Below are 47290 nucleotides of genomic sequence, written 5' to 3'. Positions count from 1 at the left end.
GAAAGTCGAAACTTTTTCCACGCTTTCAAGGGGACTGTCCCCAATACTAGCAATTTGCTAAAGGATGGCGGGAGATTGAACTTAACGGTTAGACAAGTAAACTGAGGTCTGTCTTTAGTTATTAACAAGTGTTTTGTATGTAATTATTAATAGTAAAATGCTTGACTTATAGCTTGATTTATTATATTATTAAGTCAAGCAAGTTTTAAAGTTTTAATAGCTCAATGGCAGCAATCTTTAGAACTACTAACGCAGGAAAGATACGACATCAAAAACTTGGCACTCTCTACACGCCGAACTAAACAAAAGGATTTTTATCATGTCTACACAAGAACTACTGACGTTTCTGTTTAACGCGATCGCATTAGGCTTCATAACCATCGCATCAATAGATTTCGGCACAAGATTAGTTATCGCCTACAAACAAGTTTCCATCGCTTTAGACTTCCCCTTAACTAACCCTCAAGAGCCAAGCGGTCAATTGCCTCTAGCGGTAAAACAACAAGAATTAGGTCAACTGCCCGACCCTTGGTTACTGCCAGTAGCGGAAAACCCTTTACAGTTGCGGTTTCCGTCCCCAGAGTTTTTCAAGAGGGAAGACAAAGCAGAAATAGTATCCAACATCTTGGTGGCTCAGAAAGAACCAAAGCATTTACGATTGCTACCTCCAGCTAAAACCATCGATGTTTCTAATCCTGAACTTGAGGATTTGTTGAGAGGGATTGACTTAAATGAGCTAAAGTTGCGACAGGCTAGAAAGATAGCGAAAGCACTGGGTATTGCCCAGAAAGTCAATGGGCGCGACCAGAAGCTTGCTTTCTTAGTTAGCCAAATAAAGGTTAAATTACAGCAAGCAAAAGCAGAGATTGTTGAAGCAGTAAGGCAAGAATTACTCGCTAGTTAAATATTTTTTAGTAGGGATGCTGCTAAAGTAACATCCCTCTTTTTCAAGTAACCTTTTTACCAAAACTATAAATTATGAATCTGCACCAAGCCTTCCAGATATTTCTGTCATACTTCGCGGTTGACTGGCAAGCAATGGACGTTCAAAAAATAGCAGAAATAGCCAAGTCTGAAAACTTAGATATATTTTTAGAAGCCCAAGAAGACTGCGAACCAGGTGAAGTATATTACTGCACGGTTCATGGTTTTCGGAGCATAGACGATACGCGCTGCGAACTAAACCAATTTGTCGTCACAAAACGCGGCTTGGGTTTTTCAAAAGGGCAAGATTTGCCATACATTTACCGTAGGGGTAGTACGTGGTTTCCGCCTCAACTAATTGTTAAAACTGCACGTGAGTCAGCAAGCAACTATGGTTATGCTGTTGCCATAAAGCTGCCGTATACTATTGCAGGGATTGGTCACGATTATCCTCAAGGAACGCTAGTGGTCTGCTTAACACTGGAAAATGAGGAACTAGCTGAAGGTTACGCTAATGCAATTAGGCTACCAGTTGACTACAGAAGGGTTTACGTTGAGGACTTGGAGATGATGCCAGACAACGATTTACTACCACTTGACAACGGTGATATTTATATTGAGCATATTGATATGCTTGATACTGAGTATGCGGCAATGCTAGTGGATTCCCCCAGGTTTTAGAATGCGAAAAATAGTTTTGTTTTTGCCTGCGGTGGTTATTCCCTTAACGTTTCAAATAATGTCTTCAGGGCAACCATTTTCTACCACAACGGTTGACACTCAGAAACCTCTGCCACCACTCAACCTACTGCCGCCGACTACTCCAGTCGCCCCTGCAACTAATGCTCCCCATCCGCCAACCTCAGCGAAAAAGCAGCCTCAAAAAGTAATCGTACAAAAGCATCCACCAAAAGCTAAAGTCCAAAGCTCGAACAAAAAAGCAAATTCACGCCACTACACTGCTCCAGCTATTGAGATTAGGGTTGCGATTGCCTACGGCAGTGCTGGAAGCAATCGCACAAAACGTTAGTAGTATTGCGATAGCGCAAGCGCGCACGCAGGGCTTCGCATCCTCAACAGAGGCAAACATTATCGACGGCAACAGGCAAAGTCTAGAGCCGCTTTCACCTGGTCAATCATTCCAAGTCAGCGCCAGTAATTCGACTATCCTTTTTCAGAATTGGCAGATACCTTCGCTTCTATGGATTGAGCCAACTGATGGTGGAGTGGTATTCGTCGGCAATAGCTGGTACAGAGGCAAGTTACTCCTGATAGCCCAGGGAAATAAGTTACTCGCGGTTAATTACGTGGATTTAAAGCAGTACCTCCTATCGGTTGTGGGTAGCGAAATGTCCGCCGCCGCACCGATGGAGGCACTGAAAGCCCAAGCTGTAGCAGCGCGTTCTTATGCTCTTGTACATACTTTTCGCCCAGCTAACGGGTGGTTTGACGTAACTTCCGGGGAAAGACACCAGGCATACAAAGGAATTGCCACTGAATACAATAAGCTAATAAGCATTTAAGCTGCAATATGATGATTATTCCCTTTATTCTTGATTTGGCGATGCCACTTAATCACTAACTCGCCTTGGTTTAGCAGCCTATCCAGTAGTAACTTCAATTCATCTACTGATTGAAATAGACGATGAGCAATGTATTCCTTACACGAATGCCAAACTAATTCAATAATGTTGTAGTCAGGGCTATAAGCTGGCAAAAAGTCTAAGCGAAAGTTAGTCAGTTGTTTGGATAATTGACTCAAAATATCTTGGCGTTTATGAAAACTAGCATTGTCTAGAATTAAAATAATCCTAGGTCCATGTGCCTGAAAATCCTCCGAGCGATTTCCTTTGTTTACCCACTCTTGTTTAATTAATTCATTAAATTGTTGCAGTTGCTCCAGAAAGATATCTGCATTACCTTTTTTAATAAAAAAACATACTCGCTTACGGTCTGATTCTCGAATTGCTCCCATTACATTTATTCGACCACGGCAGCGTTGCCCCGTAATACTTTTACGTTGTCCTTTCTTACCCCAATTTTTTCGACGAATCACACGTAAACTAAAGCCACTCTCATCCCAAAACCATACCTGCAATAGTTCTGGATAATCTCTTGCTATTACTAAGTAGTCACTAAGTCTTTGTCGAAACAAAGCTCTCTCTATTGGATCTTGTTTGGAGCTTAGGTCATATTTCGCCCAAGTATAACTATACTTTTTTCGCTTTAATATCCTCCTAACTTGAGAACTACTTAACTTAAGCCCAGTTGCCATAGTTAAGTATGTAGCTAATCTCTCTGCCGTCCATCGACCAAATTCATAACCTAAATCTGATGGTGATTGCTCGACAGTTTTTAATAGTAGTTCAATATACTCAGAAGTAGCTTTTCGGTAATGTTCATACTCTCGTTTGTTATGTAAGCTTTCCAAATTGTCTGGGTCTCCATGCATACACCAATAAGCCACTGTTCTAGGCGAACAACCCAAAAATCTAGAAATTTCTTTTTGTGTTCTGCCATCGTTTTGAAGTAAAATAATTAAAATTCTTTCTCTAACGTGCGCTAGTTCGCTCTCTTTAAGAGCTTTCTGTAACCCAATGACTTGCTCTGGTGTTAAAAAGTTTTTGGCTGGTAGTGGCATAATTACTTTTCAGTTATTTTACCTTTCTATTATGCAGCTTAAATGCCGATTAGCTTACTACTCATCAGGCGGTTAGCGAGACAGCCGGGGAAATCCTTAGTTCTCAGGGTGGGGTAGTTGAATCGCTTTATGCGGCAACGCAGGAAATTGTCGATAGGGCGCACAAAGGAGCGGGAATGAGCCAAACGGGAGCTTATGCTTATGCGAACCAGGGGTATGATTATCGCCAGATTTTAGGGGTGTACTATCCTGGGGTAGCGATCGCGAGGTTGGAGTCGAAGCGGTAATTTTTATTTCCAAGTAGCTGTTTTATTTAAAAACTATGATTAACAACAGTCATCTAGTCGTAAATTACATTCAAAGAAAGAAGACGTAATTCAAATATTACGAACTGGCTTAATCGCCAGTTTGATCGGGCTAGTGTTAGCTTTTTTAGCATCTGAAGTAACTGTTATTGCGGTGCTATCGAAAGTTCTAGCTTTTCCTCAAGGAGTTGCCGTCTATAGACCTGAAAATGTTATTCGTTCCCTAGACCTTTTTGTAGTTTTGGCAAACGTCAATCTAATTGGCGCTCACCTTGTAGGCAGCGCTACCTCACTTGGGCTGCTTAACTGATTAGATCAATAGCAAGTACAGAACAAGCACATCTAAACGTAGTATGCAAATAAGGTAGTATAGATGTTTGGCATTTTGTTTAAAGTAAGTTATAGCCATGGATAGATGAACAGATAAAGAAGCAAAAGTTTAAATTGTGCAAAATAACAAGGAAACTAAGCCTTGTAGGAATTAACTTGAGGAGGAAAGCAAATGAAAAATTGTCGTGTAATATTTTCAGGATTGGCTGCCACAGTTTTGACCCTTCCTATAATGACAGCGTGTCAACCAGCACTGACAGCAAGCGCAACAACGAATACATTGGGAGCCGTCCTAGTACAAAACACAACAAAAACCAACAACCCTTGTTCAGTGCATCTTTGGGATGGTAAAAACTTTACCGATAGCAATATTGTTATCAAAGGTGCGGGTCGGTATAGCAATTTACGCAATCTTCCTGGTGCAAATAATAAAGATTGGGGAGATGAAGCTGATAGCCTTAAGGTAGGCTCGGCGGCAACTGTTAAAGTTTATAAGGAAGAAAATTTTAAAGGCACTTTTGTAACCTATAATTCCAACACGCAGCAGCCCAAAATCAGCGAAGAACCGAGTTCATTAGAGATCGTCTGTAAGTAACTTTTGCTTATAGTTATTATCGCTTCTCCCCTTGTTGAATGAGTAAGTGTACTTTAACCACTAGCTGCTCAACTACAGTGTCATCGGTGCAATAGGTTCAATATCAGGATCTATTCCACCGACTTGATTAGTTCGCAATACCCATGCCGAGCCACCCTGCCTGATAAATGCTTCAATTACTTCATCGCTGGTGAGACGAGGTAGAATCGTGCGCCAAGTCAGTAAACTGCGAATTATGTTTTGCAGTGGATTGTCCTCCAAAGTGCTACCTAATACCTCAGAGCGATCTTTCCAATCTACTCGTGCCGTTCCCCAAGGTAATAGCAGACGTTTGAGATCGAGTCCTAGCCTTTCTAGCTGCTCCAATCTGTACAACTGTTCAGGATGTTGTTGTTTCCACTCCTCGACGTTTGGGTGAGAACGAATCGACCTAGCTATTTGCTTCAGTGCCGCATATAAAGCTTGATTGGCATCCTGGGTACAGTTGTTAGCTGGTCCTACAAAAGTACCGCCTGTACCATCACCAATGCGATAGCGAGCAGCCATAATTTCTAGTTGATGGATCAATTGGTCTAGAGGCAACCTAATCCCACCATCCTGGGTTTCGTAATCACCAGTAAATCCATCAAGATCGACTATGGTATCGGCAACTGGACGCAAGCCTAGCTACCCAAAAGAGCGGTCGCCCATATAACGCGACCAATGCAAGCTACCTGCAATTAATCCATCAGTATTATGAGTATAAATTTGGTGATAAACTATCTCAAACCGCAATTCATCGGTTAAAGGTTCCCTTACTACCTCGGCAATTCCGTAAGCAAAGTGACCGAAGTAGAGCGGACTTTTTGCCTTGGGTTCGGTTTTTTTACCACCAATTCCACCATATGCGAAGAAGTGTAGTTGCCTGATTCCTTAACTCCATAAGTATTTATACTTATTGCAAAACTGAGATGCTCCCAAGTCATCCTCCAGTACAGCACACAATTCTCCTCCTTTCGCTAAGATACAGCACTGTGTTGAACTATCATGCGCGATGTTTTTTTAGGAGCTATTGTTTGTATGGAGCAGCATTTATTGAAGTCTCAGCCAGTTTTAAACCAAACTGAATTTTAAGAGGACGGTCTGAACTTGCCCTGATAGAAATCAGGAGAGGTTTGGCTATAGCCAGTGCTTTGGATAGGTTCGTTCTTCCGCTAAGTTATTGAAGATTACAGCACAGAGTACCAAGATCATCGATCCCTCAAAAGCAGGTGTTAGCAGAAATTGCCAATCTGGTTTTGTCATCATCACGACTAAAGCGACGGCTCCTGAAGGCGGATGTAACGTTCTAGTAATTTGCATAATGGCGATTGCACTTGAAACAGCTACTCCCATTGCCCAAGGCGAAGAACCCAAAAGTTGTAAAATGATTAGACTGACCAGAGCCACTAAGCAATTGCCCCCAATCACGTTTCGAGGTTGAGCCAGAGGACTATCTGGCACGCCAAAAATCAAGACGCTTGTTGCACCAAAGGGAGCCATGAATAGAGGAGAATTCGTTTTTATTGCAAGATAGGAAGTTGCAGTGATCGCCAAAAAACTCCCGAACCAACTCCAGAAAACGTGCCGATGAGGAGTTCTCTCTACTGGACAAGCTAATGGGCATGATCTCCATCGACCCAGGACTTTAAACCAATAACTTTCCCATTTTAACAAAACCTTTTTGACATTGATCATGAATAAGTTGCTCGGTAGCCGTCCTTTTCGAGTTGCTTTGTCTAGACCTGATTAAGGTTAGGATATCATGACATTCTTCAAAAAAGCTAATAGAAAGTATCAAGAAATACAGATTTATCTGCTTGAAAACCACAAAAAGCACACACTAAAGCTAGTGTCGTTGCCAATGTCCAATTTTGGGCGGCGGCTGCACCAATTAGGAAAGAAACCAACAACACTACATAAACTCCATGTTCTGGGGAAAATGTCGGGCGATACCATGCCTGGGTGTTAGGTTTGGTATTGCTAGTTGTATTGACGGTTTGAGTCATCGTCAAATTCTCCTGCTCTAGAATGTTTTATTAGGCTGCGATCATCGCTCAATCTCTTTCACGAGCAGCGACAACTAAAGGTAAGCAAAGAGCAGCGATCGCTTTCTGCCACTGTTGGCGAACGTGCGCGTCTTCGATTCCATCAAACAAGCTTACCAAGCGGGGAACAGATGTTTCTAAAGCCAGACGTGGAACGGGTTTATGTAACTCAACTAGATTGCTCAAGCTTTGCTCATTGTTGACGAATCCAATTACCCATTTTGTCGTATGATCTGGACTATCGGGAACACGCTTAACCCCCAATTCATTTTTCAGCCAGTTGTAAAAAGGCGGTAGTTCTTTGGCTAAGACGGCTCCTGCTGTGGGTAGAGTTTCCTTCAGTAAATTGATGTCTAAGCTGTCTAGCTGTTGCTTAAGTTCAGGTGAATTGAGACACTCTGTTAGCGGTTTTGAGAGTAACGTTTCTACCTGAACTTGGGGTAAATCTAAATGTTGGGCGAAAGTTGAAATTATTGATTCCATTGTTCAGAAAAAAATTAATTAGTATCTACTTTTTCGGAAAGCGTTAACAAAAACGCCAATTTGTCTTCAGACTTTAATGAGTGGGGAGCATTGGCAGGTATAAATACGAAAACACCTGTTTCTAGGGCAATATCTTGTCCCGACAAAGTGAGTACACCCCGTCCTTCAATCACATTAGCAGTGGCATTTCGAGTAGACTTATGCTCAGAAATCTCCGTGTTAGCTGCAAGACACAAGAGCGTGTGTTGACAAGCTTGATCTTTTAGCAATACTTTATTGAAAGTTCCAGCATCACGATATTCAATTTGTTCTCGCAATTGGGTAACGAAAGATGAGTTTGTTGTGTTTTTAGAAGTCATAGCAATTTTTAATTTTGGATTAATGACACTACTAGGCAACAGCACACAGAATGATGTAACCTAATTCATTACGATATTTCTGGAAAACAGAACGCATTTCTAAAACTCTTGTGCGGGTAGATTCGTGAGTCAAAACATTACCCAAAATCCAAATTGTATCTACAATGCCTTCATCTTGAAACATTCGTCTCAAATTCAGTAAAGCTATTCCCATTCTTCGTCTGTTAGGCTGCTAGAGTATGTCATGGCTGCTGAATATAGGTTTTGCCGTCACTGTACTTCGAGACGGCAAAAGATGTCAAATGGGTTCTGTAAAGCCTTAGCTGGGTTCTAGCAAGTTTACAATCGCCCTCACTAACGCCTCTGGCTCAACAGGTTTCGTGATGTGAGATCCAAACCCTGCCTGAAACGCTTTTTGCCGATCAAAATCTCTCGCGTAAGCCGTTAGCGCGATCGCCGGAATTGCCCCTCCTTGATCGGTAGGACGAGAGCGAATTTGTTGCATCAGCATATACCCATCCATCTGAGTCATACCCACGTCGCTCACTAGCAGATCGGGAATAAATCGATCAAGTACCTGCAACGCCTCGAAGCCAGAAGCAACGGTTGTTACCTTTGCCCCGCTCTGTGACAGCACAAATGCTTGAAACTCGCAAGTATCGAGATCGTCGTCAACGAGCAGAATTTGCAGGTTGCTAAGGGGAACCTGGGTGTCCACGCTAGTGCGGCTCGGTTCTGATCCAGTCGGAACTGCCTGTTGCATGAGGGGCAATTGCACTGTAAAGATTGCGCCTTGATTCTCACCCAAGCTTTCTACTTTGACCATCCCGCCGTGCATTTCGACAATTTGCCGCACGATCGCCAGCCCCAACCCTAGCCCACCAAATTTACGAGTAGTTGAGCCGTCTTCCTGCCGAAAATACTCAAACACAGAAGGCAGAAATTGTGGTTGAATGCCCTTGCCAGTATCAATCACCCGAATTTGAGCAAAACCATCAGCTTGCTGTAGTTCAACCATGACTTGTCCGCCATTGGGTGTGAACTTAACCGCATTTGTGAGTAAGTTCCATACCACCTGCTGTAAGCGGACATCATCGCCCCAAACCAGAGAGATTGTGGTGCCTAGGTCAATCTGTAGTCCAATATTCTTCGCTTGTGCTGCCAAACGCACCGTTTCAACGGCAGCAGAAATCACAAACGTCAAGTTAACAGGAGCGGCTGTTAAGGACAATTTGCCCTGTATGATGCGGGAGATGTCGAGTAAGTCTTCGATCAGCTGCAATTGCAATTTGGCATTGCGCTCGATTATTGTTAAGGCTTCGACTTGACGGGCGCTATCAAGTTTGCCTTTTTGCAGCAGTTGTGTCCAACCTAGAATCGGGTTGAGGGGCGATCGCAACTCGTGCGACAGGACAGCCAAAAACTCATCTTTGATCCGGTTGGCAGATTCGGCAGCTTCCCGTGCGGCTTGTTCTTGCGCTAGCAATTGTTCGCGCTCTTGCTCGATGCGCTTGCGATCGCTAATATCACTCGCCTCGCCGAACCATTCAATAATTTCACCAGCACTATCGAGTAAAGGCACAGCGCGTGAGTAAACCCAGCCCAGTGTGCCATCAACTTGACGAATGCGGTGTTCTAGCTCGAACAAACGCTTGTTCCCGACGGCTACCTCAAGTGCCTCTAATACGCTGGCTTGGTCATCTGAGTGAATATATTTTTGCATCCAATCAGAGATTGGCTCGGATGTGTTTGCGATCAAATTGCCGCCCTGAAGCTCGTACATCTCGCTCCAATCAGCATTCATGCGATACAGCACATTGGAACTGGCACTAATCAGAGTGCGAAACCGCCCCTCGCTCTGGTTATTACGCAATGTGTTGTTTTTTACATTCAACATTTCTGCTATTAACATTGTCATGTTCTCTTGTTCAGTTTTTGCAAGTTGAAGAATTAAGATTTTTGCAAAGATTCGATCGGGGCTTGTCTAATTTCAGCTTTGTCAATTGAATTCTGTAAGGGCTTCTGAATGCGGCGAGAGAATCCCCACACAAACAACAAAGCAATCAGAGTTACCATTACCCATTCTGATGGCACGAGGTCAGGATTGATCACCCGTAATAATAACCGCAATCCAACCAAAGCAACTGCAAGATACCCTGCATCTGATAAATGGGTGAATTCTTCTAACCATCGAATGAATAACCCCGCCAGAAACCGCAGCGCCACAATTCCGATCGTACCGCCCAAAACAATTAGCCAAAGTTCCTGAGAAATCGCGATCGCAGTCGTCACACTATCTAAGGAGAAGGCAAGATCCGTCAAAGCAATCAAGGGAATTATTTGCCAGAGGGATTGAACTTGCGTGGGAAGATAGTTCCCGTCTGATTGCTTCCTTGTGAAATACTGCCAAGCTAACCACAAGAGATAAAGCGCTCCTGCAAGTTCAACTTGCCAGAATTGAACAATCCAGGTTGCGCTTGCAATCAAAATTATTCGGAGAAGATATGCAATTGCCAGTCCAATGTTTAAGGCGCGTCGTTCTAGGGTTGGGTGTTGTAATCTTTGGGTCAATGCTGCAAGTGCGATCGCATTATCGGCTGACAAGACTACCTCCATCGCCACAAGCACAAGCAGCACTAAAAGCGTTTCGACTTCAATATTGAATGGAGAGTTGAAAATTTGATCCAGCATGAATTTGATTTCACCTTTGAAGTAAATGCAATAGAATCTCAGAGATTAGGCGGGAAGTTTGATTAACTGGGTCATATACCCCGCCCTTCGCCATGCCATTACTCCGCCTTTGAGAACATAAACATCACAATAACCGCGTTGAATCAATTGTTGCGCCACTCTAAAGCTTCGCTCTCCCGATAAACAAGTGACTAGAACAGCTTGAGTTTTGGGAATGTCTTTGAGCGAAATCGCTTCATTCAAGCGCTGCGCTCTCGGAATAATGCTAGTCACATATTTTGGATTCTGTACATCAATGATCAGGAGTTTCTTTTGGCGATTCATTGCCTCCTCAACTGTTAATACTGTGGGGCAAATCTGCCTCTGAACAAAATTTATTTGAGTTTTCATTGATTTTTCTCCTAAAAGTCACAGGGGTTAAGAACATTGGAAGTGCGACTAGACTAAGGCGGAAAAATTAGCTCAATAATAATGAAATTAGCAATGCAGAATGGAGATATGCAAGATAAGTTTATTGACACGGTAACGTTTAAATTTCAAAATAAGTGTTATATCAATGCGATCGCAGCGATGACCAAAGCCGTACAATTGTGATAGCCCATATTCCGATCGCGACTCCAGCAAACAATAATAAATACCATGAGCGTGAATCATTTAAAACTAAAAAGTAAGCTTTATTGAACATCTTTGCTGTTTCTCCTGAGAACGAGATGAAGGATGCGAAAGGTTTCGCCAGATTAGAATAAAAATCAGCATTAAGGCTTGTACCAGCCAAGGCGCTAACACTAAACTGAAAAACAAGCCAAGCATTGCCACGATTACTGCAAAGATTCTCAGCATCTCTTCTTTTGCAACATTGACAACATACAGAGCTAGGCAAGTCATTGAAAATGCAACAAGAAACGAGGTTGATGACATGGCAAATTAATAAAGTACAGCAGAAGGAACTTCAAATGGATGGCGGCTCGGGGTGGGGAATAACTGTTGCTGAATCTCAATGCCTCGGCTCTGCATTGCTGCTTCAAACAGGGAAGTTGATACCGCTTGTTCTGGAGACCAAACGCCTGGTTTTTTTAGTACCCCAGAAAGCAATGATTCCGCAATCGTTCCTGTGCCAATTCCAGCAGCACAAGCAGTATTGGGATGCACCAAGGTTGAAACGCAGGACACCCGTTGACCATGTTTGAGTCCAGTCACTTCCGAGCGAATCACCACTCCAATGCCGCTAAAGCGATTACTGATCTGCGTCATGCCATAGCTCACTCGTGATAAAAACTCAATCACGCTCTGCGATTGTAAAAGTTTAGGATGCCAGCATCGCGCTACACTCCACGTCAAATAGTTATAGAAGCGCGGCACCGATCCGAATTTAGTAATCACCGTTTTGACTGGGAACGTATCTGCAAGCGTAAAAGATTCAGGCATATCAAACCAAGACACGCCCACTTTGCCATAGTGCGGAAAATCAATCACTTCACGATCGCTGTAAGGATTAACGCTTCGGCGCTTGCCATCAATCCAAGCTTCAAACGGACGCTGTAATCCTAAAAATGTCGATTGCATCACCGTCAGTCCTGCCCCGCCTGAACCGCCGACAACATAGCTCAGATGAATGCTTTGGGCTTCATCAAGCTGGTCAACATCGCGCCGCACCATGCTATTAGAAAGACCCGGAAAAATACCTGTGTTGACGATCGCAGTAATCCCTGCCGCTTCTGCTTTTACTTTCAGGGCAATCGCTTTGCAAGTAAACGACGGATGATCGCTTACATCTAAATAGTTCACCGCTAGATCGATGCAAAGCCTCAAAACACTTGCATTGCGATGATGAAATGGACCTGCACAGTGAATTACTAAATTAGACTGTGCGATCGCGCCTTGTAACAGTTCTGGTTTATCTAAGTCAATTGACAAAAATTGACAGCGATTGCCCAATAACTGAGAGACTCTCTGCCCGATCTTTAGGTTGCGTCCTGCGATTGTAATTTGAGCAGAAGTATAAGTAAGTAGATCGACTGCAACTTGGCGACCAATCCTTCCACTTCCACCCAAAATTAGAACTTGCTGTGTCATTTCTTTGCTACGAATTACGACAATAATCTAAAAACAAACCATCATTTAAGGTCTTCAAACCACGGTTCTAAACTCAGTTAGACAACAGTCGAATTGCTTGCACAGCAAGCCATCTGCCAAAGTCGTACAAGAGTGCTAATCGGTAGCCAGAGAACTGAGGTGTAGTGCTGTTGCTCGTCCCATTATTCAAAAACAAAGCACTTAAAATCGGTTGGTAATCTTCATTACTGATTTGAGTGAATGGTGCGTTAACGAATGCTAGAAGGTAGGTCAAAGTAGCGGTTAATATAATTGCAATAGCAAAAATATTAACCCAGTAAGATGATAACCATCGTGTAAAGTAAACACCACAATTACAAAACTCTGACCACACAGTCTTTTCTGTGCGCCGGACTAAGAACATCATGATTGAAACTCCTGATTTAATCTACATTGAACAAAATTATCAAACTGAAAACTTAGATGGGTATAATGTCTGTCAGCATAAACCTCTGAACTAATCTATCGCTGCAAAAACTTAGTTTGAGTTCAAGCTTTGGACAGGATTTAGCACAAACTTTAGAAAGCTTTTTTAACATTGGTACTATGAGACAATGGCGCTAAAATAATCGCAAGGAAAATTGGTGAAACCATAGTAACTTGCTGGCTTAAGCTACCTGGCACGCCTAAACGCACCTGCCATTTTCCTTGCGTTCTCAATTCGGTTACATCTTCTCGATGATACTTTGCACGCCTTGCAAACCACTGACAGCCTGCCAACCGAACAGCGCTAGAATTGCTACATTCAAAGTTATATGAGTTAAGCGCGCCCAATTGTTTCCTCTTTGCATCAAAGGAGACAGGCTAGCAGATACGGCAATTAGACCTACTGTGCCAAGTCCTACCAGCAGGTGAGTACCCACAAATAGCTTGCCATAGTGCGTATAGGTGGCAGCCATGCCACCAATGGCACTAAGCACCAACAGCGCTAGTAACAATGAGCCAATCTGGTGGTGTCGGACATTAAATCTACCTCGAATTAGCTCTTTCTTGAGATCGCCAGTAGCGGCTCTTGTGCGCCGAATTTGAATACCTAAGTACAACGCATAAATTGAAATACCCAGTAGAACCGCCATCACAATCGGGTGAATAAAAAGAATCCAAGTCATATTCTCACCTTCGTTTCAGGATTTGGACAAATAGCACGCGCGTCAAAGAAGAGGCTCAACCATCACATTCACGCAAATGGCAATAAGGTAAGGGGAAATTAAGCGGGGCGGCGGCAGTTACCATTTTGCAAATGTTCCACCCAACCGACTGGGGCTTATCTTAATGCCATTCGGTACTATGAGATACTCTTTAAGCCTCTTCTAAAAGGTGTTTCTTCTAGAAAATACATTTCTTGCCAGCAATTTCGACAGAACCAATAAATTCTTCGACCACAAATATGTCGTAGTAATCGGTGGGAACAGCAAGGGCAATTTCTCGTTGTGGGTCTTTTTGTTCGATGTTTTAATTTCATTGCGATCGAAACTCATAATGCAATCTAGAGTTGAACAAATTAAACCAATCAAAAACTTAAACAGGCGCAATCTGTACCAAAGTCAGACAGATGCAACTAAACCACCAAACAAACATTGGCTTAGAGTAGAGAGTTTAATTAGAATTAACAGCAAAGATTCTAGTTTTTGAAAGGATCGCCAAGCGTTATCTCAATGTAGCAAGCGAAGCAGCTTTTGCTTGACTGTTCTTTCCCAATGCCGATCGACAAGAGTCTCAGAAGTTGCAAAGTCAGTTGAACCAAAGGTCAAGTAATGGTGAGCATGAGCATCCATGATTCTAAAAACTCCATCATTCTAATCTCAGGTGAACATTCTCAGCGAATTATGTTCAATTGAGTGTTACTATTTCTCGGTTTAGTATTTAAATAAACCAACCATTGTAGCCATACCTAGAGCAATTGCGATTGCTGCTTGATAAGTTGTCAGCATGGTTTGTTGACTCCCCTTTCAAAAGAGTAATATTGACTACATTTTCAATGCAATGCCTTGAGCGAAATAGTTAACCTCCTTCCATAGAGGGGTTATTAATCGGCTTAAAAGCATAGCTATATTGTGTTTGCTAATCATTCCAATTGGAACTTCTAACTCAATTTGAATTAGACAAATTGGGCTAATCAGAAAATTAAACAAACATAAATTATATCGGCAGCAAATAGCTGTGCCGACCTGTAACTGCGAAAATAGGTTGCAGTAGAAACCTTGACTAGAAGTAGGGCAAAAACCTTAGTGTCTGAAAAAAAGAGCCAGCAAAGATTGCCTCAACGTAGCGAGCGAAGCAGCTTTTGCTTGACCGTTCTTTCCCAGTGTCGAACGGTAAAATAATCAGAATTTAAAATAGTAACCATGCTTGAACCGAGAGTCAAGCATCGGTGAACATCTGTGTTCATGTTTCTGCACGTGAGAGTTTGTCTCAATTTCATCTAAACATTTCTACCGTATCATACAAATAGACCTAATGCAACTGTCGATTACCACGTTTAGCAATTCTCATGATGTTAATAAAATTGAGAGTGCTGATAAGAAGGCTTGTGGGAGGCAAACTTCTTGATTCGCTTGTGGCGCACTAAAGATGAGCCTGTAATTGTAGCGATGAATGTAAGCGGCAGTCAAGGAATGCCTCAAAGCCAGCTAAAACTGCTTAAATAGCCAGAGTTTAGCACTGCCCGGAAAGGCTTAGGTATTTCCAAACCTGGTGCTTAACCATTCAAAACCTAGACGGGTTCCCCTCAAAAGACGAATTGTTAGATATCTTATATACTCAATTGGATAATAAATTGGAGTGCGCGGTTATTAATTTCGGATAATCATAGCTTAAGCCGACAGTCTTGCCTGCCGAGGGCTAGAAGCTTGGCTACGCGCAAACTTCTGTCGTTCTACTTTAGTAATGCTACTCAGCCGCTCCTGCAACTGAGGCGACTGTAAGCCCTTGGCAAGATTCCGCATTTCAACTGTTTGAGGTGATTTATCCCATAAAGAGTAAGCTCTTTCTTGCTTATTCCATTGCCCTAATTGGTTTTGTTTTTGCTGCAAATGTGCGATCGCATTATCTAGCTTGTTCGCCGTCTGCTCTACCTGGGCAACAGCTAAATCGTACTTGCCATTCCAAGCGGAAAGTGCTTTTTTGCATAGCTTCAACGGTTGCTAACTGCTCGGATTGTTGGCTTCCTAATACTAAATAGTTAAAATGCAAATATGTCCATCGAGATAGAAGGTGAGTGGAGATAGAAGGTGAATAAGAAAATTCTAGTCATTGGTGGATATGGTAGTGTCGGTCGTATTATTGCGACTCAGTTGGTTAAGAATTTTCCTGGGCAAGTTATTGTGGCCGGAAGAAATTATCAAAAAGCACAAAATCTTGCATTAAAGTTAAATCAGCAGGTAATCCCGATAGCATTGGATATTTCTGGCACTTCCGACAGTGGCAAATTACTTGACGATGTTGAAATTGTTATAATGTGCCTGGATCAAGAAAATATTAAATTTGCTCGGCAATGTATTCAACGCGGCATTCACTATATTGATATTTCTGCCAGCCATCATATTCTTTCCAAAATTGAGGCGCTGAACAAGGAAGCTGAGAAGACTGGAGCTACAGCAGTTTTAAGTGTAGGGTTGGCTCCTGGTTTAACTAACCTTTTAGCGAAACACTGCCAATCAAAGTTGCCAGATATGACATACGCAGATATTTATATTCTCCTTGGGTTAGGAGAAGTTCATGGAGATGCAGCATATAGATGGACTCTTGAGAATTTGAGTACTGACTTTACCATTATTCATGGCGGTGAACCAAGAAAGGTCAAAGGTTTTGAGGATGGCAAACAATCAGTATTTCCAAATGGGATAGGGAGAAGAATAGCTTATCGGTTCAATTTCTCAGATCAGAAAGTGATTCCACAAACCCTGGGTCTTAGGAGCGTCTCAACTCGTCTCTGTTTTGACTCAGCCTTAATGACCTACTTATTCGCTTTAGCAAAAAGAGTAGGTCTGAGCCGTATTTTGATGATGAAAGATGTCAAAGAATCATTAATCAGCGTCCTAAAACGATTACATTTTGGATCGGATAAGTTTGTTATTAAAGTGGAAGCAGGTAACTTACAATCAAAAGAATATTTATATGAATGTTCGCTTTGGGGAACAGGTGAAGCGAAGACGACCGGATTAGTGGCTGCAAAAGTTGCTGAAAATCTTGCTTTGTCTTCATTTCCAGCAGGGGTGTTCCATATTGAGCAATTATATTCTCCCCTTGAATTTTTGAAAAGTCTAAGTCAAGATGATCTTAATTTTGAAGAAAAAGTATGCTCTGCCACAGCGCTAAAGTTGTCAAACATGGTGAATCAACATTAGGTAAGCAACGTTATCGCTGCCAGAACTGTAGGGTACAATTGCGGAAGAATTAACGAAAATTCAAGCTTCTCAATTTACGAAAGTCAGTTAATTTATTCACTAACTAGCCATTAGTTAGTAAAGACACGTACCTATACATTAGTCATTAATTTGTAAGGTGAATCAATGAAGTCAGTAATAAGATTGCCATACCTGATTTATAGAACAGTCATGCTCAAGCTAAGTAATATTAACTCAGACCCAACGGCTGACTATAATGCAGTGGTCGCGTCCTACGATGCCTATTACTCAAGATATCTTGGGAAAGGGGCGTTAGGAATGTTGGAAAAACTTTCAATCAAGTCAGGTCAACATATCTTGGATTTAGCTTGTGGGACAGGTTTTTTAACTCATCGGTTAGCTGAGAAAGTTGGAAAACATGGAAAAGTGGTTGCAGTAGACATTTCTCCTAGTATGCTTCAATGTAATCAAGAGAATGCTATATCTCAAGGCATTTCAAATATTAACTTTGTGCAATCTGACGCTCTCTCTTTTCTGTCAGGGCTTTCAGATAAATCCGTAGATGGGATTGTTTGTGGTTGGGGAATTTGCTACTTAGAACACGGTAAGTTCCTCCAGGAAATAGAAAGAGTAGTAAAACCAGAAGGGTTCATTGGGTTGATTGAAAATAGGGCTTGCTCACTAAAAGCTATTTCTAATCTATTTACAAAGGTTCTAATAGATTACCCAAATGCCATGATAAAGAATATGGTCATTCATTTGCCAAAAGACAAAAATTATTTGATAAAAACTTTTTGCCGAAGTAGCTTTAAAGTCCAGGAAGCCTGGGATGGCGAAGTGACCGTTCCTTGTAAAGACGGTAATGAAGTGGCTGAATATATGATAAAGTCGGGTGCTTCTGCTGGGTTTTTAGATGCTTTGGACAAGAATTTACTGCCTCAAGTTATGCAAAATTTTGTCCGCTATGCAGATGAAAGTTTTGCTAAGGGACAAGAAGTTCCAGTAATACATGAGTTTTCTGCTCTTGTCGCCACCAAAGAATGATCGTTATTAATTGCTAATAGCTACTTGTTTTGAGGAACGAGTACCTAGAAAATGTCTGAGGAAACACAAGCCACTTTAGAGACAATAGCCCTTCAGTACAGATGTAAGTATGGAGATAAGCCTTGGATTGCTGGATTACTGGCTAAGATAAGATTGCAGAGGGGGAGTTACTAATTGTTCCTGCCCCTCCTGGTTCACACTAGATAAACGAGTGATAATGGTGTCGTTAACTCAATCTAATGTAGATTTTTATTCTGAGCTTTCACCCGCCGAGCAGTGGTTTGAGTGCTTTGCTCACAGTTTGAGCTTGTTAGCTCCTACTCTAGACCTGAGCCAAGTTCAAACCGCCTTGGAAACTCATCTAAGTCAGAGAGTAGAGCGAGTTCTACCCCGGTTAGCTAATATTGAAGACCCAGAGCAGTGGTTAAGTCTTATTCTTAAAGCTAACTTCTTAATTCGCTTATGGCGTACCAAGGATGAGCCTGTAGTTGTAGCGATGAATGTGAGCGGCGGTCATTTGATTCCTCAAAGCCAGCATGAAATGATTAAATCCCCAGAGTTTAGTAAGGCAAGAAAAGATTTAGGTATTTCTAAACACTGGTGCTTAACCATCCAAAATTTGGAGCAAGCACCATCGAAAGATGAGTTACTAGATATTTTGTATGCTCAACTAGACAGCGAATCAGAGTGCGGCGTTATCGATCTCGGATGAGTCTCAATTTAAGCTGATAACCCAGCCTGTCGAGCGCTGGAAGCTTGGCTGCGCGCCAACTCTTGTCGTTCTATCTTGGGAATACTATTTAGCCGCTCCTGCAATTGAGGCGATTTTAAACCTTGGGCAAGATTCCGCATCTCAACTGTTTGAGGTGATTTATCCCACAAAGAGTAAGCTCTTTCCTGCTTATTCCATTGCCCTAGCTGGTTTTGTCTCTGCTGCAAATGTGCGATCGCATTATCTAGCTTGTTCGCCGTCTGCTCTACCTGGGCAACAGCTAAATCGTACTTGCCATTCCAACTGTGAAAGGGACTTTCTTGCATAGCTTCAAACTGACTGTTAACTCTCCCCAATCAACCGCTCTAGCCCTGCCTTGAGCGCAGCTTCAGCGCTGTAGTAAATCTTGCGCTCCCCAAATACCTACCAGCACTAATCATCCGAAACTGCACCTATGGTAAGAGCCTCACGCAGCTTTAGAGTCAAGTGGTAGAACAAAAAATAAATAGTTCAGACGCGAAGGCAAGCAAACTTTGTGGAAATCACTCATGATGTCGTAGCTTCTCAGAATGCAGTATGTCTCTGTATCGCCTCAATGATGGTAGCCCAGTCATTACGATGCAGTTCATGTCCGGTTCCAGACAATGCGAGCAATTCAGCGTTAGGAATCTCTGCTTTTAACGCCAAACTATGAGCATAGGGCAGAACAAGGTCTTCTGTGCCGTGAATCACTAGAGTTGGAGCAGCAATTTCATCAAGACGGTTAAGCCATCTCTCTCCTCCCTGAAGCAGAGCATGATTAAAAGCAGTTGTTGGATTGGGTGTGCGATCAAAGTCGCCGCCTGCTAATTCACGTATTGTTAATTCATCAAAGAGATGGGCAGAACCAGAAAGCAATCGCCATGCACCGACCTTGTATTCAATCACTTCCTCACGGTTTGTCCAATCCAGTTCGCTGGCTTTTGCATGGTAGTTAAGGACAGATGGATCAATGCTAGGTATTGTCGGATCTACCTCAGCCAAACGTTCTGAGGCGATCAAGGTCAAACTTTTGATGCGTTGGGGACGCTTAAGCGCTATGAGTTGAGCGAGATAACCTCCCAGCGACATCCCCACCACATGGGCAGACTGAATTCCATAAGCTAATAAGCATTTAAGCTGCAATATAATGGTTATTCCCTTTATTCTTGATCTTTCGATGCCATTTAATTACTAACTCGCCTTGGTTTAACAGCCTATCCAGTAGTAGCTTCAATTCATTTACTGAGTGGAACAGACGGTGAGCAATATATTCTTTACATGAATGCCAAACTAATTCTATAATGTTGTAGTCAGGGCTATAAGCTGGCAAAAAATCTAGCCGGAAGTTAGGAAACTCTTTAGATATTTTACTTAAAATGTCTTGACGTTTATGAAAACTAGCATTATCTAGAATCAAAATAATTCTAGGTCCATGGGACTGAAAATCAACAGAGCGGTTGCCTTTGTTTACCCACTCTTGTTTGATTAATTCATTAAATTGTTGCAGTTGCTCCAAGAAAATATCTGCATTGCCTTTTTCAATAAAGAAACATACTTGCTTCCGGTCTGATTCTCGGATTGCTCCCATGACATTTATTCGACCACGACGGCGTTGCCCTGGAATTCTCTTGCGCTGTCCTTTCTTACCCCAGTTTTTCCGACGAATCACACGTAAACTAAAACCACTTTCGTCCCAAAACCATACCTGCAAAAGTTCTGGATAATCTCTAGCTACTGCTAAATAGTCCCTAAGTCTCTCTTGGAACAAAGCTCTTTCTATTGGCTTTTGTTTAGATTCTAAATCATATTTAGCCCAGATATAACTATACTTTTTTCGCTTTAATATCCTCCTGACTTGAGAACTACTTAACTTAATCCCTGTTTGCTCTGTTAAATATGTAGCTAATCTCTCTGCCGTCCATCGACCAAATTCATAACCTAAGTCTGATGGCGTTCGCTCCACTGTTTTTAATAACAATTCAATATACTCAGTCGTAGCTTTTCGGTAATGTTCGTACTCTCGTTTATTATGTAAGCTTTCCAAGTTGTCTGGGTCTCCGTGCATACACCAATATGCCACTGTTCTAGGCGAACAACCCAAAAATCTAGAAATTTCTTTTTGCGTTCTGCCATCGTTTTGAAGCAGAATAATTAAAATTCTTTCCCTAACGTGCGCTAGTTCATTCTCTTTAAGAGCCTGCTGTAACTGAGTAACTTGTAACGGCGTTAAAAAGTTCTTAGCTGGTGGTGGCATAATTGCTTTTAAGGAGTTCTGTTCTTTATTATGCAACCTAAACGCCGATTAGCTTAACCATCAAGAACACAGCAAGCATCATCTGCTAGATCTTCAACGGAATAGTTGATTTGTCCTGGCTCGTAGCTGGTTGAGCGTCCAGTATCCCGGTGGTCGTAACGAATCACGTATCGTCCCACACTCGCTAGTTGGTGGCAAAAATCCTCCGACCACCAAATTGCTGAAGTCATTGCCCCCATGATTAACAAAATTGGGGTGTCATCTGGAGAGCCAAACGATTCTGAAAATAAGTAAACCTCGTTGCAGCTAATTTGTTTGCTTTTCATCTGTTGCTTTTTCAAGATTGCTTTTGGATACTTTTATCAGCTCAGGCGTAAATAAAATAATGGAGGCTTCTACGAATTTTATCGGCTGAAACACCTGGGGGAGATTGCTTCACTGTATCAACTAAAATCCCTAAAAAATCTGCAAAAGGGCTATTAGATAGCAAATCAGAATGCAGCATTATTAATTTTGGATAATCATAGATTAAGCCGATAACCCAGCCTGCCGATTACTGAAAACCTGGCTACGAGCGAACTCTTGCTGCTTTACCTTAGAAATGCTATTTAGTCGCTCTTGCAATTGAGGCGACTGTAAGCCCTTGGCAAAACCCCGCATCTCAATAGTCTGCGGTGCTTTATCCCATAAAGAGTAAGCCATTTCTTGTTTGTTCCATTGCCCTAGCTGGTTTTGTCTGTGCTGCAAATGAGAAGTCGCATTATCTAGCTTGTTCGCTGTCTGTTCTACCTGGGCAACGGCTAAATCGTACTTACCATTCCAACTACGAAAAGGACTTTTTTGCATAGCTTCAACCGTTGCTAACTGCTCGGCTTGTTGATGACCCAGAGAGTTGATATGGTCTGTAATTTGCTTAACCTCAGACTCAACTTTTTGTCGGTCAGCAAGAGGTGGGGGGCTTGGCGGGGGGGAGTTCAGGTAATTGGTTATACTTTGGTTGAGCGCAAGCAAGTCCCCGTCGCCCAGGTTGCTCAATTGCTCAACTACTATTAATTGCTTGTAGTACGCCTGGAAATCTTTTGTCATGACTTTAATAGCTCTGTCTGTCAATGGTTCCCCCTGCTTGAAATTATTTCCAGTTTGAGAAATTCGGTCAAGATGCTTTTGGGATTTGCCTAGTTCTCTTGCAGCTTTGTACCAATCCCGCAGCATATTTAGCGATGGGCTAGAAGAATGGAGGGTAGCAAGCATTTCGTCAGTCTGCCTGTCAACGCGCTCTACTACTTGCTGAAAAATCCGCATGGGATCTACTTTCTCTGTCGCACTTGTAACAAGCTCTCTAGAAGGCACGGAAGAAGTAGCCCTTTCGCTGGAAGGTTCTTTATTTATTAGTGGCGTTTCTACGTGTGGAGGTACAACAGTTTCTTTAACCCCTTGTACAGGTTCACTGACTTGACTTACATTCAGAGTTGGCTCTTTTTCTACTTTGGCTGTACTTTGAGGTACGCTCTTAACTTCAGCAGCAGGAATTGGGCTTAATCCAACGTCAAACAAGCTCAATTGGACTCCTTGAGGTTCAGCTTGCGTTTCTTGAGTGCTGGCAGAAGACTTACCTAAAGATGGTTTAGTCTTAGGCGATTCTTTAGCTGCTACCTGTGGAGGTTGCAAAGATGGCTCTACAGCTTTTTGTGCTAAGGGATTAGTGACAACGGTTGCGACGGCGGGTACTTCATCTTTGGGTTGCTCGTTAGCTTTTATAGTAACGGCGGGTACTTGCTTTAACTGTTGGTCAGGTTCTATTTGCCCTGGGTTTTTAACCTGGATTAGAGTTTGTTCTTGACTTGGTGCTGGAAGATGTAAATTCTCAACTTCTACTGAAGCTTGCCCCTGTGCCAGCGCTGACTGCTGTTTGGCTTGAAAAGCTGATAATGCAGCTTTGTCAAACCCTTGCTCTATCAGGTTACGAGAGAATAGTTGACCAAAAGAGCGATCGCCATTAGTGCGGTACTCTCCGCCCGTCAAAGGATTTTGACTAGCCGTTTGTGTCAGAGTTAATTGTCCTTGGGCAGAAACATTAAAAACCATTTCCGCATCGAGAAACAAATCTCCATAATTATCCGTAAGGTAATGGGTTAAGTACAATTCTTTTCCGTGACGCTCGATTGACAATGGTGTGAAAGGTTGGTTTTCAACCTTAAGATAAAAGTCATCGCCCTTAAGAATTTCTACAGCTAATCCTGCCTGGTGCAGTAGTTTAGCAATATTTGTCTCCGCTCCTCCACGCTGAATCTTTGGCTCAAGGATTTGCAAGTCTGGCGAAACACTGTTTGTAACTTCGGATGTAGGCGCTAATGCGTCTGGCGCTGGCAGCGTAGGTGCGGGGGGAGCTACCACACTGTCGCCTTCAACCATAGAAGTTGTTACTTTTGAGGCTGTAATCTTAGTCTCAATGGGGGTTGCTGTACTTATAGCGGCGTTGAGATCGCTTGCCAAATCCGGTTTTTCTAAACCTGGCTGTGTAACTTCGCCCCTCATGCTTTGGGGAGTGCGAGTAACAAGTACCCGTTCAACATCGGGGTTAATTTCATTGCACGGCTCCCAGGATGGTAATACTTGTCCTAGCATTTCTCGTGCCACATCTTTATGAGTAGCAGCACCCAAACCCCATTTAGACCCAAGGTAAGCTAACACCTCATTCGTTTTATCTGTGCTGACGGTGACAGTCATGATTCCCTGTGATTTGGTCTTATTGCCTTCCTTTACTGATTCGGTTTTGCTGGTGAAGTCTCCAGTTAGTTGCAACAAGCCTTCATTTTTAAAATATATCCCGCCCTCAGCAGTGGCTTTGGCAGTTTTGATAATTATGCCGCCAATATTACTTGGTTTGATATCAGCGATAACTGTTAGATTCTCGTCTTCAGTTTTTACAATTCCGACTTTTTGAGTTTTATCAAAAAACTGCTTGATTTGCTCGACACCTTTGAGCATGACGGGTTTGATATTCATATCTATTGCTGGGTCAAAGCCCCGCCGCAATAGATAAACCGGATGAACTTGCCCCTGATGGTCGCTAACTTGGGCAAACTTACCCGTTAGTTCGGTAGCCAAAACCTGTCCCGTCACTAAATAACGCTTTTCTTTCGACTCGCTTTGTCTCTGGTCGAACAAGTCGTAAATAGAAACTTCTTGGTTGACATTTGCAAAACTAGCCGCCGATTCAACAGGTTCTAAAGTTTGACCGCCGCCCTTTGATAAATTTTTTAATCCGATGGATAGCGATCGCACCCCATCAACAACTAATAGCTTGACCTTCCAGTTAATCGGCGCAGCAGGGTTATTTGCTTTGCTTTTTTGTTCTACCGCCGACACTACCCCATACAGGTAGTTTTTGGTTTTATTGTCCATCAAGCGGACAGGTTGACCCACTGGAAACTGTTGCAGCAAAGCGCTAGTTTCAGCTAACGATTCTTTGATACTCCGCCCTTCTTTCTCCTGCTGAAAACTCTTGCCATTTAAGTCGAGTTTGGCTTTACTGGTCTGAGTTTGTAGTTTGTCAATCTTTGGCGCAAGCTGTTCTAACTGGGTGTTGAGGAGAGCAGACAATTCCACGTCTTTTGAAGACACCGCAGTATCAAGGCTTTGCTGTAGATTACTTTGTTCCTCTAATCCTGCACTAAGCCTCTGTTGAAATTTCTCTACTCTCTCACTTGCTAGAACTATTCCCGCCTCGCTCAAAGCTTCTTGCCGAGCTAAATATTCTCCCACGTTGCTACTTAACTGTTCTACCAGTTGGGTCGCTACTTCCTCACCTTTTTCCCGCACGTCGAATAATGCGCCATCGCTCTTATCAGCAACTCTTTCAAAGCCCAACTCCTGCCTTATAGCATTAATAACTTGCTCAGTGGTATTGGGTTTAGCTCCGGTCTTTGCCTTTACTTCAACTAAATAAGCGGGTTTAGTGAAAGGGCTATCAACTTCCGGTTTTCCAGGACTGAGAACCAAACGCGATACTGGCTCCGCTTGCAAATCTAGTTTCTGTGCCTCTAATTCATTCTCACCCAGAGCAATTTTCTGGGTTAGTAACTCCTTGTAGTCAGAAGTCAAAGTTTCATAGAGCCACGTCTGCCGAGCCAACGAAGGATAGGGCTGCTCCTCTGTTGGAGAAGCGTCACTGGTGAGCATTATTGCTCGACCCGTTACTTTTTGGATGGCTTTGGGATCTTTAAACCCATCAACTCCATTGAGCGGAAAATCCAAATCCTCGTGGAGGTCTGGGTTTTGCTCCATTAAGTTTTGCGCCACTTCATTGCCATAATCGTTAATAAAGTCAGGCATATCTGCTAAACCAAAGCTGGAGGAGCTATTACCCGTTGTATTTGCTTTCAAGTGGCTCATCTTTTTCATCAGAATTGCCACTGCTCTTTCTTCAGTAGGCAAATCTTGACCTACTACCAACTTAAATACTGGCAAGCCAAATGTGCCGGGGTACTGACCCCACATCGGTTGTCCCTGCTCGTCCAGCTTGTCAGGAGGATGAATTGCTGGGTTAACTTGTCCGCTTCTATGGCTGCGCCCGATGGATTGTTCTACTTGGTTAACGTCTAGGTGCGGCTGAACAATGTACATTACTCGCTGCCTTTGGTCGGCTACTGTTCGTGAGGCGTGAAGGGAGTAGCCAGTAGTGGAATTAGTTATTACCGCGTCCACTCTACCGTTTTGAAAATCATCCATTACTTGCTTTTTCTGCGCCGTTCCCCGTTCCCTGGTTTGGTAGGTTACTACCCCCGATGCCAGGTCTTGGGCAGAGCCGTATTTAAGAATATGAGTGCGTCCAGTTATTTCGCCAATAGAATGCCCCGCGTCTTCAATTTTCTGCTTGATATAGTCAATTGGTGAGATCGGTAACTTGCTCCAGTCGGCGGAGGCGATCGCTTTTTCGGCTCGATTGAAAGCGGCAACTCCTTCAAGTCCTATCTCTGTATCGGTCAAGCGGTGAGTACGGGTTACTTGCTTTCCCGTTAGCTCGTCTAAATACGGCTCGGTGATTTTAATCGACCTTGCTTTTTCCAAGTAGCGAGTAAATAACTGCCCAGCATTAATCGTAACGTCATCGCCAACTCTAATTGGTTGCATGGGGCTATCGGGAAATTCTGCATTGTGGAGTGTGGCTAGTTGGTTATGGCTATCCACAAAATCTCTAACGGTTGATTCCATCGTGTTGAACAGCATCAATATCGGTTTGCGTCCCTGTTCGATGTCGGCGATTGCCGCATTTGCTGTTTCCTCGGCTTTCAATCCTAATGCTGTTACCGCCGTTAAGTTATGCAGGACGCTAGTAAAAATTGTACTGCTTGCTCCTGCATCCCCCAGTGCTGGGTTATTTTTACGTGCTGCTTCCCCCGCATCGGCATAATCACCGCTAATTTCAGTTACTACTTTTTCTTTGATATAGTCAAACTGCCAAATCAGGTTGAGAATCTTTGAATTGGTTTCTGCTGTTTGTAAGTCAACAGGGTACTTAGCAACGCCAAACTCTACCCCTTCATAGGATTTTTCACAACGGATGCAGCCGCCGGACTCTGCCCACATCGAAAATACTTGTTGCTGTAGGGGTACACCCCCTGCTTTGAGGTGGTCGGCAAACTTGTCTCGGTCGGCGGCGGCTAGTTTGAGGTCAGTTGTTTCATAAAATAGTCGCGCGGCAACGATGGGGTCTTTGATGGCTGTTGCACTGGACGCGACAAATCCTTTGGTTTCCTTGACTAGCGATTGGAAGAACTCGGTACAAGAAGGTGTTTGAGACTTTTTCTTGTCGGTTTGATTGTCTCCAGCAGGTCCTCCGGCTTTATGGCTTTCATCCAGAATCAGGAAAGTTTTCGGTGCGATCGCATTTAGTAGTTGCCGCCGCTCTATGCTAGTTGGGCCTGTCAGCTGCCCGTAAGTTGTAAAAACGCAATCATGCTCTCCAACATTTCCTGCTTGTGCATACTCTCTAACTTTCTCTATTTGATTTTCTGGTGTACTGATTTCGCTAATTACATCGCCATTAGCTCCTGTTAGCTTGAGGTTAAATTTACTATTAGTAATAAATGGATTAAAGTTGTTTCCGGTATCTACACCATCCCGTGCCAATATGTCGCCATACAAAACTGGGTCGGCAGTTACGATTACAGGAGTCATCCCTCGCTGCTGGGCGTATCTTGCTAAACCGCAGAGAATCCGAGTTTTACCAATTCCTGTGTCATGACCTATTAAAGTTGCTTTATTTTCTTCCTCATGATTGTAAATGGATAAAGCCAATGAATCAATTTGTTCGGCGGCGTAGTGGTTAAATAACTCCTCAGTAGAAGGCTCATTCAGCCTGTCGCGTACATACTCATCAATTGTCAGCCCTGTCGTTGCCTCAATTTTGTTGAATACATTATCTAGCCCTTTGAGAGAGGAAGCAGGCGCTAACGTGGCTAAAGAATAGGCTTTACTTCGTGGCTTGTAAGCAACTTGATTTTCAATTTGTTCAAGAACTATGTCTGAATCAACTTCCTGCAACGATGATAGTTCGCTCATGTTATTTAATCCTGAAAGTTGTGCGGGTTTGCTTCGGTGTTCATGAACGCTAACCAATCCATCAAATTCATTTCCCGTAGAAGGTTCAAATCTGTTTCCAACTTTGGAGGTGGGCTTACTGGAAACTGTTGATCGTTCAAAGCTGCCTGTTGCAGATTCCAGTAGTTCGTTATTAAATACGATGCCATCTCTCTGGGACTCTGATTGGGATTGAGGTATTGCAGATCCAGAGGAAGATATTGCTCTATTTCCTGTACTATCCACAATTTGACTTCTAAATCCTCTTCCTGGTCGTAATTCGCCATCCAATCGTCGATCCATTCCTGTATCAACCACTCCACTCGGCGCGTTAAAAGAATCAGGTATTCTTCTTGGCTCTCGATCTGATTCAGTACCTCTGGAATCAACACTGTTGTCCAAACCAATGGTGGGTCGAGACTTGTAGGAGATGTTGGACACCAAAGCCTCCCTGGGGTGAATTCCTTGTAAGGTAATTCCATTATTTTTCTGCGGTTGTACACTTTGCCTGCTTGCATAAACTAAAACCTCCTTTAGGTCTTCATAACTCTCATAGATGCGCGGTGGTTGTACGCCAGGTAACTTTAGCTCTGTTTCACCTCTACCCTCAATTACAATCACATCAATGGGAAAAGTTGTACCTTGTTTGCGGTACAAGTCCCCAGCTAAAGAAAAATGATCTGTAACCTTATAACCAGCATCTTTATATAGCCAATGATAAAATCCCCTAGTTAACTGCGTATTGTATCGTTCGGTGCGCGAACTCTCGTTACCCATCTTCCCACCCAAGATGAGAACGGCTCTGCCATCGGCTTTCATCAAATCCAATGCTGAAAGTGCGATCGCATGATCTAACTGGCTGGTCGTTAACCGTCCGCGCTGAAATATCCGAGTTTGTCCTTGGGTATCCTTTACTGAGCCAAAAGGTGGATTAGTGATAATCCTGTCTACAGCCTCAGTAGCGGGGACAAAACTACTGGCATCTTTTTGGGTTACTGTAAACCCTTGCACTCTCAATGCTGCGGCGCGATCACTATTGAGTTCGTTAACTATGGCTTTATTGGGATCGGCAAGCAACAGCAGCGCCCCATTGCCTGCGGTCGGTTCGTAAACTGTTGTCTCCCCATCAATTTGGGCTAACTTAGCCGCGAGGAAAGCAATAGGAACGGGGGTACTGTAGGCTTGCTGGAGAATGCTCGTGCTGGTACGAGTATTTAGCGCTGGCTGGCGATCATACAAATCCAAGCATTGCTGCCAAGTTTCGATGGGGTCGCTAGAGCGCTGGACTAATTGCCGCGCCGCTAGGATTAAGCCCTGCTCTACAGATTCATCTACGATTTTTGCTATAGGTGTTCCTGGCTCAATCTTTTGGTTCAAGACCGCTTGAGCCAACTTCCGGGCTGAAGTAATTGAGACAAAATTATCGCCGTTGGTGAATTCGTTGGCGAAAGCTGTGACTAATTGCTGGTGCAAAAATACCACCTCAAATAAATTAAGTTGGCTTGGGTTTGATTATTTAGGCAGACGGTTGACTAGAACTTCGGAAGTAGCATTTGAGATAGCGTAAACTAACTCACCATCCCATCTCATTTCCATCGAATCCGGTTGATGACCAGGTGGGAATAAGATTTCATGACACTTGTTGCCATCTTCAATCCGTAGCACTTCAACACCGTCAAAATACATTTGGACGGTTCGCGGTTGGCTATTCACGGGTGGTATTGGTGATTGAGCGGAGCAAGCTTTAACTTGCGGTTAGCTGGATTTTTGCACTATGTTAAAGGTCAAGTCAATCTGAGTTTACTTTTTGCAATACTAATTTCTAGATACTTTACCCTCAGATGATGATTAAGATTTGGTTTAAACTAGCACCGAAGCCTACGCTAGCAGAAATTGACTCCCAAAAGAAAACCGGATTTGTCCCAGTGGCAGCAAGGCGGATTGTGGAACGCTCAAATGCTTGGATAGAACGTTAACAGTTATTGAGCAACGCCAAAATTCTTGTATTCCCTAATATATTTAAATGGAAAAGGGATTACGGTACTTTGCCCAGTGCGGACAAAATCTGTATCCATAGTCGGAAGGAGTTGTCTAAATATAAGTTTTGAGTCGTTCACTGCAACAATTTTACGAAGATGGCAGGCATCTTTGAAAGAAAACTGTACACTTTCTCTTCGCCCCCCAACAAAGTAATAAGCCTCTCTTGCAGTTTCACCAAAATATCTTATGTTAAGAGAAGCGTCGAATAAATCTTCAAGACTCTCTTTCTGTTTTGGAAAACTAAGTCTAATTTGATGCTGAGTTAAAAGATATTGTCGTAATTCAGATGCAACAATTGTATTCTTTCCTAACTTATCATTCAAAATTTTTCGGAAGCTGGTTTTATTTAATTCGCTGCTACCCAATTCTAACAACTCCTCAATAGATACTATTAGTTCATCACTGTCTCTCTTGAAAACTTTAGTCATGAACTCTTGGAGTAATGCTGCCAAATCGGTTCCAGTTCGCTTGTTTTCAGGAAGCTCGGTATTGACTTCATTAATAATCGCTTCAATTTTAGTAAGATCAGGAAGGCTAACTTCATCAGTACATAATATCTGATTTATATCATTTGTATCAGAAATAACAAGACCTTCCAGTGTCCTAATTTTGTTTCCATAACTATCAATCATTAATTCTCTGTATTTTTGAAACTTTTGATAGTTAAAGATATCCTGATAATCTATTTTGTAGAATTGGAAACTACCATCTGGAAAAATTTCCATAAAAATAACATTACTTGCATTTTCATCCCAAGCAGCAAAAGTCCAAACTCCCGTTAGTTTTAGTTTAGTCCAATCAAACAAATTTAATGTGCGAGTGCTAATATCTCGTTTTATCAGTAGCTCTTTGATACTCGTTTTAAGAGTAGCATTAGTTATAGTTTCAATTGATTTTATTGTAAGATGTTGTCGATAGATTAGATCAGTTGAAGGGACATACTCATCTTCCAAATTCATTTTTTCGTAGTAATCATCAGTGTGAATTATTCTAAAATTTAAAGCGCTTTCTTTATCTCGTTTACTATAAGAAATGAGCTTTTCATCAGTGACATAATTAGGATAAAGAAATATTTTTACAGCATTTATTAAATCCTCAGACTCTTGATTTTCAACTTTATCAGTTATATTAATTAGCTGCTTGTCAAGTAATAAGCGAAGTTGTTCTGGCTTTTTCAGCAAGGTGTTATTGAGTTCAATAGTCTCATCAACTTTAATATTATGAAAACCAACATTCATGTATTTTGATAAATCCTCGCTAATTTTGGATATAACATTATGCAAAATACCTGCGCGACTTTTGTAAAATCTATCAATATTACTAAAATCAAGAAAGGCTACAGATGCTTTTTTACCTTTTAAGCCACATTCGATATATATTAATTTTGCATCAACTTCCCCATCACGGGGTAAATGTCTACGAAGGCTGTTAGTTGCTAATTCAACCCTATAATAAGGCTTTTCAAGAGCATTTTTAAGTTCTTTTTTACGTTTGTTATCATTATTATTTTTTAATTCTGCAAGAATAGAAATTTTTGTCCGGTGACGAACAGTTCTTACTTCCAATAAGTAGTCCGAGTTTAAAGTTACTTTTGCTACATCAAGGTAGTCTTTGTTTTTACCTTCAAAATCTTGCACAAGTAATAATGAGCCAGTTAAGTTGCAATAATGATATTTAGAAAAACGCGATTTTGAGGAAGACAGGGAGTTTATTAAAATCTGGGCCAGCCATGCTTCACAAATGCACTCTTCAGAATCACGTCGTGAAATGCTCGGAAAAACTTCAGTAACAGCATTATCATCAAATTCCTTGTTCGCTCTAATACCTTCAAGAAGTTGATAAACATCGACTGGTTTTCTAAACATGGCATAAGCATATTTCCCATACTGAAACATAACAGCAGCAGCATTGAAATCTTTACCAATAATGTAATCTAACTCTGCTGCCCCATTCCAATTTTTTTTTCGTTCGCGACTAAAGCGAATAAATGCAAAGTCATCTCTAATAGCATCAACATTAAAATTTATTTTCAAACGGTTCGTAGAAATACTCATCTATAAAGTTCCTTCACAATAAATTCAAGTGCTTCATCATCTACTTTATTATTTTTACAGAGGTAAGGAACTTCAACTATTTTCCTATCAGATGAGATATGCGGATGAAAAATTGTATTAGAAGAACCAAGGATATTGATTACAAAAACACGCTCTGCTCGAACAGTTGCCATTTTGGCGCGGATTTTACTAATTAAGTCATCAGCTTGTACCGCAACCCGATTATTCCAAAACTTGAAGTCTACATAAATCTTTGCATCAGTTTTAAAGTCAAAACGCTCAAATTCCTCTACTTGTAGTTCTAGAAGATTAATATTTAAAAGCTTATCAAAAATATATTTTCCGCATACTTCGCCTAATGCTCCTTTATAAATATTGTTAAACATTGGTGGTGTCAGCATCAATTCAGATTCGGGGAATGTTGTTGCCCAGCCAGAATCTATAAATAATTTATGTAAAATATCAATTCTCATCAAATCTGAAAGATGAGCAGATTTTTCACTTACTTCTTTTACTTCTTTTTTTCCGTATTCATTACAAAAGAAAACTTCAGTATCTTCATAATCTTCTGTTTGTGAATAAATATACGAAGAAGTCGGTTGTCTCACTTTAAGGTAAATAGGGTTCCACTTAGGATTACATTCTGCCTCTTTTTCTACCACAGGTTGAATGAGGACTTGTTCTCTAAGTTCTTGCCATGCTTTAACACTCTGAGGTGTCCAAGGCGTATTCAATTGGCGGCGTATATAAGCAGAAGTTTGATTACTTCTATTAGATGCACGATTTTGTATTTCTATCAAATCTTCAGATTGCCTAGTTGATGAATTAATGGATTTAAGCAGAGCAGCATATTCCCGAATAGGAATCACATCTTCTGGCAAGCATAATCCAGTTAAATGTTTTCGGATCAAAGTATCACAGAGAATATGAATAGTTGAAGCTTTCATATTTGTTCGGCATATTCGACCTATAGCTTGAATAACTATTTTATTTACATAACGTGAATAAGCATTAGTATTATATAAGTTTTTAAAGTCATGATTTATCTTATTACTTCCTCCCAAATAACGTTTAAAAGCTTCATCTAACTTGCTTCTAAATGTATTTAGTGAAATAGCTCCATTTTGAACTAAAAATTCTAATTGAAAAATATACTTAATAAAATTTTCATGTTCAATACTTGCCCTAGAAATATTAACAAGCAAATTTGTAGGATTATCTAAATAAATTCCATTAATGTCCATATATTCATGCTTAGGAAAGTCATTAATATGTATTGGTTTGACATCAGTAGGAACGGGAAATTGTAAATTTTGTCCTATTCCACTTGTCTGATAAGATGAAATAATAAAGCGGCGCTTGTTATTTTTGAGGTCATTTAGTATTTGTGCTTTCTTTTCCTCGAATTCAACTCCACTAAGTACAACAATAGTTTCTGAAACTTTATCAGTTATAAACTCTTTATTCCCATCTAGTAATAATTCAGCGTACTCATATAATATATTAAGATCAAAGTCTAAGTCATTTAGCTTAGGTATTTTAGTAAAAAAGCAAATAAACGCATGACAATCATAGTTTTCTAAAAAATATTTCCATGCAGTTAACACTTTTACATAACGAGAAAACACAAATTCTTTATACGGTTTTTCATTATCTATTTTGAACTGAAGAGTGTTCCATAAATGATTAGCTGCTGTTTTGTCTTCTAAAAGGCTTTCAAGTTTTTTAATAGCTTCTTTCTGTGACTCTACTTCAATAAAATTAGTTTTTATTTTAATTTGAGCATATCCTTTGGTTGCTTCAAAATATGCGTTCTTTAGCCTAACAAGAGTATCATGCTTAAGACGTATAAATGAATCCCCTAACCGAGATTTTAAATACTCAAGATCATAATTTCCAATGTTTGTATAAAGCCCAGCAGTCGCCGAAATGCCGACAACTATAGCTTTTGAACAAACTCCAGCCAAAAAAGATTCTGGTGTACGGCTGAAGTTGAACATATATATTTTTGATAAGGTATCATGCTCATCACTATCAACGATATCGTGGTAACGAAAGCCAGTATCATAAAACCCTTGACGTTGGATGCTTCCTTTGTCGGTTCGCAGTCCATACGGCAAGTCACCTTCGATAATATTACTCGTCAAAAATTCAACATCTTTACTATCAAGGCGAAAATGATTAAGAACTGTTTTAATAGCAGATTCTAGGGGAAAGGCTTCGTGAATGCTGTCATCTTCCTCTTTCAAATGGCGATAATTCTCTGCTAAATATCCAATACCTGTTTGAAAATAAGTTAAAAATCCTGCAATATCTCTTAATAATGAATGAATATCGATCCCGACTGTTTTTGTTTTAACATCAAAAGCCTGAATCCAATTTGTACGATTCTGTGAATCTTCAATAATTTCAATACGCTTACGGCGATCTAACACATTATGAAATTGATAATCATAAAATAAAAAATCTCTTTTATTTGTCGAAAAATTTTTATGTGATTTACAAGTATGCTGTAATTTATATGTATTGAATATACGATCTGCTTTATCTCGAAAAGATTCAATCTGCTTTCCTAGAGATAACCAATTCTTCCCTGCGGATTTTTGCTTACGCCATTTAGATTCTTTAAGTAGCCCTTCAGGGCATTCATTTTGCATAAGATGATTGTGAATATTTAAGAATAAATCTAGAAGATCCACACGATGGCGCAAGCCTGACTTAATAATATTGTTGAGGACAGATTCTTTAGTGGTATCAAACTCATCAATAAAAATGACTGATTTATTAATTAATCGTTCATAGAAGTAATACGACGGCTCAACAAGTGTCGAGTTTTTAGTGATGAACTTATCCATACTAAGGAATAAAACCGTTCTTTCATCTGTAAATACTGCGGGATACAATTTTCCAATCCATTGATATTCTTGATTGTTTTTTATAGCTAATAGCCGAGCCTTTTTTGTTTTGAAATTTTCATTTAACGTTTTTTTAATAAATTCTCGGAATGCTGGTTCAATATCTCCACGAATTTCTTTTTCAAGGGTAGATTTTACAGATTGAGGCAACTGGCTATTCTTACATATTTCTATATAAGATTTTAAACGCAGATAATTTTCGGTTTTAAACTTTTCTGGAATTTCATCCTCGATTAAAGTTAAATTAGTAATAACACTCTGAGAATTAGAATCAATAAAAAGAACGTAGTCTTCAAATTCATCTTTGTTGTTATTTGCAATAAAATGCTTTCTTAAATCCTCAATTGGCAAGTTTTTCTTGAGATTCGTAATAAAAATAATTTTTCTCTTTTGAAAAGCAAACTCTTTGTAATTAGAATAGATAAATTTAATAACGTTGTATGTTTTGCCAAAACCAGTCGGCATACTCAGGAGAAGAAGCCCAGGATTAGTTTGTTTACAGTAATCGTTTAATATTTCTTCCATATCATTTCTAACTAATTTAGTCCAGCTTAACTTGGGGATAATTAACCTAAGATTAATTTATTAAATAAAAAGCATTACCTCTACACTTTAAAAATTTTATTTCTAAAATCATTAAAAATAGTCAAAAAGTAACTAAACTCAACTTTTTAAGAGTGTTCACTCCTAAATTTGACAATAATTGCAAATCATGCAATCGTTGGCTTACCAAGGTAACGATAAAGATAGCTACAAAAATTTTCTTTAATTCCCCTGAGCAATCCACTCCAGCCCTGCCTTAAGCGCAGCTTCAGCCGTGTAGTAAATCTTACGTTCCCCAAACACTGCTCCGCCAGGGCTAATCAACCGGAACTGCCAGCAGTGGGCTGGGGTGTGGAAGACTATCAGGGTAGTGCCGTCGATGCCGATAACGTGGTGGATTTTAGTCTTTTCCAAGTGCGATCGCCTCAATACCTGCATTGGTATTCCAGTGCTAATTTTATAGCTCTTCTTTGAGCGCCTGAGTATTACCCCGAAGTGTAAAGCTATTAGATAGAGGCAATTGCTTTGTAAAAGTCAAAATGGATAGTTCAGCGTAATGTCAAACCGTTGTTTGACGAAAGTAATTGTTCTTGGCACTGAGAAATGTACTACCAAGTCTGTCTGATTATCTGCCCAATTTTCTTTCCACTTGCTAAGGTTAAAATTGGGAGGATACTCAAAGTCAAACAATAAGTCACTACCAAGAAGGCGTTCAACTGCCTCAATGCCATGTAAATTTGCATTACCGCTAATTCGTTCTAACATATCATCGAAATACGACTGCCCTACTGCCCTGCTCAAATCATTTTCACGACTTAAGTAATTAGCAATTCTTCTGGCAATATATAAATCTTCTCCGTAGAGAAACTGCCGCCCTTGAGGAGTTAAAACTTCTGCTGAACCATGAGTAATTAAGAACCGCGCTTGATGAACCATAATGCTGCGTCCATCTGCTGCAAGTTGCCCGTAGCAGTCATCAGGAAGCTGTAAAGGGGTGTACCTAGTTAAATCTGCTAATAACTCGGATAGGCGCAACACATAATAGAAAAAATCTGATAAGGGCTGTTCTAGTAAATCGCTAGTCGGGTTATAAAGCATTCCTGCCATCATCTCAGATAAGCTGTGATAATACGCTTGGTCGTCTGTACATCCTTGGTTTCTTAACAGTGCTGAGGCAAAGTCTAAATCTTCCGTTCTATAGTTATGCTCCTTATGTTTTTTCTCTGTAGTAATATCAAAATCTGAGCAAGTATCGTTGCCTTGAGCAATGCCATCTGGATGCAACGCACAAACTAGAAGTTCCTCATCAGCATAGAATTTACAACGGCGGCATTCGGGTAGTTTTCGCATTGCGATAACATTTCCTTTTTCTAGTTATACAGCTAAATGAAAACTCAACTATCATCCGTAGCAACAGCCATCGTTACCTCATAAACCTCAACTTTAGTCCTAACACAAAATTAATTAATCGTTTACCGCTAATTAAAAATCTAATTAACCCAAATGCGATTGCGTTGTCTCGGAGTCGCTATCATCATTAAACTCTTCCTCTTCTAGATTTTGCTGGGCATAAACTTTCTTTTCCCAAAGAGTGCTATTGCCTACACTCTCGACTTCTAGCCTACTAACCAGGGCATCTGCAAAAGTGACTGCTTGCTCTGCAACCTCTAAAGGCGAGATTGTTTGAGACAAACAGACACTACTGAAGACACTTTGTAATGCCATCCCTGCTAAATGCGCTCGTAAAGTTTCAGCAGTTGCAGTATCGCCTAACTTAGTGATTACATCTAATTTGACAGCCGCTGCTAATCTCACAGCAGCAAACTTGTTACGTAAATATTCTAGGTGAATTTTCAGAGAACCCAATTCATTTTTTAAAGTTTGTAGTTTAGCTAGTTTTTCAGTGTATTGACGATCCTCAGCTAGTATTGTAGCTTTTCGAGCATCGCGCTGATTTTGATTTTTTAGTGTTGGGTCAAAAGCAACTTGACAAAAGACAGCGTTAACTAAGCAATCGATTTCTGATTTTTGCTGCTGCACTTGCTGAAATACTTCTAGGCACTTATGTGCTTTCTCGTTTATCGCTCGCGGGTAGTCAATCAGTTCCATATCTAAAGAGTTGAGAGCATAGAAATTAACAACTAACTATTATTGTTTCATAGACCATTATGATGATTTATATAATTTTCAGCGACTGCCCCAAGACAAAATTAACCAACCGTTGACCACTGAGTAAACTTATCTGATAATCCCGCAGCAATTCCTTTGCTAATTCTCCAGTTTTACCCGTATGGATAAAGAATCCTCCATGCGCTTCCTCCCCCTGGATAACTTGGTAAAAGTCACGGATATGCTTAGGGCGTATCTGCAAAGTCTGGATGTAGCATAGTGAGCTATTTCAACCAAATAAGAATTGCAGCAATCGTCAGCATCGCTAGGTAATTCTCGGCTCGTTTTTCGCGTGCGAGTAGCGACCCGGCGAAACTGTTTGAGTCGATTAATCAACCGTTCAATGCGGTTGCGCTCTCGGTACAGTCCACGATTAAAGCGGGGCTTGTGTTTAGCATTCTGGCGCTTAGGGATGACTGGTGTGGTGTGCTGACGACGTAAGGTACGACGAATCATCTGTGCGTCATAACCTTTATCACCTACCAAGTAACGAGGACGCTGCTTCGGTTTCCCCCGTCCAATGCGCTTGACCTTTAGTGCAGTATTGAGAGTGTAGAATCCTTTAACATCACTGCGTTGTCCCTCTGTCAATACGAATTGCATTGGTTTGCCCATGCCATCGGATTGGATGTGAATTTTGGTGCTAAAGCCGCCTTTTGAGCGTCCGAGTGCCTCTTGTTGCTGAAGAAGCTCAACACTGAGTGATTGTTGTCCTGGATTCAGTTCCCCCTTTTTGCTCCGGCGGCGTGTTGGTGCGCGCGGACAATGGTGCTATCAATGAAATGTACTTCCCAATCGATTTGGTCGGCAGCATCGGCGGTTTGCTGCAAGCGATTGAGGATCTCCTGCCAGATGCCCTGGGAGCGCCAACGATAGAATCGACTTGATACCGTACCCCGTGACCCATAACGAGCAGGCAAATCGTTCCAAGGCGCACCCGTGCGGTGAATCCATAAAATCCCGTCAATCACTGCTCGATGATCAGCCGCAGGTCGCCCAGTACACGCTTTTTTTGGTAGCAAAGGGTGAAGTTTCTGCCATTGAGCATCATTTAGGTCACCACGATGTAGCGGCATGGAAAGTTACTCCGGTTTGTTTTCAGATATTTAGAATACTCCTATTCCCATCTTTTTTCCACTCCATCTAGTGTTGCTTTTGAGTTTGCAGATACGCCCTAGGGTTAATATAACCGCGATAACGCTTTGCTTGAATTAGATAAAGCCTGCCAGCAATTGTCACGCGCCCATCTAAACCACCGTCATTACTATATTTAAAGTTGCGCTCGATTTTCCACCCTTGGTTTTGACAACAAGTAAGCAGCAATTCTTCAAAGGCATAGGGGTTCATTTTGCGTAGGATAGCGATCACCCTGGTAATGGGAATTTATTAAAGCAATAACAAAAGCGATGGTTTGCACTGTGCTGAAAATCAAGTCAACATAGCTTAAATTTTTGTAATGTTGAGTGAATGTGTTAGAGAGTGAAACATTCTGGGAATCATATATTAGTGGTAGCTCTGAATAAGTGAGGATAAATTGTAGTGGGATAGAAAATACCAAATGGCATCAATATAATTATCTAGTTTTTCGGAAAAGAACAAAATATCTCTGACTAAACGTCTGAGTCTTCCCTACTATCTTTGGTCATGAATGAGGCTATTTGGGTAGCCCTAGTTTCGGCTCCAAAAATACGAGCAAAATTCAAAAACTTTTGCTTGTCCACCTATACCTTACACTTTGTATAGAATTCTATATGACTTACAATGCCAAAAATCAACTTCTAGAATTACTCCAAAATCTTGGATGTGGTAGTAATTGCGCTGATTTTCAATCTGTACATCTCTCTCACAATCTTTACCGTTCTACAGTAAGAATAACGTTTCCGGATGGTCAAATAGTTCATGAAAATGTTGAAAAAGAGAGTAGGTCTGAAGCTGATCTTTTAGTGTCACAAATCACTCTGGAGCGAGTGTTGAAGAATTATCCAGAGTTCTTAGTTAATTGGGAAAAAATTAATGTTGAGGCGCAGGCAGGCGATGCGCTGATTAAGTTAAGCGTATATCTTTCTAGTCAGTCAAAGAACTCCGATGATAAGTCGAAACAACTACAAAACCTGGAGTCTGATTTTAACCTTGCGAAAGTATTCGATCGTGGAAAAGCTCAAAGCGATCCAGATTTGGCTATTTGGGGAACTAACCTCAGCGAAAAGCGAAAAGCTACCTTAGTGGAAGCCTTGCTGTGGCGACGTTTTAGTCAGCAAGTTTTGACGAGCAACGCCCCAGCAACACTAGAACTTCTACTTAAAACTTTGCAATAACCAATATTAAATAACGAAGCTCTGTGTCCATTTTTGCGCGCTTACACTTCAATCACAATTATGACTTTCTGGTTCTATGCCAGCATCGTGCATGGCGATTATAGATGCTTCGGCAGTCGATTCGCTAATTATTATCCTCAGACGATGCCACGAAGTTAGCTGGAAATTTTCATTCCCCAAGCAATTGCAATCAGACAACCAAGCCCAAACAGGAACCCAAAAATTTCCATTACTTCTCCCACCACACCTGTGGCAGTAGCAGTAGTTTAGTCTCCACCGCCATCACCCGCAAATTGTCGCAAACACCATTTGGCTTAGGGCAGGCTACCGCCACTGGTATCTCCATAAATGCGATCGCCACTTAATGTAAATTCTTGTTTGTCACCATAGTCGCTCTACCTCATAACCATCGAACTTTTCGTCAATGCTAACGATAGCCAGTTTCTCATTCATAGCTTGAGCTATCAACAAGCGATCAAAGGGATCTCGGTGGTGGTTAGGCAGATGGCTTAAAGCATAAATGTGAAATAGATCAATCGGCAGTAACTCAATTTGGTTACGTTTAACCTCATCCTCAACAAGTTCCGGTAACGCCGTTTTAAAAGTAAGCTTACCTAAAGACAACTTTATTTGCATTTCCCAAATACTGGCAACACTAAAAATTGCTTCAGTATTAGCATCAGTTAGAAGATTGTAAACATACGGTGAAAGCTTCATTTGATCGCTTGTCCACCAAATGAATACATGAGTATCGATTAAAACCCTCATTCATCTTCACCCAGCCAAAACTCGTCAGCTAAAGACTCGTTAAAATCCTCACTCATCCAGATTTCTCCCTGATGCAAGCCTGGAATACGTGGGGAATTATTTTGAGTGAACTCTTGAATAGTTTTAGCTTTCGTAGACTGGATAAAATCAAGTACAGCTACTAATAGCGGCTCTGGGGCTGAGTCTAATTCGCGGATAATTGTTTCTATAGTAATCACTTTTCAAGACCAATACAATATGCTTTTATTTTGGCATTACTGTTAATTAACTACTTCGGTAGTTATTAGCCCAGGATTTTGAATCGCTGTCCCAAGACAAAATCAACCAACCGTTGACCACTAATTAAACTGATTTGATACTCCCGCAACAACTCCTTCGATAACTCTCCGGTTCTCCCAGTATGGATAAAGAATCCTCCACACGCTTCCTCCCCCTGGATAACCTGGTCGAAATCACGAATATGCTTAGGGTTGATATAGCCGCGATAACGCTTTGCCTGGATTAGATAAAGCCTTCCAGCGATTGTCACTCGCCCATCTAAACCACCATCACCCGTATAGCGAAAGTTACGCTCGATTCTCCACCCTTGCTCATGGCAGCACGTTAGCAGTAACTCTTCAAAAGCGTAAGGGTTCATCTTGCGTAGGATGGCGAGTGCTTTGGGTAATTGAACTTCACCTGAACGCAGTCGCTTAAGCACACGCTCGGCAAGGCGAATATACTGCTGATGCCGACTACTAGGAAGCCGAACTCTAGTTGAAACTGGCGGCTGCCTGAGTGTAACTACTCTACGCGGTGGGGCTGATGGTGGAGGGGGCGCAGTAATAGTAGGCTGCGACGAGTTGCGCTCTTGAATTTCTGGGTGCGTAAGCGATGGCGGCTCTTGAGGTCGGTTTTGGTGGCGACGCTTACGACCGAAAACTAAACCGCCAAGTATTGAGATCGCCCACGCTACCAAAATCAGGCAACCAAGCCCAAGTAGGAAACCCAAAATCTCCATTACTACCTCCTCGTCAACTTATCCCATAACACCTGCGGCAACAGCACAGTCTTTTTTGTTTCTAAAGCCATTACCCGCAGATTATGGCAGACACCGTTCGCCTTGGGGCAAGCGACAGCAACGGGCATCCCCATGAATGCGATCGCACAATAGAAAACTACCAACGGTGTCCACACCAAATAAAAGAACGTAGTCCGGTTAGATGCTTTGTGTAAGTTACCAACCGTCCACTTCAGCCACATTTGCCACCGCTCCATCCTGGCTTTGTCCAAGCGTTGCTTTTCGGCGAGCGCTTTGGCACGTTCCCGCAATTTGTAATTGTTTAACTCAATTAGCTGCCGATCTGCTGTAGCTATTACCGTAATCCGTTGCTGGATAGTTTCGTCAATTAACCAGGCAAATTCTTCACTTTCGGGCTGCTGTTCGGCATCAACAGCCCCAGGTATTTTCCCACCGATGCTAAGACACTTTTAGAGACGCTACGGATTTCTGTTTCTAACTGTCCAGAATCAACATACTTCTTTAGCCTTTTGGCAGTCATTCGCCAAAATAACGCCTTAACCTCCTGCAATTGCTCTACCGCCATCTTAGGTAAAGCAGCGCGGATTAGTTCTGCTTGAGAAGAAGAAACTTGAGCAAGTAAGTCATGCACTTTCTCAATCAACTCATTATCAGATGGAGTCGCCCCAAAGTGCATCGCTACTTCTTCGTAGGTCTTACCTTGCCGTCTTAGCAGGGTACAAGCTTCTAGAAAGCGATCGCATTGCCCTGGTGTATAATCCCCTAGGTCAGGCAAACCACAAGCAGAAAGAATTTTCCCAGCTTCAATTAGTGTGATGGGAGTGCCAACGTGTTTAGAAGCCAAAGTTAGCAACTGGGCGTTACCCGTCGAAGTTGTTTTATTTTGCATTACTTTTAGCTTCCAGGTAAAGACTTTTGTTGATCGCCATTAAGCGATCTATTCTTAGCGTCATTAATTGGCGACCAAGTGAGGAATGGTTCTTTAATCACCGTGTCCGCTGCCGCTTGAAATTCTGCCTGCATCCGACCGGATTCTACATACTCTCGGAGTTCTCGGTTGAGATCGCGCAAGAACTGGAGTTTGATTGCTCTTAATTGCTCTAAGCTCATTTGTGGTAACGCCTGCATCACTTGCGCCGTCTGAGTGCTAGACAACGAGGAAACAGAACTTTGTATCCCTTGGACTTCTGCCAACAATTCTTGACGCTCAAGGCTATCATCTGGCGCAGTAGCGACACCCAAATGGATTGCTACTTCTTCGTAAGTCTTGTTTTGTTGTTTAACTAAGGTACAGGCTTCTACAAAGCGATCGCATTCAACACTTGTGTACTCCTCTTTGTCCGGTAGACCGCAGGCTGATAAGATTTTGCTTGCCTCAGTTAGAGAAATCCGCGTTCCACATTGGGAAGTTGCTTGAGCTAACAGTTGGGATATATCTAAATCGTTGTCCTCTACTGTAGTAACACCCAATTCTTGCTCTGAGGAGTTACCCGACTTTTTACCTCTACCTGTTTTCTTCGTTTTAGGCGAAGGAAGCTGGTTGAACATTTCTGCTGCCGCCGCAAAGTCACCTACTTGTGCTTCGTTGAAGTATTTACGAATAACGTCAAATCCTGATTGAATTTGCTCATCAGCATACTCATCCTGCTCTAGTGATAGTCCACAAGCAGCGAGAGTAGCGTCTACATCTTCAAGCGACAACGAGTAAAGATTTTGCAAATCCTGTTTGCTGTAAGGCATGGTGATTTCTCCAAGTAAATAAATTATTGAACCGAAAGCTGTTGCTAGTTTGGAAACGACTTGAATTGTTCAACTGCCTCAGATAAAGCGTCTATAGAAGTCCAAGACATTACCGATACCCCGCCTTTAATCCGTACAGAAAACCAGTGAGCGCTGCTAAACCCGTAGCCTAGTTGACGTATTAGTTTGTAAGTAGCGGTAGCATCTGACCATCCCAAGCTTTTTTGCACTTGCGAAATCACTCGCCAAGGGGGTACGCCCACCTTACTCAGGTCTTTAATCGGAAAACCATTAGCTGCGTTCTCGTGCTGTAACTTTTCCCGCTCCAACTCGATTTCGGCTAGACGAATCTTCAGTTGCAATTCTCGTTCGCTGCTAGATTCCAAAGATTGTTGGATAGATGTTGGCGCTGATAGATGCTGATACATTGCTTCTAGTCGGGCTACGCTTGAAGGAGATAAATCGTCTATCAGATTGTCAGAACGCTCTTGTTTACTGCGTTCAATTCCAAATGCCTCGTCAGCAAAATCATAAAGTGAATGTTTGACTAAAGCAATTGTTAAAGCTTGAGCCTTTTGATTACCGACACTAGCGCACTTATGCCAGTACAAAGCTGCTAGTTCTAAAGAAACGGGAGCAATCGGTTTATTTACTCCCTCAATCTTTAAAGGTGCGGATTGAGATTCTATGCCAGGTAAAGATTTGAGGCGTTTAGAACGGCGGAAACTACGGATGGAACTTTCACTTTTATCAACTACAGCAGCTACCTCTGTTTGGCTAAATACATAACTACCATCTGGGAGCATGGCAACTTCTAAGGAAATGTCCCCGATCTGAATTACTTGACGTTGTGCTTTGTAGGTTTGTAGCATCAATTTTTCTCCTTATTAAATCATCATTGGCTAAGGATTACTTGAGAAATTACCTCTTCACGCCCTAGGTCTAAAGCATGAGATGAGCAAAATTTCAACATCTCTTTGCTTGTTAACTATTGAATACTTCCTCAAGTAATTGGTCGTCTTCATTGCGTGTCAGTTCTGGAGCATCAGCTAACATTTCGTTTGGCCCGCCAATTGGTAACTCTCCAGTAGTAACAGATGAGGATGTTGCTCTTATTGGTTCAACACTCTTTGAAGATGGAAAATGGCCCTGAGTTGTTTTGCCATTTGGCTGTTGCCCTGGCACTTGTAACATGAATTCTTGTGGGTCTAAATCAAATATCTCAATCAAGTAGTTAATGTGCTGTAACAACTGATAGATAGCATTCCTAGCTTTTTGCTTTAACTGGGTTTCATTAAAGCTTCCCAATGCTTTACACGCTAGAGGATGCCAGAAAGCAAACAAAGCCCACAGCACCATTTGCTCTTTAGGAAATTCTGCTAAGTCTTCCGCTAAAAGCTTCCTGCTACCGTGTTTTTTTGCTTGCAAATACCTCAGCAACAATGCGTATAACGACTCGTTACCCGCTTGATAGCGAAAATGAAAATCAACTTGCTCGTACATTAGTTTTCGTCCGTTCTAAACTGCTATCAGTGCCACACAAGTAGTAAAAAAAGCCATAGTTATCTGTTAAGCGATAACTCATCCCATTTTCCGCTACCTTCGTGCGGAAGCAATTGTTTACCTGTTCTTCTAGTTCGCTACCCCAATTTACCCCTGTACTAGCGAACAAAGCGTTAAATTCACGCTCGTAGTAATAAGCTGTCCCTCCGGTTACAATCACTTCATCTATTTCCACCGGAATATGGTTGCGTAGCCATCCACACAGGTCTAACCAATACTGTTCTTTTGCCCGTGCGATTGCTTTTCTTAGTTCAGCTATCTCTTTATCTCTTAAAACCGCGTCCGAGGGGTCGTGAAAGCGGCTCAGATGTCCTAGTGCTTTGATACTAATCTTGGCTCCAGCTTTACATATTGCTGCCGCCAATCTAGAAGCTTGTTGATTGGGAGCGTATAGCTGCACTGCCTTAATCAACTTGTTAAATCCTAACTCTTTGGTCGCACCTTTTGAAATTGCTCCTCGCTGCCACACATAAATTGAAGCATCTCGATAGCCAACTACTATTACAACAATTGTCCGCTCCTTTAGACTACCACTCCCCGCAAGTCGTCCTCGTGACACTAAGCCAAATCCTTCAGGACGACACACTAACCTCTCTAACTCAAAACTCCTCTCCTCTCCCCGAAAGCGAAAGCTGCCAATCGCTTCAGCTATCATCTCTTGAAACAACTTGTGGTCTTGATACTCTCCATAAGGAAACAGTAACCCTAGACTCACCGATGTTCCATTTGCTATGCCATTCTTTTGCGCGATCGCCCCAATTGCCGCTAAAGTCTTGTACAAAGCAAGTTGGACTTTGGGTGCTTGGAGATTTAGGTCAGCATTGAAGCGGTCTTTTGCTAAGAACCCCACTGCGCGATGTTCTCCTTTGTATTCCACCCAGGCAAAGTTTTCTGGTGTCAAGCTACCTAACTTGACTACCTCCTCATGTTCCTCAATACTTTGCTGAGAAACCTTTGCTACTTCCGACTCTATCAACATCAGTTCTGGTTTGAACTGCTTAACCGTATAGAAAAATTTGCTCTTTAACGAGCCGAGGTCGCAGGCAATTGTAGTGTCAGCCATTGATTGATAAGTTCTCGCACTTCTGCTTATTGGACGAAATGTAACACTTTAACTATTGGCTAGATGAACAAGCCTATAGCAGTGAACTGTTTGGATTTGACTAGGATAGACAGGGCAAGGCATGGCTCTTGTTGCCAGTAGAAGAATGCCATGTTTTAGTAACGGACAGTAATCAAATTTTATTGACACAATTGATTATCGCTCTAGAAATCAATTACATCAATTAAGGTAAATATAAGGTAACTTCAAGGTAATTGCAATACTAAGGTAAATACAAGTTTTCTGGAAGGAACCATTAGTAAATACTAAGGTAAATGTAAGTTCTTGGCAAGGATTTTGTCTACTAAAAAAGGCAGAGATTTTACTATCTTTTAGCTTTCATGTTAATAAGGTGTTAGTAAGGTTTTTATAAGGTGAACTAAGTTATTGCTAAGGTAATTGTTAGGAAATAACAGGTAAATAGCAGGTAAAAGAAGGGTTTTGGTACAAATTGCAGCTATATCCCCAGAGGGGCGACCCCTCTGGACTCCCCAGAAAAAAAATAGTCGCATAGGCGACCGCACCTGACGCACCTTTTGGTGCAAAAACACAAATCAAATAGTTGCAATGATTGAATTATAAGCTATATTTTTAGTAGCAACTTTACGCGACCAAAAATACTTAATTTTCCCAGCTTTTTAAAAGCAGGCTAATTCCAGCAGAATCATCTTTTTAATTTTTAGATCGCCAGCAACTTAGTTATTCAAGTTGAGGAAAATTTTTCATGCAATCGAATAGTAGGGATAAAAAGTTTGAGATTGATTTAACAATATCCAATGCCAAAAATCTCAGTTTAGAAGTTTTGTCTGGTGGAGATAGCGCCTTACAAGAGGCACACCGAGCAGCAGTAAGCCGTGTAATAAACTTGATTGAGTCACGTTATGTCCAGACGCGAATTGATGGACAACCAGTTGCGATAGACAACCCATCAGTTACAAAATGGCATGATGATACAAGCCGAGAATTAGATCCTCATTTACATACTCATAGCCCAACATTGGCATCGGGAGATGAGGAATGCTGACTCTCGGTAAAAGTAATACCACTCAGGCAAAGAACTATTACAAGCAAGAGAACTACTACAGCCAAGAGGAGGCTGAAGCCAACTCGCAGTGGCAAGGACAGGGGGCATCGGGATATCAATTATCAGGGGCAATTACCGATTTATCAGCTTACGACAACATCGTTAATGGTCTAAGTCCTGATGGAAAAACACGACTGCGGCAGAAACAGAGCCATGACAAAAAGAAGGAACGTGCTGGCACTGACTTAACTTTCTCGGCTCCCAAGAGCGTGAGCATAGCTTGCTTAGTAGGTGGCGATACGCGATTGGAAGAGGCACACCGCAAAGCAGTAGCAAGAACTATTGACCTGATTGAGTCACGTTATGCCCAGACGCGGATAAATGGGCAAGTAGTTAAAACAGATAATTTGATAGTGGCAAAGTGGCATCATGATACGAGTAGAGAGCTAGACCCGCATCTGCACACCCATTGCCTAATTATGAACTGCACTCAAGGACCAGACGGTAAGTGGCGCAGTATCGACAACAAAACCTTTTACCAAAACAAAATGCTATTGGGGCAAATCTACCG

General features: G+C 41.7%; 51 protein-coding genes and 4 pseudogenes. 17 read left to right on the top strand and 38 right to left on the bottom strand.

The features are described from left to right. Window positions 1-319: 319 nt before the first annotated feature. The 4 genes from C7B70_RS15935 to C7B70_RS28820 all read left to right on the top strand — a co-directional run bounded on the left by C7B70_RS15935 (window position 320) and on the right by C7B70_RS28820 (window position 2447). Window positions 320-904: a hypothetical protein gene (locus tag C7B70_RS15935; protein WP_106370001.1), complete on the top strand. Its 585-nt coding sequence runs from the start codon at window positions 320-322 to the stop codon at window positions 902-904. A gap of 74 nt (window positions 905-978) precedes the next feature. Beyond that, complete coding sequence (locus C7B70_RS15930; protein WP_106370000.1) at window positions 979-1605, top strand: hypothetical protein; 627 nt, start codon at window positions 979-981, stop codon at window positions 1603-1605. A 1-nt stretch (window position 1606) separates the two neighbouring features. Further along, complete coding sequence (locus C7B70_RS27850; RefSeq protein ID WP_233220960.1) at window positions 1607-1954, top strand: hypothetical protein; 348 nt, start codon at window positions 1607-1609, stop codon at window positions 1952-1954. Continuing rightward, window positions 1926-2447: a SpoIID/LytB domain-containing protein gene (locus tag C7B70_RS28820; RefSeq protein WP_369831889.1), complete on the top strand. Its 522-nt coding sequence runs from the start codon at window positions 1926-1928 to the stop codon at window positions 2445-2447. Before C7B70_RS27850 ends, C7B70_RS28820 begins: the two co-directional genes overlap by 29 nt. Here the strand turns inward: C7B70_RS28820 and C7B70_RS15920 are convergent. After that, window positions 2444-3565, bottom strand: a complete 1122-nt coding sequence (locus C7B70_RS15920) for an IS630 family transposase (protein WP_106369998.1) — start codon at window positions 3563-3565, stop codon at window positions 2444-2446. The two genes, C7B70_RS28820 and C7B70_RS15920, sit on opposite strands and share 4 nt — an antisense overlap. A 56-nt stretch (window positions 3566-3621) precedes the next feature. Here C7B70_RS15920 and C7B70_RS27840 point away from each other — a divergent pair. From C7B70_RS27840 to C7B70_RS15905, 3 genes and pseudogenes are all read left to right on the top strand, one after another. Beyond that, window positions 3622-3852: pseudogene (locus tag C7B70_RS27840) on the top strand (sporulation protein SpoIID); the annotation flags it as partial. A 61-nt stretch (window positions 3853-3913) separates the two neighbouring features. Beyond that, window positions 3914-4180, top strand: a pseudogene (locus tag C7B70_RS15910) (DUF3611 family protein); the annotation flags it as partial. A 192-nt stretch (window positions 4181-4372) separates the two neighbouring features. Continuing rightward, the gene (locus C7B70_RS15905; RefSeq protein WP_106369996.1) at window positions 4373-4795 is read left to right on the top strand and encodes a hypothetical protein; all 423 of its coding nucleotides are present in this window, start codon (window positions 4373-4375) and stop codon (window positions 4793-4795) included. A gap of 72 nt (window positions 4796-4867) precedes the next feature. Here C7B70_RS15905 and C7B70_RS15900 read toward each other — a convergent pair whose 3' ends face one another. The 9 genes from C7B70_RS15900 to C7B70_RS15860 all read right to left on the bottom strand — a co-directional run bounded on the left by C7B70_RS15900 (window position 4868) and on the right by C7B70_RS15860 (window position 10784). Then, on the bottom strand, window positions 4868-5455 hold the full coding sequence (locus tag C7B70_RS15900) for a hypothetical protein (protein ID WP_199192300.1): 588 nt from the start codon (window positions 5453-5455) through the stop codon (window positions 4868-4870). A 498-nt stretch (window positions 5456-5953) separates the two neighbouring features. Further along, on the bottom strand, window positions 5954-6316 hold the full coding sequence (locus C7B70_RS15895; RefSeq protein WP_233220959.1) for an HPP family protein: 363 nt from the start codon (window positions 6314-6316) through the stop codon (window positions 5954-5956). 281 nt (window positions 6317-6597) lie between these two features. Continuing rightward, on the bottom strand, window positions 6598-6822 hold the full coding sequence (locus tag C7B70_RS15890) for a YwiC-like family protein (RefSeq protein WP_233220958.1): 225 nt from the start codon (window positions 6820-6822) through the stop codon (window positions 6598-6600). Between the two features lie 48 nt (window positions 6823-6870). After that, complete coding sequence (locus tag C7B70_RS15885; RefSeq protein WP_106369994.1) at window positions 6871-7344, bottom strand: hypothetical protein; 474 nt, start codon at window positions 7342-7344, stop codon at window positions 6871-6873. A 14-nt stretch (window positions 7345-7358) separates the two neighbouring features. Then, a complete protein-coding gene (locus C7B70_RS15880) occupies window positions 7359-7703 on the bottom strand; it encodes a cupin domain-containing protein (RefSeq protein WP_106370003.1) in 345 nt (114 codons plus the stop codon). Between the two features lie 31 nt (window positions 7704-7734). Further along, window positions 7735-7917: a hypothetical protein gene (locus tag C7B70_RS15875; protein ID WP_199192299.1), complete on the bottom strand. Its 183-nt coding sequence runs from the start codon at window positions 7915-7917 to the stop codon at window positions 7735-7737. Window positions 7918-8022: 105 nt separating this feature from the next. Then, the gene (locus C7B70_RS15870) at window positions 8023-9621 is read right to left on the bottom strand and encodes a PAS domain-containing hybrid sensor histidine kinase/response regulator (RefSeq protein WP_106369993.1); all 1599 of its coding nucleotides are present in this window, start codon (window positions 9619-9621) and stop codon (window positions 8023-8025) included. A 32-nt stretch (window positions 9622-9653) separates the two neighbouring features. Continuing rightward, entirely contained in the window at window positions 9654-10394 is a 741-nt protein-coding gene (locus C7B70_RS15865; protein WP_106369992.1) for a hypothetical protein, read from the bottom strand. Between the two features lie 45 nt (window positions 10395-10439). Continuing rightward, a complete protein-coding gene (locus C7B70_RS15860; protein WP_106369991.1) occupies window positions 10440-10784 on the bottom strand; it encodes a rhodanese-like domain-containing protein in 345 nt (114 codons plus the stop codon). An 81-nt stretch (window positions 10785-10865) separates the two neighbouring features. Here C7B70_RS15860 and C7B70_RS28400 point away from each other — a divergent pair, with 81 nt between their 5' ends. Then, entirely contained in the window at window positions 10866-10988 is a 123-nt protein-coding gene (locus C7B70_RS28400) for a hypothetical protein (protein WP_255409344.1), read from the top strand. A gap of 330 nt (window positions 10989-11318) precedes the next feature. On the opposite strand, the gene C7B70_RS15855 is transcribed toward C7B70_RS28400, so the two are convergent. The 5 genes from C7B70_RS15855 to C7B70_RS15840 form a co-directional block, all read right to left on the bottom strand. Beyond that, window positions 11319-12467 carry a saccharopine dehydrogenase family protein gene (locus C7B70_RS15855; RefSeq protein ID WP_106369990.1) on the bottom strand — a complete coding sequence of 383 codons (1149 nt, stop codon included), beginning with the start codon at window positions 12465-12467 and terminating at the stop codon, window positions 11319-11321. A gap of 73 nt (window positions 12468-12540) precedes the next feature. Further along, a complete protein-coding gene (locus C7B70_RS15850) occupies window positions 12541-12873 on the bottom strand; it encodes a hypothetical protein (RefSeq protein WP_106369989.1) in 333 nt (110 codons plus the stop codon). A gap of 298 nt (window positions 12874-13171) precedes the next feature. Further along, window positions 13172-13615 (bottom strand): DUF4079 domain-containing protein, encoded by a 444-nt coding sequence (locus C7B70_RS15845; protein ID WP_106369988.1) that lies wholly within the window; start codon window positions 13613-13615, stop codon window positions 13172-13174. Window positions 13616-14158: 543 nt separating this feature from the next. Further along, window positions 14159-14281, bottom strand: coding sequence for a hypothetical protein (locus C7B70_RS28395; protein ID WP_255409343.1), 123 nt, complete (start codon window positions 14279-14281; stop codon window positions 14159-14161). Window positions 14282-15319: 1038 nt separating this feature from the next. Further along, window positions 15320-15643, bottom strand: a complete 324-nt coding sequence (locus C7B70_RS15840) for a hypothetical protein (RefSeq protein ID WP_106369987.1) — start codon at window positions 15641-15643, stop codon at window positions 15320-15322. Window positions 15644-15736: 93 nt separating this feature from the next. Between C7B70_RS15840 and C7B70_RS28815 the strand changes: the two are divergent. The 4 genes and pseudogenes from C7B70_RS28815 to C7B70_RS15820 all read left to right on the top strand — a co-directional run. After that, window positions 15737-16096, top strand: a pseudogene (locus C7B70_RS28815) (saccharopine dehydrogenase NADP-binding domain-containing protein); the annotation flags it as partial. A gap of 707 nt (window positions 16097-16803) precedes the next feature. Further along, window positions 16804-16905 (top strand): IS1 family transposase, encoded by a 102-nt coding sequence (locus C7B70_RS28810; RefSeq protein WP_106369985.1) that lies wholly within the window; start codon window positions 16804-16806, stop codon window positions 16903-16905. Window positions 16906-17017: 112 nt separating this feature from the next. Next, window positions 17018-17896 (top strand): class I SAM-dependent methyltransferase, encoded by an 879-nt coding sequence (locus C7B70_RS15825; protein WP_106369984.1) that lies wholly within the window; start codon window positions 17018-17020, stop codon window positions 17894-17896. A 217-nt stretch (window positions 17897-18113) separates the two neighbouring features. Continuing rightward, the gene (locus C7B70_RS15820; protein WP_106369983.1) at window positions 18114-18608 is read left to right on the top strand and encodes a hypothetical protein; all 495 of its coding nucleotides are present in this window, start codon (window positions 18114-18116) and stop codon (window positions 18606-18608) included. A gap of 8 nt (window positions 18609-18616) precedes the next feature. On the opposite strand, the gene C7B70_RS15815 is transcribed toward C7B70_RS15820, so the two are convergent. The 7 genes from C7B70_RS15815 to C7B70_RS26010 form a co-directional block, all read right to left on the bottom strand. Then, window positions 18617-18934 (bottom strand): hypothetical protein, encoded by a 318-nt coding sequence (locus tag C7B70_RS15815; protein ID WP_106369982.1) that lies wholly within the window; start codon window positions 18932-18934, stop codon window positions 18617-18619. Between the two features lie 238 nt (window positions 18935-19172). After that, a complete protein-coding gene (locus C7B70_RS15810; protein WP_199192298.1) occupies window positions 19173-19772 on the bottom strand; it encodes an alpha/beta fold hydrolase in 600 nt (199 codons plus the stop codon). Beyond that, a complete protein-coding gene (locus C7B70_RS15805) occupies window positions 19762-20883 on the bottom strand; it encodes an IS630 family transposase (RefSeq protein WP_106369981.1) in 1122 nt (373 codons plus the stop codon). The genes C7B70_RS15810 and C7B70_RS15805 overlap by 11 nt, the downstream gene beginning before the upstream one ends. A gap of 53 nt (window positions 20884-20936) precedes the next feature. Further along, entirely contained in the window at window positions 20937-21209 is a 273-nt protein-coding gene (locus tag C7B70_RS15800) for an alpha/beta fold hydrolase (protein ID WP_199192297.1), read from the bottom strand. A 41-nt stretch (window positions 21210-21250) separates the two neighbouring features. Next, on the bottom strand, window positions 21251-21388 hold the full coding sequence (locus C7B70_RS26410; RefSeq protein ID WP_158260509.1) for a hypothetical protein: 138 nt from the start codon (window positions 21386-21388) through the stop codon (window positions 21251-21253). A 23-nt stretch (window positions 21389-21411) separates the two neighbouring features. Then, complete coding sequence (locus C7B70_RS15795) at window positions 21412-28938, bottom strand: strawberry notch C-terminal domain-containing protein (protein WP_146134077.1); 7527 nt, start codon at window positions 28936-28938, stop codon at window positions 21412-21414. A gap of 39 nt (window positions 28939-28977) precedes the next feature. Continuing rightward, window positions 28978-29178, bottom strand: coding sequence for a hypothetical protein (locus tag C7B70_RS26010; protein ID WP_146134076.1), 201 nt, complete (start codon window positions 29176-29178; stop codon window positions 28978-28980). A gap of 128 nt (window positions 29179-29306) precedes the next feature. Between C7B70_RS26010 and C7B70_RS28390 the strand changes: the two genes are divergently transcribed. After that, window positions 29307-29441 carry a hypothetical protein gene (locus C7B70_RS28390; protein ID WP_009631109.1) on the top strand — a complete coding sequence of 45 codons (135 nt, stop codon included), beginning with the start codon at window positions 29307-29309 and terminating at the stop codon, window positions 29439-29441. 3 nt (window positions 29442-29444) lie between these two features. Here the strand turns inward: C7B70_RS28390 and C7B70_RS15790 are convergent, their stop codons facing one another. The 7 genes and pseudogenes from C7B70_RS15790 to C7B70_RS15755 form a co-directional block, all read right to left on the bottom strand. After that, a complete protein-coding gene (locus C7B70_RS15790; protein ID WP_106369979.1) occupies window positions 29445-31559 on the bottom strand; it encodes a hypothetical protein in 2115 nt (704 codons plus the stop codon). Beyond that, window positions 31556-34999: a hypothetical protein gene (locus C7B70_RS15785; protein ID WP_106369978.1), complete on the bottom strand. Its 3444-nt coding sequence runs from the start codon at window positions 34997-34999 to the stop codon at window positions 31556-31558. The genes C7B70_RS15790 and C7B70_RS15785 overlap by 4 nt, the downstream gene beginning before the upstream one ends. Before the next feature lie 552 nt (window positions 35000-35551). Beyond that, window positions 35552-36367 carry a hypothetical protein gene (locus C7B70_RS15775; protein ID WP_106369976.1) on the bottom strand — a complete coding sequence of 272 codons (816 nt, stop codon included), beginning with the start codon at window positions 36365-36367 and terminating at the stop codon, window positions 35552-35554. A 144-nt stretch (window positions 36368-36511) separates the two neighbouring features. After that, window positions 36512-37126: a hypothetical protein gene (locus C7B70_RS15770; protein WP_106369975.1), complete on the bottom strand. Its 615-nt coding sequence runs from the start codon at window positions 37124-37126 to the stop codon at window positions 36512-36514. A 67-nt stretch (window positions 37127-37193) separates the two neighbouring features. Next, window positions 37194-37388 (bottom strand): restriction endonuclease, encoded by a 195-nt coding sequence (locus C7B70_RS28805; RefSeq protein WP_158260508.1) that lies wholly within the window; start codon window positions 37386-37388, stop codon window positions 37194-37196. A 22-nt stretch (window positions 37389-37410) separates the two neighbouring features. Continuing rightward, window positions 37411-38262, bottom strand: a pseudogene (locus C7B70_RS15760) (IS5 family transposase). Between the two features lie 67 nt (window positions 38263-38329). Beyond that, window positions 38330-38554: a restriction endonuclease gene (locus C7B70_RS15755; protein WP_199192296.1), complete on the bottom strand. Its 225-nt coding sequence runs from the start codon at window positions 38552-38554 to the stop codon at window positions 38330-38332. Between the two features lie 383 nt (window positions 38555-38937). Here C7B70_RS15755 and C7B70_RS15750 point away from each other — a divergent pair, with 383 nt between their 5' ends. Further along, on the top strand, window positions 38938-39501 hold the full coding sequence (locus C7B70_RS15750; RefSeq protein ID WP_106369972.1) for a hypothetical protein: 564 nt from the start codon (window positions 38938-38940) through the stop codon (window positions 39499-39501). A gap of 76 nt (window positions 39502-39577) precedes the next feature. Next, window positions 39578-39760, top strand: a complete 183-nt coding sequence (locus C7B70_RS26005) for a hypothetical protein (RefSeq protein WP_146134075.1) — start codon at window positions 39578-39580, stop codon at window positions 39758-39760. A gap of 122 nt (window positions 39761-39882) precedes the next feature. On the opposite strand, the gene C7B70_RS15745 is transcribed toward C7B70_RS26005, so the two are convergent. From C7B70_RS15745 to C7B70_RS15705, 9 genes are all read right to left on the bottom strand, one after another. Continuing rightward, window positions 39883-40269, bottom strand: coding sequence for a type II toxin-antitoxin system VapC family toxin (locus C7B70_RS15745; protein ID WP_106369971.1), 387 nt, complete (start codon window positions 40267-40269; stop codon window positions 39883-39885). Continuing rightward, entirely contained in the window at window positions 40266-40487 is a 222-nt protein-coding gene (locus tag C7B70_RS15740) for a DUF2281 domain-containing protein (protein WP_106369970.1), read from the bottom strand. Before C7B70_RS15740 ends, C7B70_RS15745 begins: the two co-directional genes overlap by 4 nt. Before the next feature lie 65 nt (window positions 40488-40552). Continuing rightward, a complete protein-coding gene (locus C7B70_RS15735) occupies window positions 40553-41269 on the bottom strand; it encodes a restriction endonuclease (protein WP_106369969.1) in 717 nt (238 codons plus the stop codon). A 2-nt stretch (window positions 41270-41271) separates the two neighbouring features. Beyond that, the gene (locus C7B70_RS15730; RefSeq protein WP_146134074.1) at window positions 41272-41541 is read right to left on the bottom strand and encodes a hypothetical protein; all 270 of its coding nucleotides are present in this window, start codon (window positions 41539-41541) and stop codon (window positions 41272-41274) included. A 116-nt stretch (window positions 41542-41657) separates the two neighbouring features. Then, complete coding sequence (locus tag C7B70_RS15725; protein WP_106369967.1) at window positions 41658-42179, bottom strand: hypothetical protein; 522 nt, start codon at window positions 42177-42179, stop codon at window positions 41658-41660. A 5-nt stretch (window positions 42180-42184) separates the two neighbouring features. Then, window positions 42185-43030: a hypothetical protein gene (locus tag C7B70_RS15720; RefSeq protein WP_106369966.1), complete on the bottom strand. Its 846-nt coding sequence runs from the start codon at window positions 43028-43030 to the stop codon at window positions 42185-42187. 44 nt (window positions 43031-43074) lie between these two features. After that, complete coding sequence (locus tag C7B70_RS15715; RefSeq protein ID WP_106369965.1) at window positions 43075-43902, bottom strand: hypothetical protein; 828 nt, start codon at window positions 43900-43902, stop codon at window positions 43075-43077. 112 nt (window positions 43903-44014) lie between these two features. After that, on the bottom strand, window positions 44015-44533 hold the full coding sequence (locus C7B70_RS15710; protein WP_106369964.1) for a hypothetical protein: 519 nt from the start codon (window positions 44531-44533) through the stop codon (window positions 44015-44017). Continuing rightward, a complete protein-coding gene (locus C7B70_RS15705; protein ID WP_106369963.1) occupies window positions 44517-45656 on the bottom strand; it encodes a ParM/StbA family protein in 1140 nt (379 codons plus the stop codon). The genes C7B70_RS15710 and C7B70_RS15705 overlap by 17 nt, the downstream gene beginning before the upstream one ends. 763 nt (window positions 45657-46419) lie before the next feature. Here C7B70_RS15705 and C7B70_RS15700 point away from each other — a divergent pair. Further along, a complete protein-coding gene (locus C7B70_RS15700) occupies window positions 46420-46719 on the top strand; it encodes a relaxase domain-containing protein (RefSeq protein WP_106369962.1) in 300 nt (99 codons plus the stop codon). Then, the coding region (mobF, locus tag C7B70_RS15695) for a MobF family relaxase (protein ID WP_146134073.1) at window positions 46713-47290 on the top strand (578 nt) is incomplete at its 3' end. The genes C7B70_RS15700 and mobF, both read left to right, overlap by 7 nt.

The sequence above is a fragment of the Chlorogloea sp. CCALA 695 genome (genome assembly GCF_003003885.1).
Lineage (GTDB): Bacteria > Cyanobacteriota > Cyanobacteriia > Cyanobacteriales > Chroococcidiopsidaceae > Aliterella.
This window is presented reverse-complemented; position numbering and strand designations above follow the sequence as displayed.

Coding starts and splice junctions, on each gene's coding strand:
- C7B70_RS15805 (WP_106369981.1), bottom strand. CDS start 20,883: ATGCCACCACCAGCTAAGAACTTTTTAACGCCGTTACAAGTTACTCAG.
- C7B70_RS26005 (WP_146134075.1), top strand. CDS start 39,578: ATGCCAGCATCGTGCATGGCGATTATAGATGCTTCGGCAGTCGATTCG.
- C7B70_RS15715 (WP_106369965.1), bottom strand. CDS start 43,902: ATGCTACAAACCTACAAAGCACAACGTCAAGTAATTCAGATCGGGGAC.
- C7B70_RS28395 (WP_255409343.1), bottom strand. CDS start 14,281: ATGGATGCTCATGCTCACCATTACTTGACCTTTGGTTCAACTGACTTT.
- C7B70_RS15790 (WP_106369979.1), bottom strand. CDS start 31,559: ATGAGTATTTCTACGAACCGTTTGAAAATAAATTTTAATGTTGATGCT.
- C7B70_RS15825 (WP_106369984.1), top strand. CDS start 17,018: ATGAAGTCAGTAATAAGATTGCCATACCTGATTTATAGAACAGTCATG.
- C7B70_RS15870 (WP_106369993.1), bottom strand. CDS start 9,621: ATGACAATGTTAATAGCAGAAATGTTGAATGTAAAAAACAACACATTG.
- C7B70_RS15885 (WP_106369994.1), bottom strand. CDS start 7,344: ATGGAATCAATAATTTCAACTTTCGCCCAACATTTAGATTTACCCCAA.
- C7B70_RS28400 (WP_255409344.1), top strand. CDS start 10,866: ATGAAATTAGCAATGCAGAATGGAGATATGCAAGATAAGTTTATTGAC.
- C7B70_RS15895 (WP_233220959.1), bottom strand. CDS start 6,316: ATGGCTCCCTTTGGTGCAACAAGCGTCTTGATTTTTGGCGTGCCAGAT.
- C7B70_RS27850 (WP_233220960.1), top strand. CDS start 1,607: ATGCGAAAAATAGTTTTGTTTTTGCCTGCGGTGGTTATTCCCTTAACG.
- C7B70_RS15750 (WP_106369972.1), top strand. CDS start 38,938: ATGACTTACAATGCCAAAAATCAACTTCTAGAATTACTCCAAAATCTT.
- C7B70_RS15700 (WP_106369962.1), top strand. CDS start 46,420: ATGCAATCGAATAGTAGGGATAAAAAGTTTGAGATTGATTTAACAATA.
- C7B70_RS15855 (WP_106369990.1), bottom strand. CDS start 12,467: ATGACACAGCAAGTTCTAATTTTGGGTGGAAGTGGAAGGATTGGTCGC.
- C7B70_RS15800 (WP_199192297.1), bottom strand. CDS start 21,209: ATGAAAAGCAAACAAATTAGCTGCAACGAGGTTTACTTATTTTCAGAA.
- C7B70_RS15770 (WP_106369975.1), bottom strand. CDS start 37,126: ATGGAACTGATTGACTACCCGCGAGCGATAAACGAGAAAGCACATAAG.
- C7B70_RS15880 (WP_106370003.1), bottom strand. CDS start 7,703: ATGACTTCTAAAAACACAACAAACTCATCTTTCGTTACCCAATTGCGA.
- C7B70_RS15850 (WP_106369989.1), bottom strand. CDS start 12,873: ATGATGTTCTTAGTCCGGCGCACAGAAAAGACTGTGTGGTCAGAGTTT.
- C7B70_RS15905 (WP_106369996.1), top strand. CDS start 4,373: ATGAAAAATTGTCGTGTAATATTTTCAGGATTGGCTGCCACAGTTTTG.
- C7B70_RS15710 (WP_106369964.1), bottom strand. CDS start 44,533: ATGTACGAGCAAGTTGATTTTCATTTTCGCTATCAAGCGGGTAACGAG.
- C7B70_RS15745 (WP_106369971.1), bottom strand. CDS start 40,269: ATGAGGGTTTTAATCGATACTCATGTATTCATTTGGTGGACAAGCGAT.
- C7B70_RS15735 (WP_106369969.1), bottom strand. CDS start 41,269: ATGGAGATTTTGGGTTTCCTACTTGGGCTTGGTTGCCTGATTTTGGTA.
- C7B70_RS15815 (WP_106369982.1), bottom strand. CDS start 18,934: ATGCAAGAAAGTCCCTTTCACAGTTGGAATGGCAAGTACGATTTAGCT.
- C7B70_RS15890 (WP_233220958.1), bottom strand. CDS start 6,822: ATGACTCAAACCGTCAATACAACTAGCAATACCAAACCTAACACCCAG.
- C7B70_RS28390 (WP_009631109.1), top strand. CDS start 29,307: ATGATGATTAAGATTTGGTTTAAACTAGCACCGAAGCCTACGCTAGCA.
- C7B70_RS15865 (WP_106369992.1), bottom strand. CDS start 10,394: ATGCTGGATCAAATTTTCAACTCTCCATTCAATATTGAAGTCGAAACG.
- C7B70_RS15935 (WP_106370001.1), top strand. CDS start 320: ATGTCTACACAAGAACTACTGACGTTTCTGTTTAACGCGATCGCATTA.
- C7B70_RS15845 (WP_106369988.1), bottom strand. CDS start 13,615: ATGACTTGGATTCTTTTTATTCACCCGATTGTGATGGCGGTTCTACTG.
- C7B70_RS28810 (WP_106369985.1), top strand. CDS start 16,804: ATGCTCTGCCACAGCGCTAAAGTTGTCAAACATGGTGAATCAACATTA.
- C7B70_RS15860 (WP_106369991.1), bottom strand. CDS start 10,784: ATGAAAACTCAAATAAATTTTGTTCAGAGGCAGATTTGCCCCACAGTA.
- C7B70_RS26410 (WP_158260509.1), bottom strand. CDS start 21,388: ATGCTGCATTCTGATTTGCTATCTAATAGCCCTTTTGCAGATTTTTTA.
- C7B70_RS15820 (WP_106369983.1), top strand. CDS start 18,114: ATGGTGTCGTTAACTCAATCTAATGTAGATTTTTATTCTGAGCTTTCA.
- C7B70_RS15920 (WP_106369998.1), bottom strand. CDS start 3,565: ATGCCACTACCAGCCAAAAACTTTTTAACACCAGAGCAAGTCATTGGG.
- C7B70_RS15785 (WP_106369978.1), bottom strand. CDS start 34,999: ATGGAAGAAATATTAAACGATTACTGTAAACAAACTAATCCTGGGCTT.
- C7B70_RS15875 (WP_199192299.1), bottom strand. CDS start 7,917: ATGGGAATAGCTTTACTGAATTTGAGACGAATGTTTCAAGATGAAGGC.
- C7B70_RS15775 (WP_106369976.1), bottom strand. CDS start 36,367: ATGCGAAAACTACCCGAATGCCGCCGTTGTAAATTCTATGCTGATGAG.
- C7B70_RS15720 (WP_106369966.1), bottom strand. CDS start 43,030: ATGCCTTACAGCAAACAGGATTTGCAAAATCTTTACTCGTTGTCGCTT.
- C7B70_RS15725 (WP_106369967.1), bottom strand. CDS start 42,179: ATGCAAAATAAAACAACTTCGACGGGTAACGCCCAGTTGCTAACTTTG.
- C7B70_RS15705 (WP_106369963.1), bottom strand. CDS start 45,656: ATGGCTGACACTACAATTGCCTGCGACCTCGGCTCGTTAAAGAGCAAA.
- C7B70_RS15930 (WP_106370000.1), top strand. CDS start 979: ATGAATCTGCACCAAGCCTTCCAGATATTTCTGTCATACTTCGCGGTT.